Source organism: Thioclava sp. PTB-PU3-1, from assembly GCF_055666785.1.
The window spans coordinates 59,141-114,083 of record NZ_JBVNVL010000008.1 but is presented as its reverse complement, the minus strand read 5'-3'; the positions used below and the strand labels follow the sequence as shown (position 1 = coordinate 114,083).

The 54,943-nt window shown below is 64.7% G+C and carries 51 protein-coding genes, 1 tRNA gene and 1 riboswitch (2 of these 53 cut by a window edge); of the genes, 21 read left to right on the top strand and 31 right to left on the bottom strand.

Annotated elements, in window-relative coordinates; all coding sequences use genetic code 11:
* Nucleotides 1-46: the 5' portion of a Hint domain-containing protein gene (locus ACZ7GB_RS18010; RefSeq protein WP_472159825.1), read on the bottom strand. Its footprint begins 494 nt before the window's first position; only the first 46 of its 540 coding nucleotides appear in the window; it begins with the start codon at nucleotides 44-46; the stop codon falls past the left edge of the window.
* A gap of 173 nt (nucleotides 47-219) precedes the next feature.
* Here ACZ7GB_RS18010 and ACZ7GB_RS18005 point away from each other — a divergent pair.
* The 3 genes from ACZ7GB_RS18005 to tig all read left to right on the top strand — a co-directional run bounded on the left by ACZ7GB_RS18005 (nucleotide 220) and on the right by tig (nucleotide 3,184).
* A tRNA-Leu gene (locus ACZ7GB_RS18005) sits at nucleotides 220-303 on the top strand.
* 119 nt (nucleotides 304-422) lie between these two features.
* On the top strand, nucleotides 423-1,355 hold the full coding sequence (locus ACZ7GB_RS18000; RefSeq protein ID WP_472159823.1) for a hypothetical protein: 933 nt from the start codon (nucleotides 423-425) through the stop codon (nucleotides 1,353-1,355).
* A gap of 500 nt (nucleotides 1,356-1,855) precedes the next feature.
* Complete coding sequence (gene tig, locus ACZ7GB_RS17995) at nucleotides 1,856-3,184, top strand: trigger factor (RefSeq protein WP_078549997.1); 1,329 nt, start codon at nucleotides 1,856-1,858, stop codon at nucleotides 3,182-3,184.
* 109 nt (nucleotides 3,185-3,293) lie between these two features.
* Here the strand turns inward: tig and ACZ7GB_RS17990 are convergent, their stop codons facing one another.
* The 6 genes from ACZ7GB_RS17990 to ACZ7GB_RS17965 all read right to left on the bottom strand — a co-directional run bounded on the left by ACZ7GB_RS17990 (nucleotide 3,294) and on the right by ACZ7GB_RS17965 (nucleotide 7,328).
* On the bottom strand, nucleotides 3,294-3,584 hold the full coding sequence (locus ACZ7GB_RS17990) for a hypothetical protein (RefSeq protein ID WP_078601254.1): 291 nt from the start codon (nucleotides 3,582-3,584) through the stop codon (nucleotides 3,294-3,296).
* 87 nt (nucleotides 3,585-3,671) lie between these two features.
* Nucleotides 3,672-4,835 (bottom strand): YihY/virulence factor BrkB family protein, encoded by a 1,164-nt coding sequence (locus tag ACZ7GB_RS17985; protein WP_078549993.1) that lies wholly within the window; start codon nucleotides 4,833-4,835, stop codon nucleotides 3,672-3,674.
* 209 nt (nucleotides 4,836-5,044) lie between these two features.
* Nucleotides 5,045-5,668, bottom strand: coding sequence for a 50S ribosomal protein L9 (rplI, locus tag ACZ7GB_RS17980; RefSeq protein ID WP_078520923.1), 624 nt, complete (start codon nucleotides 5,666-5,668; stop codon nucleotides 5,045-5,047).
* Nucleotides 5,669-5,680: 12 nt separating this feature from the next.
* The gene (gene rpsR / locus ACZ7GB_RS17975; RefSeq protein ID WP_038073027.1) at nucleotides 5,681-5,905 is read right to left on the bottom strand and encodes a 30S ribosomal protein S18; all 225 of its coding nucleotides are present in this window, start codon (nucleotides 5,903-5,905) and stop codon (nucleotides 5,681-5,683) included.
* Nucleotides 5,906-5,927: 22 nt separating this feature from the next.
* On the bottom strand, nucleotides 5,928-6,281 hold the full coding sequence (gene rpsF / locus ACZ7GB_RS17970) for a 30S ribosomal protein S6 (RefSeq protein WP_078520924.1): 354 nt from the start codon (nucleotides 6,279-6,281) through the stop codon (nucleotides 5,928-5,930).
* A 204-nt stretch (nucleotides 6,282-6,485) separates the two neighbouring features.
* Nucleotides 6,486-7,328, bottom strand: coding sequence for a DUF1223 domain-containing protein (locus ACZ7GB_RS17965; protein ID WP_232621609.1), 843 nt, complete (start codon nucleotides 7,326-7,328; stop codon nucleotides 6,486-6,488).
* Nucleotides 7,329-7,635: 307 nt separating this feature from the next.
* Between ACZ7GB_RS17965 and acnA the strand changes: the two genes are divergently transcribed.
* From acnA to ACZ7GB_RS17950, 3 genes are all read left to right on the top strand, one after another.
* Complete coding sequence (gene acnA / locus ACZ7GB_RS17960) at nucleotides 7,636-10,386, top strand: aconitate hydratase AcnA (RefSeq protein ID WP_472159820.1); 2,751 nt, start codon at nucleotides 7,636-7,638, stop codon at nucleotides 10,384-10,386.
* 231 nt (nucleotides 10,387-10,617) lie between these two features.
* Complete coding sequence (locus tag ACZ7GB_RS17955) at nucleotides 10,618-10,953, top strand: TM2 domain-containing protein (RefSeq protein WP_078521050.1); 336 nt, start codon at nucleotides 10,618-10,620, stop codon at nucleotides 10,951-10,953.
* Between the two features lie 280 nt (nucleotides 10,954-11,233).
* A complete protein-coding gene (locus tag ACZ7GB_RS17950) occupies nucleotides 11,234-11,845 on the top strand; it encodes a thioredoxin family protein (RefSeq protein ID WP_472159818.1) in 612 nt (203 codons plus the stop codon).
* Nucleotides 11,846-11,908: 63 nt separating this feature from the next.
* Here ACZ7GB_RS17950 and ACZ7GB_RS17945 read toward each other — a convergent pair whose 3' ends face one another.
* Nucleotides 11,909-12,115 carry a cold-shock protein gene (locus ACZ7GB_RS17945; RefSeq protein WP_078520927.1) on the bottom strand — a complete coding sequence of 69 codons (207 nt, stop codon included), beginning with the start codon at nucleotides 12,113-12,115 and terminating at the stop codon, nucleotides 11,909-11,911.
* A gap of 327 nt (nucleotides 12,116-12,442) precedes the next feature.
* Between ACZ7GB_RS17945 and ACZ7GB_RS17940 the strand changes: the two genes are divergently transcribed.
* Both ACZ7GB_RS17940 and ACZ7GB_RS17935 read left to right on the top strand, forming a co-directional pair.
* On the top strand, nucleotides 12,443-13,261 hold the full coding sequence (locus ACZ7GB_RS17940; protein ID WP_472159816.1) for an alpha/beta fold hydrolase: 819 nt from the start codon (nucleotides 12,443-12,445) through the stop codon (nucleotides 13,259-13,261).
* A gap of 110 nt (nucleotides 13,262-13,371) precedes the next feature.
* Nucleotides 13,372-13,956, top strand: coding sequence for an ImuA family protein (locus tag ACZ7GB_RS17935; RefSeq protein WP_078549985.1), 585 nt, complete (start codon nucleotides 13,372-13,374; stop codon nucleotides 13,954-13,956).
* Nucleotides 13,957-13,965: 9 nt separating this feature from the next.
* On the opposite strand, the gene ACZ7GB_RS17930 is transcribed toward ACZ7GB_RS17935, so the two are convergent.
* The 4 genes from ACZ7GB_RS17930 to ACZ7GB_RS17915 form a co-directional block, all read right to left on the bottom strand.
* Entirely contained in the window at nucleotides 13,966-14,757 is a 792-nt protein-coding gene (locus ACZ7GB_RS17930; RefSeq protein WP_472159814.1) for a DUF6969 family protein, read from the bottom strand.
* Between the two features lie 69 nt (nucleotides 14,758-14,826).
* Nucleotides 14,827-15,579 (bottom strand): protein tyrosine phosphatase family protein, encoded by a 753-nt coding sequence (locus ACZ7GB_RS17925; RefSeq protein ID WP_472159813.1) that lies wholly within the window; start codon nucleotides 15,577-15,579, stop codon nucleotides 14,827-14,829.
* Between the two features lie 41 nt (nucleotides 15,580-15,620).
* Nucleotides 15,621-16,271 carry a DUF6691 family protein gene (locus tag ACZ7GB_RS17920; RefSeq protein ID WP_078540567.1) on the bottom strand — a complete coding sequence of 217 codons (651 nt, stop codon included), beginning with the start codon at nucleotides 16,269-16,271 and terminating at the stop codon, nucleotides 15,621-15,623.
* The gene (locus ACZ7GB_RS17915) at nucleotides 16,268-16,783 is read right to left on the bottom strand and encodes a YeeE/YedE thiosulfate transporter family protein (protein ID WP_078540566.1); all 516 of its coding nucleotides are present in this window, start codon (nucleotides 16,781-16,783) and stop codon (nucleotides 16,268-16,270) included. Before ACZ7GB_RS17915 ends, ACZ7GB_RS17920 begins: the two co-directional genes overlap by 4 nt.
* A 154-nt stretch (nucleotides 16,784-16,937) precedes the next feature.
* Between ACZ7GB_RS17915 and ACZ7GB_RS17910 the strand changes: the two genes are divergently transcribed.
* Nucleotides 16,938-17,828, top strand: a complete 891-nt coding sequence (locus ACZ7GB_RS17910; protein ID WP_472159811.1) for a serine hydrolase domain-containing protein — start codon at nucleotides 16,938-16,940, stop codon at nucleotides 17,826-17,828.
* A 278-nt stretch (nucleotides 17,829-18,106) separates the two neighbouring features.
* Here ACZ7GB_RS17910 and ACZ7GB_RS17905 read toward each other — a convergent pair whose 3' ends face one another.
* From ACZ7GB_RS17905 to ACZ7GB_RS17860, 10 genes are all read right to left on the bottom strand, one after another.
* Complete coding sequence (locus ACZ7GB_RS17905) at nucleotides 18,107-19,717, bottom strand: FMN-binding glutamate synthase family protein (protein ID WP_472159809.1); 1,611 nt, start codon at nucleotides 19,715-19,717, stop codon at nucleotides 18,107-18,109.
* Nucleotides 19,718-19,784: 67 nt separating this feature from the next.
* Nucleotides 19,785-20,597, bottom strand: coding sequence for a cobalamin-binding protein (locus ACZ7GB_RS17900; RefSeq protein ID WP_472159807.1), 813 nt, complete (start codon nucleotides 20,595-20,597; stop codon nucleotides 19,785-19,787).
* Complete coding sequence (locus ACZ7GB_RS17895; protein WP_472159806.1) at nucleotides 20,597-21,343, bottom strand: ABC transporter ATP-binding protein; 747 nt, start codon at nucleotides 21,341-21,343, stop codon at nucleotides 20,597-20,599. The genes ACZ7GB_RS17900 and ACZ7GB_RS17895 overlap by 1 nt, the downstream gene beginning before the upstream one ends.
* Nucleotides 21,343-22,326, bottom strand: a complete 984-nt coding sequence (locus ACZ7GB_RS17890) for a FecCD family ABC transporter permease (RefSeq protein ID WP_078605678.1) — start codon at nucleotides 22,324-22,326, stop codon at nucleotides 21,343-21,345. The genes ACZ7GB_RS17895 and ACZ7GB_RS17890 overlap by 1 nt, the downstream gene beginning before the upstream one ends.
* Nucleotides 22,323-23,072, bottom strand: coding sequence for an ABC transporter substrate-binding protein (locus ACZ7GB_RS17885; RefSeq protein WP_472159804.1), 750 nt, complete (start codon nucleotides 23,070-23,072; stop codon nucleotides 22,323-22,325). Before ACZ7GB_RS17885 ends, ACZ7GB_RS17890 begins: the two co-directional genes overlap by 4 nt.
* 103 nt (nucleotides 23,073-23,175) lie before the next feature.
* Nucleotides 23,176-24,999, bottom strand: coding sequence for a TonB-dependent receptor plug domain-containing protein (locus tag ACZ7GB_RS17880; RefSeq protein ID WP_472159803.1), 1,824 nt, complete (start codon nucleotides 24,997-24,999; stop codon nucleotides 23,176-23,178).
* 137 nt (nucleotides 25,000-25,136) lie between these two features.
* A riboswitch (cobalamin riboswitch) is annotated at nucleotides 25,137-25,330 on the bottom strand.
* Between the two features lie 29 nt (nucleotides 25,331-25,359).
* Nucleotides 25,360-26,406 (bottom strand): DUF475 domain-containing protein, encoded by a 1,047-nt coding sequence (locus tag ACZ7GB_RS17875; RefSeq protein ID WP_472159801.1) that lies wholly within the window; start codon nucleotides 26,404-26,406, stop codon nucleotides 25,360-25,362.
* Nucleotides 26,407-26,519: 113 nt separating this feature from the next.
* Nucleotides 26,520-26,945: a DUF1499 domain-containing protein gene (locus ACZ7GB_RS17870; protein WP_078540557.1), complete on the bottom strand. Its 426-nt coding sequence runs from the start codon at nucleotides 26,943-26,945 to the stop codon at nucleotides 26,520-26,522.
* Nucleotides 26,942-27,913, bottom strand: a complete 972-nt coding sequence (gene speB / locus ACZ7GB_RS17865) for an agmatinase (RefSeq protein ID WP_472159800.1) — start codon at nucleotides 27,911-27,913, stop codon at nucleotides 26,942-26,944. The genes ACZ7GB_RS17870 and speB overlap by 4 nt, the downstream gene beginning before the upstream one ends.
* A gap of 197 nt (nucleotides 27,914-28,110) precedes the next feature.
* Nucleotides 28,111-29,121 (bottom strand): SLAC1 anion channel family protein, encoded by a 1,011-nt coding sequence (locus ACZ7GB_RS17860; protein WP_472159799.1) that lies wholly within the window; start codon nucleotides 29,119-29,121, stop codon nucleotides 28,111-28,113.
* A gap of 324 nt (nucleotides 29,122-29,445) precedes the next feature.
* Here ACZ7GB_RS17860 and ACZ7GB_RS17855 point away from each other — a divergent pair, with 324 nt between their 5' ends.
* Together ACZ7GB_RS17855 and ACZ7GB_RS17850 are read left to right on the top strand one after the other, a co-directional pair.
* Nucleotides 29,446-29,925: an RrF2 family transcriptional regulator gene (locus ACZ7GB_RS17855; RefSeq protein WP_078520944.1), complete on the top strand. Its 480-nt coding sequence runs from the start codon at nucleotides 29,446-29,448 to the stop codon at nucleotides 29,923-29,925.
* A gap of 557 nt (nucleotides 29,926-30,482) precedes the next feature.
* On the top strand, nucleotides 30,483-30,842 hold the full coding sequence (locus ACZ7GB_RS17850; protein ID WP_472159797.1) for a TfoX/Sxy family DNA transformation protein: 360 nt from the start codon (nucleotides 30,483-30,485) through the stop codon (nucleotides 30,840-30,842).
* 1 nt (nucleotide 30,843) lies between these two features.
* On the opposite strand, the gene ndk is transcribed toward ACZ7GB_RS17850, so the two are convergent.
* The gene (gene ndk / locus ACZ7GB_RS17845) at nucleotides 30,844-31,266 is read right to left on the bottom strand and encodes a nucleoside-diphosphate kinase (RefSeq protein ID WP_078520946.1); all 423 of its coding nucleotides are present in this window, start codon (nucleotides 31,264-31,266) and stop codon (nucleotides 30,844-30,846) included.
* 274 nt (nucleotides 31,267-31,540) lie between these two features.
* Here ndk and ACZ7GB_RS17840 point away from each other — a divergent pair, with 274 nt between their 5' ends.
* Nucleotides 31,541-33,394, top strand: coding sequence for an ABC-F family ATP-binding cassette domain-containing protein (locus tag ACZ7GB_RS17840; protein WP_472159795.1), 1,854 nt, complete (start codon nucleotides 31,541-31,543; stop codon nucleotides 33,392-33,394).
* Between the two features lie 85 nt (nucleotides 33,395-33,479).
* On the opposite strand, the gene ACZ7GB_RS17835 is transcribed toward ACZ7GB_RS17840, so the two are convergent.
* The 4 genes from ACZ7GB_RS17835 to ACZ7GB_RS17820 form a co-directional block, all read right to left on the bottom strand.
* Complete coding sequence (locus ACZ7GB_RS17835) at nucleotides 33,480-34,946, bottom strand: carboxypeptidase M32 (RefSeq protein ID WP_472159794.1); 1,467 nt, start codon at nucleotides 34,944-34,946, stop codon at nucleotides 33,480-33,482.
* Nucleotides 34,943-36,097 (bottom strand): heme A synthase, encoded by a 1,155-nt coding sequence (gene ctaA / locus ACZ7GB_RS17830; RefSeq protein WP_472159793.1) that lies wholly within the window; start codon nucleotides 36,095-36,097, stop codon nucleotides 34,943-34,945. The genes ACZ7GB_RS17835 and ctaA overlap by 4 nt, the downstream gene beginning before the upstream one ends.
* A gap of 144 nt (nucleotides 36,098-36,241) precedes the next feature.
* Entirely contained in the window at nucleotides 36,242-36,922 is a 681-nt protein-coding gene (locus ACZ7GB_RS17825; protein ID WP_472159791.1) for an FAD-binding oxidoreductase, read from the bottom strand.
* 137 nt (nucleotides 36,923-37,059) lie between these two features.
* A complete protein-coding gene (locus ACZ7GB_RS17820) occupies nucleotides 37,060-38,043 on the bottom strand; it encodes a hypothetical protein (RefSeq protein WP_472159790.1) in 984 nt (327 codons plus the stop codon).
* 283 nt (nucleotides 38,044-38,326) lie between these two features.
* Between ACZ7GB_RS17820 and infC the strand changes: the two genes are divergently transcribed.
* The 5 genes from infC (at nucleotide 38,327) to ACZ7GB_RS17795 (ending at nucleotide 44,729) form a co-directional block, all read left to right on the top strand.
* A complete protein-coding gene (gene infC / locus ACZ7GB_RS17815) occupies nucleotides 38,327-38,818 on the top strand; it encodes a translation initiation factor IF-3 (protein WP_232621611.1) in 492 nt (163 codons plus the stop codon).
* 661 nt (nucleotides 38,819-39,479) lie between these two features.
* A complete protein-coding gene (locus ACZ7GB_RS17810) occupies nucleotides 39,480-41,795 on the top strand; it encodes a glycosyltransferase family 2 protein (protein WP_472159788.1) in 2,316 nt (771 codons plus the stop codon).
* A gap of 65 nt (nucleotides 41,796-41,860) precedes the next feature.
* On the top strand, nucleotides 41,861-42,526 hold the full coding sequence (locus ACZ7GB_RS17805; protein WP_078570888.1) for an SDR family oxidoreductase: 666 nt from the start codon (nucleotides 41,861-41,863) through the stop codon (nucleotides 42,524-42,526).
* A 44-nt stretch (nucleotides 42,527-42,570) separates the two neighbouring features.
* A complete protein-coding gene (locus ACZ7GB_RS17800) occupies nucleotides 42,571-43,614 on the top strand; it encodes a glycosyltransferase family 2 protein (RefSeq protein ID WP_472159787.1) in 1,044 nt (347 codons plus the stop codon).
* Nucleotides 43,615-43,790: 176 nt separating this feature from the next.
* Entirely contained in the window at nucleotides 43,791-44,729 is a 939-nt protein-coding gene (locus ACZ7GB_RS17795) for a phosphoadenosine phosphosulfate reductase (RefSeq protein ID WP_472159785.1), read from the top strand.
* 93 nt (nucleotides 44,730-44,822) lie between these two features.
* On the opposite strand, the gene ACZ7GB_RS17790 is transcribed toward ACZ7GB_RS17795, so the two are convergent.
* Complete coding sequence (locus ACZ7GB_RS17790; protein ID WP_078601229.1) at nucleotides 44,823-45,035, bottom strand: DUF1127 domain-containing protein; 213 nt, start codon at nucleotides 45,033-45,035, stop codon at nucleotides 44,823-44,825.
* A gap of 172 nt (nucleotides 45,036-45,207) precedes the next feature.
* Between ACZ7GB_RS17790 and pyrC the strand changes: the two genes are divergently transcribed.
* The 3 genes from pyrC (at nucleotide 45,208) to ACZ7GB_RS17775 (ending at nucleotide 48,770) form a co-directional block, all read left to right on the top strand.
* Nucleotides 45,208-46,248 carry a dihydroorotase gene (pyrC, locus tag ACZ7GB_RS17785; RefSeq protein ID WP_472159783.1) on the top strand — a complete coding sequence of 347 codons (1,041 nt, stop codon included), beginning with the start codon at nucleotides 45,208-45,210 and terminating at the stop codon, nucleotides 46,246-46,248.
* 109 nt (nucleotides 46,249-46,357) lie between these two features.
* Nucleotides 46,358-47,035 carry an orotate phosphoribosyltransferase gene (locus ACZ7GB_RS17780; RefSeq protein WP_078550681.1) on the top strand — a complete coding sequence of 226 codons (678 nt, stop codon included), beginning with the start codon at nucleotides 46,358-46,360 and terminating at the stop codon, nucleotides 47,033-47,035.
* 235 nt (nucleotides 47,036-47,270) lie between these two features.
* The gene (locus ACZ7GB_RS17775; RefSeq protein WP_078540536.1) at nucleotides 47,271-48,770 is read left to right on the top strand and encodes a replicative DNA helicase; all 1,500 of its coding nucleotides are present in this window, start codon (nucleotides 47,271-47,273) and stop codon (nucleotides 48,768-48,770) included.
* 150 nt (nucleotides 48,771-48,920) lie between these two features.
* Here ACZ7GB_RS17775 and ACZ7GB_RS17770 read toward each other — a convergent pair whose 3' ends face one another.
* From ACZ7GB_RS17770 to ACZ7GB_RS17760, 3 genes are all read right to left on the bottom strand, one after another.
* Complete coding sequence (locus ACZ7GB_RS17770; protein ID WP_078605720.1) at nucleotides 48,921-51,488, bottom strand: penicillin-binding protein 1A; 2,568 nt, start codon at nucleotides 51,486-51,488, stop codon at nucleotides 48,921-48,923.
* Between the two features lie 167 nt (nucleotides 51,489-51,655).
* The gene (locus ACZ7GB_RS17765) at nucleotides 51,656-52,870 is read right to left on the bottom strand and encodes an N-acetylmuramoyl-L-alanine amidase (RefSeq protein WP_246832538.1); all 1,215 of its coding nucleotides are present in this window, start codon (nucleotides 52,868-52,870) and stop codon (nucleotides 51,656-51,658) included.
* Between the two features lie 202 nt (nucleotides 52,871-53,072).
* Entirely contained in the window at nucleotides 53,073-54,212 is a 1,140-nt protein-coding gene (locus ACZ7GB_RS17760; protein WP_472159781.1) for a pyridoxal phosphate-dependent aminotransferase, read from the bottom strand.
* A gap of 203 nt (nucleotides 54,213-54,415) precedes the next feature.
* Here ACZ7GB_RS17760 and ACZ7GB_RS17755 point away from each other — a divergent pair, with 203 nt between their 5' ends.
* Nucleotides 54,416-54,943 carry the 5' portion of a DsbA family protein gene (locus ACZ7GB_RS17755; protein ID WP_472159779.1) on the top strand. It continues 243 nt past the right edge of the window, so 528 of the gene's 771 nt are visible here — the first part of the coding sequence; its start codon is at nucleotides 54,416-54,418; the stop codon falls past the right edge of the window.

Genomic DNA, 54,943 nt, shown 5'->3' with positions numbered 1-54,943 from the left:
GACTGTGGCGTGGATTGGATTCGATGATCTGGCGGAGCATGGCCATGCCATCCCTCCGCCCGGGTGCCTGTCCCATGGCGATACCTGCTCTTGCCTACTCGTAACTTCGGCGTCTGACGCGCCTTTGGTTACAGGCTAACCCTCACCATCGCGTTAAGACGAGCAAAATCGCATCTTCCTCTTTCCGAGCCCGCAGGCTGTTGCTATTACGCCCCTGATGCGGGTGTGGCGGAATTGGTAGACGCACTTGGTTTAGGTCCAAGCGCCTTTGGCGTGGGGGTTCGAGTCCCTTCACCCGCACCACTCCCCACTTGCGGAATATCACAAGATACCCTCGCCTTATCACGCGAGCGTGCTAATTTCGGATGGCTGCGCGGGCCTGCTACGCCCCCGCTTTGGTGACCGAAAGCGTGGGAGGCGTGATGGTCGAAGGCCCGCAAATGCCGCCCCGGCGGCCTGTCGAAGACGCGCCGGAGTCCGGCTCGCGTTCCCCCAATTCCAGCTACGCGCTCAGCCGCGACGCGATTGCGGCCAATCCGAATTTCTTCGCCACACAGAAGGCGGTGGCGACGATGCTGCTCGATGTGCAGGCGCAGACACCGCGGATCGCGCGGCATATGGCCTCGCATCGGCGCTGGCTCGTGAGCCAGACCAGCTTCGCGCTGGCGATGCGGGCGAAGACGGGGTCGGACGCTCCGGAGCTGACGCCGGGCCGGCTTCTCGCGGCGCTGACGCCCCATGTCGAGATCAACCGCAAGACTTTGAGCCAGTATCTGGGCGAGATGGAGGTGCATGGCCTGCTCGCCCCGCCCTCCGAGCCCAAGGGCGACCGGCGCTTGCGGCCCGTCACCACCACGCTCATGGCCGAACAGGGGATGCGGCGCTGGTGCGAGGGGCATCTGCATTGCCTCGATATGCTCGACGGCGGCGCTCGGCTGGCAGCGGCGCGCAACGATCCCGATCTTCCCTTCGCGATGCAGCGGCACATGGTCGAGATCATCCGCGCCGATCCCGAATGGTGCGCGCCGCCGCCCTCGATGGCGCATTTCCTCGGCTCCGACACTGGCGGCATCCTGCTCCATGCGCTGATCCGCATGCTCACCGACCTGCGCGAGACCGACGGGCACATCTATCTCGAACCGGTCAGCATCGCCGCTCTGGCGGAACAATTCCTGATCTCGGTCTCGAAGATCAAGCGGATGGTCCAGAAGGCCGAAGAGGCGGGCCACCTTGGATGGGAACTGCCGCGCAGGCGGGGCCGGCTCTGGCTCTCGCCCGGGTTCGTGCGTGACCACTTCCGCAGGCAGGCGGTGAAGTTCGAATGCGTCGAGCGCGGCTGGCGCGCCGTCGCGTGAGGACGAGAGAGCGGTTTTCCGGGCGCAACACGGGCCGCAAAGACGCGATCTGTCCGAAAATGACCGATCAGTTTCAAACACTTCTGACCTAGGATGACGGTAAGGGAGATCGTGACGTCTTCGCTTGGGCTCCGCAAACAAGGGGGCGGATCCGCCGAAGCGGAGAGAGATCACGACAACGCGCCCGTTGGGCGCAATCCCGGATTCGCGGCCGGGGCGACCATTGTGGGGTGGTGCGTCCCGGCTGCAACTTTCCTCCCGATCCGCCGCAGCCGCGCCCTGCACTTACCGCCGCCGCGTAAGTGCCCGCCCTGCCCGCTCCCGATCCTGTGTTCCCGGCATCTCCTCGCACGCGCCCGCCCGCGCGCGTATTTCACCGCCCGGAGGCCGCCCCGCAGCCCCTTTTCGCCTTGCCACCATGGCTGAGGCTCAATAGAAGGACGCCTGAAATTCGAGAACCGGCCGCGATCCGCGCGGCGCCCAGAGACAAAGGACAAACCATGCAGGTCACCGAGACCCAGAACGACGGCCTCAAGCGCGGCTACGAGATCACCATCACCGCCAAGGAACTCGACGAGAAGGTCACCGCGAAGCTTTCCGAAGCGCAGCCCGAGATCGAGATGAAGGGCTTCCGCAAGGGTAAGGTTCCGATGGCGATGCTGCGCAAGCAATTCGGCCCGCGCATCCTCGGCGAAGCGATGCAGGAATCGGTCGACGGCGCGATGAGCGAGCATTTCGAGAAGACCGGCGACCGCCCCGCGATGCAGCCGAAGATCGAGATGAAGGACGGCGAGAACTGGAAAGAGGGTGACGACGTGATCGTGACCGTCGAGTACGAAGCGCTGCCGGAGATCCCGGAAGTCGATCTGTCGGGCGTCAAGCTCGAGCGTCTGGTCGTGAAGGCCAATGAGGGCGAAGTGAACGAAGCGCTGGAAAGCCTCGCCGCGACCGCCAAGAACTTCGAGACCAAAGAAGGCAAGGCCGAGAACGGCGATCAGGTCGTGATCGATTTCGAAGGCTTCGTCGACGGTGAAGCGTTCGAAGGCGGCAAGGGCGAAGGCTACCCGCTGGAAGTCGGTTCGGGCTCGTTCATCCCGGGCTTCGAAGAGCAACTCGTCGGCGCGAAAGCCGGTGACGACGTCGAAGTGACCGTGACCTTCCCGACCGAATACGGTGCGGAGCATCTTGCGGGCAAGGAAGCGCTGTTCAAGTGCAAGGTCCACGAAGTGAAGGCGCCGAAGGCTGCCGAGATCGACGACGAGATGGCCAAGCAGTTCGGCGCCGAAGACCTCGCCGCGCTGAAAGCGCAGGTCGCAGAGCGTCTGGAAGCCGAGTATCAGGGCGCTGCACGTCAGGTGATGAAGCGTGGCCTGCTCGACCAGCTCGACGATCAGGTGAAGTTCGACCTGCCCCCCTCGCTCGTGGAAGCCGAGGCCAAGCAGATCGCGCACCAGCTCTATCACGAAGAGAACCCGGACGATCACGGCCATGACCACGGCGAGATCGAAACCACCGACGAGCACAACACCCTCGCCGAGCGCCGCGTGCGTCTTGGCCTGCTGCTCGCCGAAATCGGCCGCAAGCAGGAGATCGAGGTTTCCGACGCCGAGATGACCCAGGCGATCATGAACCAGGCACGTCAGTACCCGGGTCAGGAGCGCGCCTTCTTCGAATTCGTGCAGCAGAACCCGCAGATGCAGCAGCAGCTGCGCGCGCCGCTCTTCGAAGACAAGGTCGTCGATTACATCGCTGGCGAAGCCAAGGTGGACGACAAGGAAGTCACCAAGGAAGAGCTGCAGAAAGAGATCGAGAAGCTCGACGAGCTGTGATCTTCGGGCGCTCAGCCCAGTAATTGCGAAGGCCGCCTCTCGGGGCGGCCTTTTGCGTTCGCGGAGGCGAGGTGGCGCGGGGCGCGCCCGCCGCCATTCTCTTCCCGGCTCACTCCGCGGACGGTACTTTCAGGAATTTCGCATTCGGGATCAGCGAGGGCAGATCGGTCGCGGTCGCCACCTCGCGCAGCTTCTGGGCTGCACGATCCACCTGCAGGGACGCCGTGCGATCCGCCGCCGGATTGGCCGGTGCGACCCGGTCGTAGATCGCCGTGCGCAGCACCTCGCCCGCCGATGCGAGCCGGTCGCGCGCGCCTTCGGGATCGTGCAGGTACAAAAGTCCGCCCGTCACGAGGATCGTGTGGGTCAGCGCGAAGTGCAGGATCGAAAACAGCCGCATGGCAGGGCCTCGTCAGGGTTGCTTGCCCGAACAGGATTCCTTGTAAAAACGGCGATTTTGAGGCTCGTTTCGCGCGCCCCGCCCCGCTCAGCGCTTGCGCGAGGGCGCAGGCGCGACCGCATCGGCCACCACGGCGTTGCGCGCGCCCAAGGGACGCGGGTCTCCGATGGTGCTGTCCTGCGCAGTCTGATGCTCGGCCTCGGAATTGATCTCGGCGCCGAGAAGCACCGCCGTCGTCGAGAGCCAGATCCACATCATCAGCACCACCACCGCGCCGATCGAGCCATAGGTGCTCGAGTAATTCGCGAAGTTCGAGGTGTAGAAGGAGAAGCCCGCCGAGACGATCAGCAGCAGGATCGACGCCGCGATCGCCCCCGGCACGACCCAGATCCAGCGCGGCGCGTTGCGTGCGGGCGCGTAGCGATAGAGCAGCATCAGCATCCCCACCAGCACCAGTGCCATCACGGGCCAGCGTCCCCAGCGCAGCACCGCATCCAGCGCCCCGCCCATCGGGATGTAGTCGAGCATCACGGGCAGCACGGCCGCCACGAGGATCAGCGCGCAGACCATGACAATCCCGGTGATCGTCATGCCCAGCCCGAAGGCGTTGAGCTGCACGAAGCTGCGCCGCTCCTTTTCGCCATAGGCCACGTTGAGCGCGCCGATCATCGCCTTCGCGCCGCCATTGGCCGACCATAGCGCCAGAAGGACACCGAAGATCGAGGCCAACCCGAGCGCGTTGGAACTGGACCCGATCAGCTGTTCCAACTGGTTGCGGATCAACGTCAGCGCCTCAGGCGGGATGACGTTCTTGAGCGCATCGAGATCCTGCAACATGGTCTGGCGGTCCGCAAAGATGCCGTAGATCGAGACGGTGGCGGTCAGGGCCGGGAACAGGGCGAGCAGCGCGTAGAAAGTCACGCCCGCGGCGACGGCCAGCACGCGGTCCTCGTCGATCTGACCGTAAGCGCGCTTGGCGATGGCCTTCCAGCCTGCGCGGGGGATATCGAACGGGCTTTCCGCCTGACGTCCCAGCGCGCGGTCGGCGGGCCGGTCATAGCGGTCGGTGCGGGTCGCGGGGACATGACGGGCGCTGCGGCCTTCCGTGGGCCCGTGGATCGCGGCCTGCCGATCGTCCTGATAGCGCCGCCACATGAGATAGGCGCCGAAGCCCAGAAGCCCCGCCTGCACGAGCCGGTCGCGTCGGCTCGATGCGTCATCGCGTGGGCCCTGCCCCGATCGTTTCGTCATGCATGTCCCCTGTTTTCAAAGCCCTGAGGGCCATTTAGGGGCCAACGCCGGATTGCGGCACGCGGTTCCGGGGTCTGCGCCGCACGTCGCGGCCCGACTATGTCATTAGACATATTTCAGCAGAACTACCCTGACAGGCAAGCATGAAAAAACCGCGCCCCGGAAGGCGCGGTTCTCTGTCTTTCGGACTGAAAGGTCGAAGCGACCGATCAGGCGTTGTTTTCGTCTTCGGCCGACTCGGGGGTGGCAACGGGGCCGCCCTCGTCGTCGTCGGAGGTCGCGCCGCCGATATCGTCGAACAGTTCGGCGATCTCGAATTCGGCTGCAGCCTCTTCCTCGGCCGCCACGTCCTGGATCGACTTGCCCGACGCTTGCAGTTCGGCCTCTTCGGGCGAACGTGCGACGTTGAGCTGGATCTCGGCGACGACTTCGGGGTGCAGGTGCACTTCGACGTCATGCAGGCCGAGAACCTTGATCGGCTGGCGGATGATGACCTGCTTGCGGTCCACCGAGAAACCCTGCTCGGAGGCGATGTTCGCCGCGTCGCGGGTGGTGACCGAACCGTAGAGGTTGCCGCCGTCCGAAGCCGAACGGATCACGACGAAGGTCTCGCCGTCGATCTTCGACGCCAGAGCTTCGGCTTCTTTCTTGGTTTCGAGGTTGCGGGCCTCGAGCTGCGCTTTGCGCTCTTCGAAGCTCTTGATGTTGGATTCGTTGGCGCGCAGTGCCTTGCCTTGCGGCAGCAGGTAGTTACGGCCGAAGCCGTCCTTGACGGTGACGACGTCACCCATCTGGCCGAGCTTGGCCACGCGTTCGAGAAGGATCACTTCCATCGGTCGGTCTCCTTATTTCACGGCGTAGGGGAGCAGGGCGAGGAAACGGGCGCGCTTGATCGCGCGGGCCAGTTCACGCTGCTTCTTCGCCGAAACGGCGGTGATGCGGGCGGGGACGATCTTGCCGCGCTCAGAGATGTAGCGCTGCAGAAGACGGGTGTCCTTGTAGTCGATCTTCGGCGCGTTCTCACCCGAGAACGGGCAGACCTTACGACGGCGGAAAAACGGTTTTGCCATGGTGTCTACTCCTGTCTACCGATCAACGGCGCTCGCGACGGTTGTCGCGTTCGTCACGTTTCTGCATCTGGACCGAGGGGCCCTCTTCGTGCTCGTCGACCTTGATGGTCAGGACGCGCATCACGTCGTCATGCAGACGGGCCAGACGCTCCATTTCCTGCACGGCTGCCGACGGGGCGTCGGTGCGCAGGTAGGCGTAGTGGCCCTTGCGGTTCTTGTTGATCTTGTAGGCCATGGTCTTCACGCCCCAGTATTCGGAATCGACGACTTTGCCGCCGTTGTCCGACAGGACCGTGGAGAAATGTTCGACAAGGCCTTCGGCCTGCGCGTTGGACAGATCCTGACGCGCGATGAGGACATGCTCGTAAAGCGGCATGCGAACTCCTGTATTTCGAGGCGGCTTCAAAGTTGGGCGTCTGACACTTCCGCAACCCAACACGAGAGGCTCCGCCGGTTCATAGCAAACGCGGAAGATGCGGCCTTATACGGGATGCGCGTCTGGATGCAAGGAAAAATCAGGGTACCGAAGGGACGGTTGCGCCCTGCCCTGACGGGCTCGGCGCAGTTCGATCCGCCCCGGTCAGTCCAGCTGACCCGCGGCGAGGATCGGCCCAGGCAGCGGGCCGTTCTTGCTCGGACGGGATTCCTGAACGATCACCACGGCGGGCGCATCCCCGTCGAGATCGACCGAGAGCGTCACCGGCGCGCGCCCGTCCCATTCGGCGATGCCGGTCAGGCTGGTGACGATGTTCTTGTAGGTCACCGTGCGCCCGGCATTCTCGCCGCGCAGGATGTCGACCGTGGCGGAGGGCTTGTAGCGCACGAGCTGCACCATCGCGGGCGTCTCCAGCTTATCGACCGGGCTCAGCGCGATCTCGTAATGATCGCCCTTCCCCGTGATCTTCAGATCGACCTCGGGATGGGCGTCGCTCTCGCGTGCGATGGCGGTATCGAGCGCCGCTTCCTGCGGCCCGATCAGGGCCTCGCGGCCGGCGATGATCATCTGCGGTGTGTAGACCGTGCGCTCGCCCGCGGCGATCGCATAGGATTTCTGCCGGGCGGAAAACTCAGGCTTTCCAAAGGGATCCTTCCAGCCGAGATAATCCCAATAATCGACATGCAGCGCCAGCGCGATCACATCGTCCCGATCCGTGAGCTCCTTCAAGAGCGCATCCGCCGGCGGGCAGGACGAGCAGCCCTGCGAGGTATAAAGCTCGACCACGACCGGGTCGTGCTCGCCTTCGGTGTCGGGATCGGGCGCCACGGGGTTCGGCTTCGCGGGGGTGTCGGACTTCTCGGAGGCCATCTGGTCGAGAAGCGCCTCGGAGGCGTTGAGACGCATCCCGGGCGGCGCGTCGGCTGCCCCTTGGGCAGACGCAAATTCCGCAAAGCTTACCAGCCCTGCGGCGAAAGCAGCTCCCATCGCGGTCAAACGTCCTGCGCGCACTCGAAAAACACTCCTCACTTCGCCGTCTTTATACCTAGCGTTTCTGCTCAGACCATGCCTAATCAATGTTTTGAGAGATTTCTTTCTGTCCGGGCGCGCGAAACGATATATGTCCAACGTATACGGCCCAAGCGCGGTTCAAGATGACGCTGGGTCGCTCCAGTCGCGTGTTTTTGTGTGCAATGGTATACTAAAAATGCCCCGACCCTCTTGAACGGATCGCGCGCTTGGGGCAAACACACGCCAGCGACACCCTTAGGACCCTTGAAGGGAGGCCATTCTCATGCCCATCGTTACCGGTAAGGATACCGCAAAGACCCGCCGCGAACTCAGCGTCGGTTCGAAAACCTATGCTTATTACTCGATCCCCGCCGCCACCGAGGCTGGCCTGGGTGATTTCTCGAAGCTGCCCGCTTCGCTGAAGGTGGTTCTGGAGAACCTCCTGCGGTTCGAGGATAACGGCTTCACGATCTCGACCGACGACATCAAAGCCTTCGGCGAATGGGCCGAGCAAGGCGGCAAGAACCCGCGCGAGATCGCTTACCGCCCCGCCCGCGTGCTGATGCAGGACTTCACCGGCGTTCCGGCCGTGGTCGACCTCGCCGCGATGCGTGACGGCATCAAGGGTCTTGGCGGCGACGCACAGAAGATCAACCCGCTCGTGCCCGTCGACCTCGTGATCGACCACTCGGTGATGATCGACGAATTCGGCAACCCGCGCGCATTCCAGATGAACGTCGACCGCGAATACGAGCGCAACATCGAGCGCTACAAGTTCCTCAAGTGGGGCCAGACCGCGTTCGAGAACTTCCGCGTGGTTCCGCCGGGCACCGGCATCTGCCACCAGGTGAACCTCGAATATCTCGCCCAGACCGTCTGGACCGACAAGGATCAGGACGGCACCGAAGTCGCCTACCCCGACACGCTCGTGGGCACCGACAGCCACACCACCATGGTCAACGGCGCCGCCGTTCTCGGCTGGGGCGTGGGCGGTATCGAGGCTGAAGCCGGCATGCTCGGCCAGCCGATCTCGATGCTGATCCCGGAAGTCGTGGGCTTCAAGCTGACCGGCGCCATGGTCGAAGGCACCACCGGCACCGACCTCGTGCTGAAAGTCGTCGAAATGCTCCGCGCCCATGGCGTGGTCGGCAAGTTCGTCGAATTCTACGGCGATGGCCTCGACAACCTGCCGCTGGCTCAGCGCGCGACCATCGCCAACATGGCGCCCGAATACGGCGCGACCTGTGGCTTCTTCCCGGTCGATGACGAAACCCTGCGCTATCTCGAGCAGACGGGCCGCGAGAAGGACCGCATCGCGCTGGTCGAAGCCTATGCCAAGGAAAACGGCATGTGGCGCGACGCGGATTATGCGCCGGTCTACTCCTCGACGCTCGAGCTGGACATGAACACGATCGTTCCGGCGATCTCGGGTCCGAAGCGTCCGCAGGACTACGTTGCGCTGACCAACGCCGCCGACGCGTTCGAGGGTGTGGTTGCCGATTACCGCGGCATCGACATCTCGTCGGAAGCCAAGAATATGGCCGCCGAAGGCCCGATCGCGACCAAATCGGTCACCATCGGCAAGACCGCCAAGGTCGAAGGTGAAGATTACGAACTGCATGACGGTTCGGTGGTGATCGCCTCGATCACGTCCTGCACCAACACCTCGAACCCCTATGTGCTGATCGGCGCGGGTCTCGTGGCGCGCAAAGCGCGTGAACTGGGCCTCAACCGCAAGCCCTGGGTGAAGACGTCGCTGGCGCCTGGCTCGCAGGTCGTGTCGGAATATCTGGAAGCCGCCGGCCTCCAGGAAGATCTCGACGCGGTGGGCTTCAACCTCGTGGGTTACGGCTGCACCACCTGTATCGGTAACTCGGGTCCGCTCCAGCCGGAAATCTCGAAGGCGATCAACGACAACGACCTGATCGCGACCTCGGTGCTCTCGGGCAACCGGAACTTCGAAGGCCGGATCTCGCCCGACGTGCGCGCCAACTACCTCGCGTCCCCGCCCCTCGTGGTGGCCTACGCGCTGGCCGGCGACATGAACATCGACCTGTCGAGCGACCCGATCGCGCAGACGCCGGACGGCAAGGACGTCTACCTGAAAGACATCTGGCCCTCGGACAAAGAGATCGCCGATCTCGTCGAGAAGGTCGTCACCCGCGAGAAGTTCATCGAGAAATACGCCGATGTCTTCAAAGGCGACGAGAAGTGGCAAGGCGTGGAAGTCGAAGGCGGCGAAACCTATGACTGGCCGCCGCAGTCGACCTACATCCAGAACCCGCCCTACTTCAAAGGCATGTCGCCGGAAGCCGGCACGATCTCGAACATCAAGGACGCGGGCATCCTCGCCGTGCTGGGCGATTTCGTGACCACCGACCACATCTCGCCGGCGGGTTCGTTCAAGCCCGACACCCCGGCCGGGAAATACCTGGTCGAGCGTCAGGTCGCACCGAAGGACTTCAACAGCTACGGCTCGCGCCGTGGTAACCACGAAGTCATGATGCGCGGCACCTTCGCCAACATCCGCATCAAGAACGAGATGCTGAACGGCGTCGAGGGCGGCTACACCAAGGGCCCCGATGGCGAGCAGACCTCGATCTTCGACGCGGCGATGGCCTATGAGAAAGCCGGCAAGCCGCTGGTGATCTTCGGTGGCGAGCAATACGGCGCAGGCTCCTCGCGCGACTGGGCGGCGAAGGGCACCAACCTGCTCGGCGTCAAGGCCGTGATCGCGGAGAGCTTCGAGCGTATCCACCGCTCCAACCTCGTCGGCTTCGGCGTGATCCCCTTCGAGTTCACCGACGGCCAGACCCGCAAGGATCTGAACCTGACCGGTGAGGAAGAGGTCTCGATCGAAGGTCTGGAAGGCGAAATCAAGCCGCAGTCGATCGTGCCCTGCACCATCACCTACAAGGACGGCACCACCAAGGAGATCAAGCTCAAGAGCCGGATCGATACCGCGGTGGAAATCGAATACCTCAAGAACGGCGGCGTGCTGCACTACGTGCTGCGCAACCTCGCCAAAGCCTGAGGCTGACGGTCACGAGATTGGAGAAGGCCCCGCGAGCGCGGGGCCTTTTTCGTTTGGTGAACAAGTTTTGGCGAACCGTCCGTTCGGCAAGCATTGCAAGGCGCAATGAACCCGCGCGACTACTTTTCCCAGACCAAAATATACTTAAGATCTTTTTCTCGCCTTGCTTTCACCCTGAAGTCTTCACGAAACCTTGAGATTCAACCTCTAGAGGCAATTTTTGAGGACATCATGGCTCTGACAACTGAACAACAAATTCTTATTGAACAACGCATTGCGAATGACGCGAAATCCCCCGTCGTCGCGTATCTTCTCTGGTTTTTCCTAGGAATGCTCGGCGCGCATCGTTTCTACCTTGGCAAGACCGGAACTGGGGTCGCTCAGCTTATTCTGTGCATTCTCGGCTGGCTAACGCTCGTCGTCTATGTCGGCATATTTCTCCTGCTCGCGCTAGGCGTGTGGGTTCTTGTCGATGCGTTCCTAATCCCCTCGATCATCACGCAGTCGCGCGAAAAGATGCGCATGCAGCTCGGCGGCACGATGGCTCCGGCCATTCCGACTGTCTGAACGCATTCGAAGAAATCCAAGGCCCCGCCGAGTGCGGGGTCTTTTTTTGCGGGTCAGGCGATTGCGAGCCGCCCGGGCGGCCAGCCCGGGCCGCGCCCCGGGAGGGCGCATTGGCGACGTCATCGCGGGCACAACCTACATTCGGGCATGCGAGATAAAGGGCCCGGTCACATGCGGAGCGAAGCGCCCACCCGAGGCCGGGCGCGGCCCTCAGCGCGCGATTCCCGCCAATTCTTCCGGTCTGTGCTATACTCGACCTCTCACAAGGGAGGACGACGCGATGAACAGACGCGAGATGTTGACCCTGACAGTCGGGGCGATGACAGTGGGAGGCGCGTTGGGAGGCGCCCGGCCCGTGCAGGCCGAGGCGGTGATGGGCGATGGCGGGCTCTATCAGCAGCCCTTCTTCCACGAGGGTTTTCTCGATCTGGGAGAGGACCTTCAGGAAGCTGCCGATCAGGGCAAGGGGCTTCTGGTGCTCTTCGAGCAGCGCGGCTGCCCCTATTGCCGCGAGATGCATCTGGTGAATTTCGAGCGGCCCGAGATCACCGGGCTGATCGAGAAGAGCTACATGGTCGTGCAGCTCGATCTCTGGGGCGCGCGCGAAGTCACCGATTTCGACGGCGAGGCGCTGGAGGAACGCGCGCTGGCGCAGAAATGGGCGGTGAATTTCACGCCGACACAGGTGCTGATCCCGGCCGCGAATGCAGGGGCACAATCCGTGCGCGAGGCGGAAGCCTTCAGAATGCCGGGCTATTTCAAACCCTTCCACCATCTGTCGGGACTCGAATACGTGGCGAGCGGCGCTTACGCCGATCAGCCGTTCCAGCGTTTCTTGCAGGACAAGTTCTCGGAACTCAGCGCGAAGGGCATCGACCCGGACGTCTGGTAAGGCCCAAATGAAAACGGCCCGCGCGATTGCGCGGGCCGTCTCAAACCGTCACACGGGCTCAGCTTACGCGAGCGCGATGTTACCTGCCGACTGGCGGCCGTCACGGCCGGTTTCCAGATCGTAGGTCACTTTCTGACCGTCATCGAGACGCTGGATGCCAGCGCGCTCAACGGCGGAGATGTGAAGGAAGATGTCTTTGCCGCCATCGTTCGGTGCGATGAAACCATAACCCTTGGTGCTATTGAACCATTTCACGGTGCCTTCGGCCATCGTGAGTCTCCTATTAAATTATGCTGCCTGCGAAATGCGTCAGCTCGGCGTAGTCAGTTCTTGAAAGCAAACTGAAGCCGTAAGGAGACAGTGCATCTGGGAATCAAACGTAGCGAGAGAATACATAAGGCGAACGGGCGCTAATTGCAATGATCAAAGCATCTGAGGGGGTTGCACGGCACCACGATCGACGGAATTCGGCGCCCTCCCGCCGAGGCGTGAAAACATGCAAAAAATATATGAGATTTCGGACCTTTGCCCGTGCCGCCCGCGTTACTTCAGTGAACAGGTGAGATCTTCAAACGCTGAAGACGCAGGAGGACCCCCATGACAGCAGCCCCGCTCGGCCCCGGCCAACTCAACGCAATCGACCATGGCGGCTCGGGTCGGCCCGTGGTCCTGATCCACGGCTGGCCGCTCTCGGGCAAGGCGTGGGAAAAACAAGTCCCGGCGCTGATCGGTGCCGGTCACCGCGTCATCACCTATGACCGTCGCGGCTTCGGTCTCGCGGAAAAACCCACCGAAGGCTTCGATTACGACACGCTTGCCGCCGATCTCGATGCGATCCTTACCGCGATGGATTTGCGCGACGTGACGCTGGTGGGCTTCTCGATGGGTGGCGGCGAGGTCGCGCGCTACATCCGCAACCACGGCGAGGACCGGCTGCGCGCCGCCGTCTTCGCCTCCGCCGTGACGCCCTGCCTGATGCAGAGCGAGAACAATCCCGACGGCCCGCTGACCAAGGAGGCCGCAGGCGAGATGGAACAGGGCCTGCGCGACGGGCGCGAGGCGTTCTTCCCGCAATTCGTCGAGAATTTCTACAGCGTCGACGGAAATCTCAAAGCCTCTGCCGAGGAATGCGAACAGGCGGTGACGCTGTGCAACCAGTCCGACCAGAGCGCAGCACTTGGCTGCATGGAGGCATTCGGCACCACCGATTTCCGCGAGGATCTGAAAGCGGTGCGCGTGCCCGTTCTGGTGATCCACGGCGACAGCGACGCGATCGTGCCGCTCGAAGGCTCCGGTGCGCGAACCTACCACGCGATCCCCGACAGCCAGTTCTTCACGATCAAGGGCGCGCCGCATGGCTGCAACGTGACCCATTCGGAAGAGTTCAACATCGCGCTGCTGGAGTTCCTGCGGTAACGCCGCGCCGTTTTGGCATCCTGTTTGCCCGGCCTGCGATCCCTTGCAGGCCGGGTTTCTCTTGCCTACAATGTTCATGTTTTGTTTCATCCTGACCCGCTACCGCTCTGATGACCACGCCCCACCCGTTCCCCCTGCGCGAAGGCCGCACCCACGAGGTTTGCGGCATCGGCACCACGAGCTTCGCCTGCGCGGTCTGCGCCAGCACCACGGGGCCGATCCTCTGGGTGAACGAACGCCATCGCCGCGAGGGGCTCAACCCGCGCGGGCTGGTGAGCTTCTTCGACCCGGCGCGGCTTCTGCTGGCGCGCGGCAAGGACCAGACCGACACGCTCGCCGTGATGGAAGAGGCGTTGCGCGACGGCTCGGTGCCACTGGTGATCGGGGAGTTGCCGCGCGAGATCGGGCTGACGGCCGGGCGGCGGCTGCAACTGGCCGCCAAGGAGGGCCGCGCCACGGGGCTGTGCTTGATCCTGCCCGATGGCGGCTCGAACGCGGCGGAGACGCGCTGGCACGCGATGCCCGTCTACGACAAGCTGCTGCGCGAGGGGGTGGACTCGCCCCGGCTGCGCTGGCGACAGCTAAAGAACAAATCCGGCCCCTGCCGCGCCTGGGAGGTGGAGTGGAACGCGAAGACCCGCGCGCCCGAGATCCTCTCGGTCAATGACTGCGCACCCTCGAGCGTGCCGGTGTAGCCCCGCGCCTCAGAGGTCGAGCTTGTCCTCGATCGCGCCGATCTGGGCGACCGGATCGACGGGCCACTGGCTGATATTCTGCAAGCCGCGATCTTCCAGCACCTCGCTGTCCGGATGATCCGCCAGCCATGCCTCGATCTGCGCGTCGCGGGCCCGCAGCAGGGCCGCGAATTGCGGACGGTAGAGCGTGACCATTCCACTCAGCCACAGGTTCACCGCCCAGTTCGGATGCGCCAGCTCGATCGCGAAATGATCGAGCAGCCGGATCATGTCCTCGGCGCGGTAGAGGCACTCATCCGTCACCCAGCGATTGGTGGTGAAAATGCGGATCGCCCGGCCCTTCGCATCCACGCTGATCGCGCCGATATGGACGAAGCGCGCAGCCGCATCCTCGGGGATCTTCGCACCGGGCAGGTCCCACGGCTCCAGCCCCGGAATGATCCCTTCGGGGCGCATGAACAGGTGGAAATGCCCATTCTCGCCCTCAGCCATCTCGCGCGCGTCATGGGCGTGGTAGAAATAGTGGCAATGCGTCTCGGTATCGAAGACATCGCCCTGCGGGTAGCGCGACCAGACGAGGAAATCCCCCTGCCCGCGCAGCACTTCCGACACCACGCTCATCCCCGACTTCGCCAGCACCGTCTCGCATTCGAGCACGGTCTCGGCCGCGTCGTGCATCTCTTCCAGGCGCGCGCGGGGCAGCCCCTCTATCCCGGGATTGGCGATGCGCAGCGTGGGCGCGGGCGTCGCCGGGTTGGCGCTATCGGGTGACATCTCGGAGGGCGTTTCGGGTCGGGTCATCGGTCTCTCCTCATGCGAACGGGGCCAGCCTAGGCGCTGACCCCGTCCTTGTCATCGCGACATCTGCGCTCAGAGCGGCTCCATGCCGAGCATTTCACGCACAGCCGGTTCGCGCGAGGTCTTCAGACCGACCTGACGGCCTTCCTCGATGGCGATCTCGTTCGGCACGCCCTTCGACGCGCGATAGAGCGCCCACATCGCGCCCACCCGGTTCGAGCTCTCGCAATGCAGCAGGATCGGGTAGTTCGCCGGGTCTTCGACGATCTTCGCGAATTCGGCGACCTGTTCCTCGGTCGGCGCCTTGGTCGGCACGGAGATCTGGATGTAGTTCATCCCGGCCTTCTGCACGAGATCGCCCTCGTTCGGCGCGCCTTCGTCGGGCTTGAGCAGGCTCACGACGGTCTTGAAGCCGAGCATCTTGAGCATCGGAATGCCCGTCGGGTCGATGAAGCCACCGGTGCCGACATAGGGCGTCGCGCGCAGGTAGTTGTCGACGATCGGGGGCATCTTGTCGCCATAGGGCGCCTGGGTTGCCTTGACGGTGGTGTCATAGGGCCCGCTGGCCATCGGTGCCGCGTCGCTGCCCGCATCCGCGGCGTTGGCCGCCGAGGGCGCACAGGGGTTTGCCGCTGCCGGTGCGCAAGGGTTGGCGGCCGCCGGTGCGCAGGGGTTGGCCGGCGCACAGGGGTTCGTCACAGCCGGAGCGCAGGGGTTGGTCGCCTGCGCGCTGGAGGTGGCGGGAACGGCGGCGCTCATCGCGACCGCAGTCACCGGCACCATCGCGGCGCGCAGCAGGCTCTTGCGTTTCTTATGCAGTTTCATGGACTTTTTCCTCCCTAGAATTTCGTCCGTATTACAAACCGTTACCCGCGCGCATCTGCCGATGCGGACGTGAGGGCGAACTCGTCGGCCTCGTCATCCGGGGCGCAGACTTCTTCGGCGGTGAACGGACCGCCGCGCGACCGCTCGAGGATCGTGCCGAGGCGGAAGCCCACGGCGGCGATGATGATCAGCGCCAGCAGGATCACCCATTCCGGCAGCCCGAAGAGCTGCGGCAGGGTCTGTGCCGTCGGCCCCTGACCCGCGAGGTAGAAATCCTTGATCGGGTCGAAGACCCAGGCGAAGACCGAGGTGCCGAGCACCATGCCGATCGCGAAGACCACCGCGTCGATCCGGCCCGAGGCCACGCCGACCACCGACGTGCCCGGGCAATAGCCGCCCACAGCAAAGCCCGCGCCGATGAAGACGCCGCCCAGCAGGATCGCCCAGAAGAAGAGCGTCGGGATGAAGACCGCAGCGGGGCCCATCCAGCCCATCGTCCGCAGCACGTAAAGGCCCACAGCGCAGACGATCACGGCGGTGAACATCACCTTGAAGACCGAAAAGTCGCGCAGGGTGAACTGCCCCGTCAGCTTGCGCGGAGAGCCGAAGCCCGCCGCCTCCAGCGCGTAGCCGAACAGAATGCCCGACAGGAGGCCCGAGGCTATGCCGCTATCGTAAAGAGGGATGCTCATTGCCAGATCCTCCGCATCATCATCGAGACGGCGAAGCCCGCCGCGAAGAAGCCGATCAGGAAGACGAAGCCCGCCACGGCGAGCGTCGCGCTGCCCGACAGGCCCAGACCCGAGGTGCAGCCGCGCGCCAGACGCGCGCCGAAGCCGACGAGCGCGCCGCCCAGCAGCGCGTAGACGAGGCGATTGCCGCTCGTGGTGCGCGGGCCGCGCTCGACCTTGACCGAAATCCGGCCCGCGCCTTTCGCGCCGAGCCACGCGCCGATCAGGACGCCGACCACTTCCCAGGTGATCCAGCTCAGCAGCGGGCTACCTGCCGCCATGAAGGGGCCGAAATAGGAATTGTCGGCGGTCGCCTGCGGGGCGACCCAGTCATTGGCCTGTGCCGCGAAGCGGGTCACGAAGCCGGATGCGCCGAGCCCATGCCCGGTCACGACGAAGGTCAACAGCAACGCCAAGCCGAGCGCGGTGCCGGCGGCGAGCGGTGACCAAAATGCTTTGGGTGCGTCTCTCATGAAAGCCTCCCTTCCTCCCATGATCATATTCATAAGTGATGATACAAAACGCCAAAGCCGTTTCAACTTTTTTCAGCGCCGCGATGCGGCAAATGACATATCATTGGGAAACGCCCTGCCCGATCCATCTGAAAAATCATATAAAGACAAAGCTTTGACCCAATCCCCCGCCGCCTTCACCGCGACGATTGACCGCGACGAACGCTGCCAAGCGGCCCAGTCAGGGGCGCGGCTCTTTCCCTATTGGAGCTTCACCAAGCCCGTGATCGCGGCGCTGGCGCTGATGCTCGAGTCTGAGAAGCGGCTCGATCTGGACGCGCCGCTCGATCTGCCAGAGCTGCCCGAAGGCTGCACGCTCGCCCATCTGCTCGATCACAGCGCGGGTCTGCCCGATTACGGCACCCTGCCCGCCTATCACGCGGATGTCGCAGCGGGGCGCACGCCGTGGCCACGCGATCTGCTCGTGGCCCGGACGCTCGCGCAGCCCGCGCAATTTCCGCCCGGCGAAGGGTGGCGCTATTCCAACCTCGGCTACATGCTCGCCCGCGAGGTGATCGAAGGCGCGGCGGCGATGGGCCTCGCGGAACTGGTGCAGGAGCGGATCACAGAGCCGCTGGGGCTGGAGAGTGTCCGGCTCGCCCAAACGCCCGCCGATTTCACCCGGCTTCACTGGCCCGAGGCGCGCGACTACCACCCCGGCTGGGTCTATCACCGCACGCTGATCGGCACGGCGGGCGATGCCGCGCGGCTATTGCACGGGCTGGGCGGGCTGCTGCCCAAAGCCGCATTCGCCCGCATGACCGCCTGCCGCGAATTGGGAGGCGCGCTGCCCGACCGCCCCTGGACGCGGCATGGGTACGGGCTGGGGCTGATGTGCGGCGACTGGGAGGGTACCCGCGTCTTCGGCCATTCCGGCGCGGGGCCGTTCAGCTCCAACGCCATATATCACTGCCCCGAGACTGGCCGCACCGCCGCCGCCTTCACGCATGGTCCCTTCGAGGGACCGGCGGAACAGACCGTCTCCAAGCTCGTAGCGGGGCGGTGAGGGCTGCGCCCGACCCTGGGTGGGCGCATGCGCTCCTTGGGCGGATTTCCGTTTATCAATCCACCTCTCCCGAACCTGCGTTCGCGCGGCGCCGGTGCAGATGCGCCCTCCCGGGGGGAGGGTCGGGCGCGGCCCGGGCTGGCCGCCCGGGCGAAGGCACGGTTTCAGACGCGTTCCGAAACGTCGGGCGCTCCCCTCACCGCAAGCAAGAGACGCCGCCAAAAAGAAAGGCGGCAACCACCGTCGCCGCCTCTCCCAAGATACCGTGAATTCCGATCTCACACGCCGCTGTCGAAGGGCTCAAACGCCTCGGCGCGGGCGCGCTTCCAGCGCTTGAGATAGCCGAAGCGGTCGTCATCCTCACGCAGGAGGAACCCTTCGGGCATGTAGTGATAGATCTCGTCGCCCACTTTGAAATCGCGCTCGCGGTCGCGCACCAGCAGGTGATGCGGCAGGAACTGCCCCGGATGAGTGAGGCCCGCAGCCCCCGTCATCTCGGCCAGCGCCTTCATCGTGTTGCGGTGGAAATTGGCCACGCGGGTCGACTTTTCGGGCACCACCAGCGCGCGCTGACGGATCGGGTCCTGCGTGGTCACACCGGTCGGGCATTTGTTCGTGTGGCACGACTGTGCCTGAATGCAGCCGATCGAGAACATGAAGCCGCGCGCCGAGTTCGCCCAATCCGCCCCGATCGCCAGAACCTTGGCGATATGGAAGGCGGTGACGACCTTGCCCGAGGCCCCGATCTTCACTTGATCGCGCAGCCCCGCCCCGCGCAGCGTGTTGTGCACGAAGCTCAAGCCTTCCACGAGCGGGAAGCCCATGTGATTGGCGAATTCCAGAGGTGCGGCCCCGGTGCCGCCTTCCTTGCCATCGACCACGATGAAATCGGGGGTGATGCCGGTTTCCAGCATCGCCTTGACGATGCACATGAATTCGCGGCGGTGACCGACGCAGAGCTTGAAGCCCACCGGCTTGCCGCCCGACAACTCGCGCAGCTGGCCGATGAATTCCATCATCTCCAGCGGGGTCGAGAAGGCCGAGTGCGAGGCGGGCGAGATGCAGTCGCGATCCATCGGGATGTCGCGCGCCTCGGCGATCTCGGGGGTGATCTTGGCCGCAGGCAGCATGCCGCCATGGCCCGGCTTCGCGCCCTGGCTCAGCTTCAGCTCGATCATCTTGACCTGAGGGTCCTGCGCGCGCTTGGCGAATTTCTCGGGGTTGAAGCTGCCATCGTGATTGCGGCAGCCGAAATAGCCCGAGCCGACCTCGTAGATCAGATCGCCGCCCTCACGGTGATAGCGCGAGATCCCGCCCTCGCCCGTGTCATGCGCGAACCCGCCCATCTTCGCGCCCTTGTTGAGCGCCATGATCGCATTGGCCGACAGCGCCCCGAAGGACATGGCCGAGATATTGTAGATCGACGCCTTGTAGGGCTGCTTGCACGCCTCCCCGCCGATCTCGACGCGGAAATCGCTATCCTCGATATGGCGCGGCTTCACCGAATGGGTGATCCACTGATAGCCGGATTCCGAGACGCGGATACGGGTGCCGAAGGGTTTGGCATCCTCGATATCCTTGGCGCGCTGATAGACGATCGTGCGGGTCGCGCGGGAGAACGGAATGTCTTCGTCGTCCCCCTCGATCAGGTATTGGCGGATCTCGGGGCGGATTTCCTCGAAGAAGAACCGCAGATGGCCGAGGATCGGATAGTTTCGGGTGATCGCATGCTTGGTCTGGATCAGATCGTGGATCCCGACCAGTGTCAGGAAACCGAAAAGGATCGCGACGACCAGAAACCAATCGGTAAGGATCAAACCGGAAACTGCGGCGAGCGTCAGCAGAGCTGACAAGACGAGTGGTGAAAACCGTACAAAACGCGTGAACATGCCCCCTCCCGCGGGGTAAGTAGCCTCTGTTCCTGCGCGGACACTCTAGCGCGCGAGGGCTCTATGTCTAAGAACAATTACGCCCGCAACCCCGGATCGGGCCCGGATCGGACCAGATCGCGGCCTCCAGCGCGTCGAGCCCGTCCGTTAGCGCTGCAGGCCCGGGCTGCAGGATCAGGGTGGATTTGACCTCGTGCAGCCGGTTTCGCGCAACAGCCGGAACGTCCTCCCAGCCTGGCCTTGCGGAAACTTTCTCGGGCCGGAACTTCTTGCCGCACCACGACCCCACGATGACCTCGGGCGCGGCGTTGATCACTTGTTCGGGAGTGACGATGCGATGCTTGGCTTTGCCCTCTTTCGCCAGATCGGCAAAGATATCGCGCCCCCCTGCGATCTCGATCAGCTCCGACACCCAGCCCACCGCCGAGATCAGCGGTTCGTCCCATTCCTCAAACCAGACGCGCGGACGGTTGGGGCGCGGCTTGGCGGCGATTTCCGCCAGACGCGCCTCGTAGCCCGCAGCCAGCAGTTCCGCCCGCTCGGTGCAGCCCACCAGCGCGCCCACCGTGCAGATCATGTCGAGGATGCCCGTGACCGAGCGCTGGTTGAACGCGTGCACGGCGACGCCCTCGCGCACCAGCCCCGCGACGATATCGGCCTGAAGGTCGGAGAAGGTCAGAACGAGGTCCGGCTTCAGCGCGAGGATCTTCGGCAGATCTGCGGAGATGAAGGCCGAGACGCGCGGCTTTTCCTGACGCACCTGCTTGGGCCGCACCGCGTAGCCAGAGACGCCGACGATGCGCGCGTCCTCACCCAGAAGGTAAAGCGTCTCGACCGTCTCCTCGGTCAGGCAGACGATGCGCTCGGGTGGAAATGCCATCAGACCCCCAAGGTGAAAAGCGGTTGAAAAACGGGGCCTTCCGGCGTGATCTTGAAGTGCGCGCGGATGTGGAAGACCTCGGCCAGAAGCGTCTCGGTCAGAACCTCTCCGGGTGCACCGTCCGCGACCAGCCGCCCGCGATCCATCACCCAGAGCCGGGTGCAATGGCGCGCCGCCAGCCCAAGATCATGCAGCGAAGTGACCACCGCCCCGCCCGCCTGCGCATGGGCGGTGAAGACCTGCATCGTCGCAATCTGCGCCGCCGGATCGAGGCCTGCGATCGGCTCGTCTGCGAGGATCAGCGGGCTTTCCTGCGCGAGCGCCCGCGCGATCAGCACCCGCGCCTGCTCGCCGCCCGAGAGCTGCGTGGCGGCACGGTCTCGGTAACTGTCGAGCCCCATCCGGCGCAGCGCCTCCTCCACCGCAGCCGCTCCGCGCGTCGCCTGATCGCGGCCATGCGGCAGCCGCCCCAGCGCCACCAGATCGGCGACCGACAGCCCCCAGGCGATCTCGCGCGCCTGCGGCAGCCACGCCGCCGCCCGCGCCCGCGCCATCGGGTCGAGCGCCGAAAGTGAGCTGTCCCCGCGATGCACCAAGAGCCCTATCGCCCCGCGCAGCAGCGAGGTCTTGCCCGCGCCATTGGGCCCGATCAGACCGATCACCTCGCCCGGCCCGACCTGCGCCGAGACGCGATCGACCACCGGACATTCGCCACGCAGAACGGTAAGGTTTTCCAGCTCCAGCATCAGCCCTCGCGCCCCATTTTTCGGATCATCGACAGGAAGAACGGCGCGCCGACCAGCGCGGTCAGCACGCCCAACTTCAGGTCACGCTCGGGCGCGATCACCCGCGTCGCAATATCGGCCAGCGTCAGCATCGCCGCCCCGCCAAGCGCCGAAGCCGGAAGCAGCCGCGAGGGCCGCGCGCCCACGGATTTGCGCAACAGATGCGGCACGACGAGGCCGACGAAGCCAATCGCGCCCGCGACAGCCGTGGCCGCACCGACCATCAGCGCCGTACCGAAGACGATCTGAAGTCGTAGCCTTTTCAAGGAGATACCCATCGAAGCTGCAGCATCTTCCCCAAGGCTCAGCGCATCGAGCCCCGCGCCCGCGCGCAGCAGGATCAGCGCGCCGACGATCAGGAACGGCAGCGCCAGCGCGACATGGGTCATCGAACGATCGGCAAGCGAGCCCATCATCCAGAACACGATCTCGGCCGCGGCATAGGGCGACGGCGCAAGGTTCAGCACCAGCGCGGTCGCCGCCGCCGCCAGCGCCGAGACGGCGATGCCTGCAAGGATCAGCACCAGCGCGCGGCCCTCACGCCCCGCAAGGATCAGGATCAGTGCGACGGCCACACCCGCGCCCGCCAGCGCCGCCAGCGGCAAGGCGAGCGCGAAGAGCGCGTAGAGCCCGGTCTGGATCGCGATCACCGCGCCAAGCGCCGCCCCCGCAGAGGTGCCGATCAACCCCGGCTCGGCCAGCGGGTTACGCAGGAAGCCTTGCATCGCCGCGCCCGACAGCCCCAGTGCGGCGCCGACGCCGATCCCGAGGATCGCGCGCGGCAGGCGCAACTCGCGCATCACAAGGCCCGCCGCGCCATCGCCCGAGATCAGCGCAGAGAGGCCGTGAAGCGGAGAAATCCCCGACGGCCCGATCAACAGCGAGGCTGCGAACAGCACCGCACAGAGGACGGAGAGAAGGATGAGGATCGTGCGATAACTCATTGCGTCAACTTCTCTTTCTCGATTTCACGCCCGAGCTTTGCCAGCGTCTCCACCGCATTCAGCATCGCGGGCGCGCCACAGGTCCAGCTTGCATCGCGCAGGCCCCGCACGACCGGCAGATCGCGCAGCACCGGGTGCGCCAGCACCTCCTGCGCGCGGCTCGTGCCGGTGCCGCCTTGCGAGCCGCCGACGACGACCAGATCGGGGTGATCCATCACCAGATCTTCCAGCGGCAACCGGCCGCCCCAGTCCAGCCCCGGCCCGCTGACGACATTCTGAAACCCTGCCATTTCAAGAATTTGCCCTTCAAGGGTCCGCGGCCCGTAGCCATAGCCCGAGGGCCCGATGATCGCAGCTTTCAGGTCCGGCGCGGGCGTCTTGATCGCCGCCAGCCGCGCATCGAAATCCGCGAGCATCTTCGCCGCGCGGTCAGGATGGCCAAGCAGCTTGCCCATCGTCTCGATCCGGCCTCGGATCTCGGGCAGCGAGGTGCCGGGCGGCAGTTGCTCGACCCGGATCCCGAGCGTGCGCAACATGCGGATCGTATCCGGGTTCGACCACGTATCGGCCAGAACGAGATCGGGGTGCAGAAACGAGATTTCCTCGGCACGTCCGTAGTTTACGGGCAGTTCTTCAGCCTGTTTCCAATGCACAGACATCGACGGATCGGTCGCGAAATGGCTGACCGAGACGATCTGCGACGGATCGGCCAGCGACAGCGCCAACTGATCCGTGCAGAGGTTCATGGACACGACCCGTGCAGGCAAATCGCGCGCAGGTTCCTCCGCCCATGCGGAGGAGGTCGCCGCCAAGGCGGCGAAAAGGGCGGCGCAAACCGCCCCTTTCAGATCAGAACCGCGCACGCAGCCCCACATAGGCGGCGCGACCCGAGGTGCCGTAGCCCGGCCAGAGCTGGTAATCGGTGTCGGTCAGGTTCTCGATGCGCAGATAGGCCTCTTTGTCATTGCCCAGATCGTAGGTCATCTGCGCGTTCAGCAGGCCGTAATCGGGCTGGCTCTGACGATCGGTGACCACGCGCATATCGGCGGCGAGCGTCAGCTTGTCGGTCACCTGCGCGTCGATCCCGGCGGTCAGCGTATGGCGCCCGAAGGCCGAATTCCACGTCGAGCCTGCGGACAGCCCATCCGGGTTCTTCGAGTCCAGATAGGTATAGCCGAGGCTGTAGTTGACGTTGTTGGAGATCGGCCCCTTCAGACCCAGCTCCAGACCCTGCCGCTTGGCGGTGCCCGAGGTCTGGTAGTAGCTGTAGGTCGTGTTGCTGTAGTCGATCAGGTCGTCCACCTCGATATGGAACAGCGTCGCGGTCAGCTTATGCGCACTGAAATCACGCTCGACGCCCAGATCGTAGCTCAGCGATTTCTCCGGCTTGAGATCGGGATTGCCCGCATAGCCGTCATAGAGCTCGTAGCCCGACGGCGCGCGGAACCCGTTGCCCACCGAGGCACGCAAGAGGGTCGCGGCATCGGCCTGCCAGGTAACGCCGAGACGGCCCGTGGTGTTGCCGCCGAAATCCGAGTGATCGTCATGGCGCGCCGAGGCGGTCACGTTCACCCCGTCCATCGGCGAGAAGGCATATTCGCCGAAGACGCCCGTATCCGCGGTCAGGACATCGCCCGTGACATAGGTGCCGGTATAGGTTTCCAGCGTGCGATCCGCGCCGAAGGTCACGCGGCCCGGCCCGAGATCGGTCGAAGCTTTCCAGTCGAGTTTGCGGCGTTTGCCCTCGTAGCCATAGTCATAGACCGGATACCAGCGCGAGGTCGTGTAATAGGTCAGACCGAGCTCGTGATCGAGCGGACCTGTCGTGAATTTCGCGAAGAGACGCCCGCCCCGCTCCTTGTGGACGGTGTATTCGTTGCTGTCCGTGGGCGGCGAGCTGAAGCCGTTGTCGAACTCGCCCCGGTCGTTCTGCGCGAAGCCGTTGAAGCCGATCAGCAGATTGTCGGAGATGCGCTTCTGCGCGCGCAGGCTCACGCGATCGGCGCGGTAGCCGTCTTTCTCGGTATTGCCGTTCTTCTTGTCGGCCGCCGAGAAACCAGCGGTGTAGACTTTCGACAGCTGGATCGCGAGCTCGTCGTCACCCTTCTTCCAACCGAAGTTATAGGCCGCATTCGCGGTGTGGTAGGAGCCGAGCTCGAGCTTTACGCTCTGGGTCACGCCATCCTCGGTCGGGCGCGGCGTGTCGAGGTTGATGACACCGGCGACCGCCTGCCCGCCATAGACCGCCGATTGCGAGCCGCGCATGATCTCGACCCGGTCGTAGTTGAACGTGTTGAACCGGCCCAGATCGGGCAGCACCTGCGGCGCGGACGGATCGGAGACGTCGATCCCGTCCACCATAACCTTCACGTAGTTCTGCGACACGCCGCGGATGGTGAAGCCGGTCTGCGCGCCCATCGGCCCGCGCGACAGGATGCCGACGCCCGGCGATTGCGCGATCAGATTGGCAAGGCGGGTCTGGCCCGAACGCTCCAACTCGTTGCGCGACAGCACGGTGACCGCCTGCGCGGTCTTGTCCGACGATTGCGGCTCGAGCGCACCGTGGTAGATCACGATCTCATCGAGTTGGTAAGGTTGGCTGTCTTGCGCAAGCGCAGGGGCTGCCAGCGCGGTGGTGAGCATCAGGCCCATGGTCAAACGGGTGCGGATCATATCCAATTCCCTCGTATCGCGACTCTGCGGTCGCGTGAACTTCGTATCGTAAGTCTTTGGAAATTTGGAATTTCCGCCGACGGTGAGAATGTCACCACTGACGGAAGACCGCCTCCGCTGCGCGCCCCGCACAGGCAGAAAGGATGAGCGCCTCGGCAGGTCTCCTGGCTCGCGGGTCTTGGTTTCGGCTGGCCTTCCCGGGTCTCCCCAGTGGCTCAGTCAGCCGTCACTCGCCGCTCACAGTTGCGGGGGCAGCCCCGGAATGAATGCACGCATCGCACCGGGTTCCCTTTTCATCCGCCAAGGCGGAACCGAAGTGCCCCTGCTGTGCCGCGCGCGCCGCAGTCTGTCAAGAAAATTTCAACTCTCGACGGCGGCTCTGCTGCGCCTGTTGAAGCGGATCGAGGACAGGAGCGCCAGCCCGATCAGCCCCGCCCCGATCAGCCCGGTAATCACCTCGGGCACTTCCACCAGCGTCTGCGCGAACATGACGACGGAAAGGATCAGGATCGACCAGAAGGCGCCGTTCTCGAGATAGCGGAATTCGCTCAGCGTGTTGCGCTCCACCAGCATCAGGGTCATCGAGCGCACATACATCGCGCCGATCCCCAGACCGATCGCGATCAGGAACAGGTTCTGGGTCAGCGCGAAGGCCCCGATCACCCCGTCGAAGCTGAAGGACGCGTCGAGCACTTCGAGATAGAGGAACGCGCCGAGGCCCGCCTTGGCCGTCTCGGCGGCGATATTCGTCCGGTCGAGCACGTGGCTCAGCACTTCGACCCCGAGGAAGGTCGCAAGCCCACAGATGGAGGCGAACATGAACTCGTCCTCACGCCCTTCGGGCAGGATCCAGGTAAAGGCCAGAATGACGAGCAGCACGAGCCCGATCTCGAGGCCGCGGATCGAGGCGAGCGCGCGCAGACGGCGCTCCAACGCTCGGATCCAGTCAACCTCTTTGCCCTCGTCGATGAAATAGGTGAGCGCGACCATCATCAGGAAAGCGCCGCCGAAGCCCGCGATCGACAGATGCGCGTCCTCGATGATCTCGGCATATTCCGCCGGATGTTTCGCGGCCAGTTGCACCGCTTCCCACGGTCCGATCCCGGCGGCGATCACGACGATCAGCAGCGGGAACAGGATACGCATCCCGAAGACCGCGATCAGAATACCCCAGGTCAGGAAGCGACGCTGCCATTTCGGCGTCATCTGGTGCAGCTTGTTGGCGTTGACGATGGCGTTGTCGAAGCTCAGCGAGATTTCCAGCACGGCGAGCACCGCCGTTATCATCAGGAAAGAGACCGCGCCGCCAAGCCCGCCGGTCTGGGCAAATCCCAGCGCGAACGACCCGACCAGCCCCGCGATAGTGACGGCGATGGCCCAGGAGAAATAACGGTACATGGTGGTCATGCTGGCTCCGGCTGCATGGAGCCTCACTTAGGCTCCGCCCCCTCTCTTCGCAAGGGAGCGCGCCGTCAGAGTTGATCGCTGTGACCCGGTGGGCGCGCCTCGGATCAGACCCGCTACAGCCCCGCCTCGTCGAGCCAGCCCATGATCCGGGCCTTGTTCACGCCGAGGTCGGATCTGCCGTAGACGAGATGGCCGCGGATTTGCAGCGTGTTGCCCTCGACCCAAAGCGTGGTGACGTCGGGAAAGCCGAAGAAGGCGGAGCGGGTGACATAGGCCACATGCCCCTCATCGACGCTGCCGGCCACCTGCTTCGTGCGCGCGGTGGCGCGGATGATCTTGTCGAGCGCGGCCATCTGCACCAGCGGATCGGAGACCTCGCGGGCCGCCTGAAACCCGCCTGTCTCGGGGTGATCGCCGGGCGCTTTCGCCAGCCCCTCGACCTTGTAGCGCGCAGGGTCAATCGGGGCGAAGCGCACCCACCCGTCGGCCACGGCAACCGCAGCCAGTCCAAGCGCGAGGATCGTCACGGCCCGGTTCATGCCGCGCCCTCCCGCAGCCCCCAACCGGCCAGCGCGATCAGCTCGGTCGCGACATGGGCGCCCGCGATGGCCGTCACGCCGGTCGGATCGTAGGGAGGAGAGACCTCGACCACATCGCCACCGATCAGGTTGATGCCCTTGAGCCCGCGCAACAGCTCTGCCGCCTGCCAGCTGGCCAGACCACCCCAGACCGGCGTGCCGGTGCCCGGCGCAAAGGCCGGGTCCAGCCCGTCGATGTCGAAGGTGATATAGCAGGGCTTGTCGCCAACGACCGCGCGGATGCGTTCCAGAGTGGCCTCGACGCCCTCGCGATGCACCGAAGGCGCGTCCACGATCGTCACGCCCAGCGTATCGGGATTGTCGGTGCGGATACCGACCGAGACGGTATTCTCGGCTCTCACGACGCCCGACTTGATCGCCTTGTAGAGGAACGTGCCGTGGTCGATCCGGTCCATATCGTCATCGGCCCAGGTGTCGGAATGGGCGTCGAACTGAACGAGCGCGATCTCCCCATGTTTGGCAGCCGCTGCGCGCAGGATCGGCAGGGTGATGAAATGATCGCCGCCCAGCGTGATCGGCACGACACCCGCCCCGAAAATCGCGCTCAGATGCGCCTCGATCCGGCCCGGCACTTCCGGCACATTGGCATAGTCGAAGGGCATGTCGCCGTAATCGACGATGGCGAGTTCAGAGAACGGGTCATAGCCCCAGCCATAGGGCGCGTCGAACGCCTGCAGCGTCGAGGCTTCGCGGATCGCGCGCGGCCCGAAGCGCGTGCCGGGGCGGTTCGTCACCGCCTGATCGAAAGGGATGCCGGTCACGGCGATCTGCGCGCCCGCGAGGTCCTTCGTATAGCGCCGCCGCAGAAAGCTGGTGGCCCCGCCGAAGGTGTTCTCGAAGCTCAGGCCACGTGCCTCTGCCCGCGTAAAAGCCTGATCCACTTGCGTTTTCGCATCTTCCAGAGCCATGATCGCCCCTCCTTTTCGCCCGCGAAATCTGCGCCAGCCCTCGCGGGAGGTCAAGCTGCCGCGCGAGGGGATGAGGGGCGCGTCCGACTTCCAGCGCTTGGGCATAGATCCGCCCGGGGCGACGAGCCCCGGCAGCGCCCGACCTCATGCAAAGACAAACGATCATCCCCTCGGGGGGGGGGGGGGGGGGCGTCCCCTCACTCCGGCTGACAAATCTCGCCGCGCAGGATCGCAAGCCCCGTGCGCCAGACGAGCCCTACGATCACCACGGCAAGGATCGCGAGGAAGGCCACCGCCATGCGCAGATGCGGCTCGGAATGGGCGTATTCGGCATGCAGGAAGGTCGCGATGGTCAGCGCCGCGATGGGGAAGCTCAGCGCCCAGAAGCTCATCGCGAAGGGCAGCCGCAGGATGCGCGGCAGCTGCACCGCGACGAGCGCGGCAAAGACATAGGCCAGCGACAGAAGGATATGCGCGAAGGGATCGACGCCGTGTCCGATCTCGGCCCCGGGCACGATCTGCTCGCCAGTCAGGCGCAGCCACGCGATGAAGGCCACAGCCGGCGGCGCGATCAGGATCACGAGCGTCGGCTGCAGCTTGCTCGGCAAGGGATCGTGAAAGATCAAACGGTTGAACACCAGCGTCAGCAGCACGAGCCAGAAGAGCATCCCGGCCGAGAAGAACAGCCAGCTGATCTCGATAAAACCGAGCTGCGCGCCCGCCACCGGCACGATCACATTGCCCACCGCCGGGATGAACCATGCCGGGTTCAACTGCCCGTGTTTGAAACTGCGCGTCCCGATCCAGTTGGTCACGACCGCGAGCGTCATGATCCCCTGCAGCGTCGTGCCTGCAAGCCACAGCAGAAGTGCAAGCGGGGTCGAGACCGTCAGCGCCCCGGTCGCCAGCAGCAACAGCGAGATCGCGACGGTCGGGAAGAAGGCCAGCCGGATCGGGTGATGCCATTCCGCGCTCACGCCCTGCGGATGCTTCAGCGCCTTGGCGAGATAGAAGACCGAGATCAGCATGAAAACGGTCGCCGTCACCGCGAACATCACCTGATAGGGCAACGGTCCCAACCCGAGCGGCTTGGCCGCCGCGCGCAGCGCCAGCGTGAAGCCCCCGAGCCCCATCGTCGTCGCATAGAAGGTGATCGGAAAATGTTCGAGCCGACTATGCGCGGCGGGTGCCTCAGCTTGAATGCTCATCTTGCCCTCCCGGTGGCCATCGCCGCGCAGAGCCGAACGGCCCACAACGCGACGGATCAGATCACCCGCGCCGCGCCGGACCAACCCACGCGGCGGGATCACACCTCTCATTTACTCACGCATCCGTGTGTGAGGAGTCTGACAAATGGACGCATTCGCCGCGCCGGGTGCCGCGCGCGTCTAAGTCCCGCGCATATTGCCTCCGGCGGATCCCCGCTTGCGCCAGACCCGCTCTGTGACGAAAATTTTCAAGGAACGTGACATAGGTCAAACCTGCGAGGTAAACTTACCTATATCACCGCTTCGTGAGCTGGAGGAGTTGCGATGCGTCTGACCACACGAACCAATCTCGCGATGCGCGTGCTGATGTTCTGCGCGGTCAATCCGCATCGCACCGTGCGCAAACACGAGATCGCGGAGGCCTGTAACGCGTCCGAGAACCATCTCGCGCAGGTCATCAACACGCTCGCACGCGAGAATTTCATCACCACCCTGCGCGGTCGCGCTGGTGGGATGCAGCTTGCCCGCCCGCCCGAAGAGATCGGCGTGGGCAAAGTGCTGCGCGCCTTCGAGGCCGCCCTGCCCTTCGCCGAATGTTTCGACACCGAGACCAACACCTGCCCGCTGCGCGACGCCTGTCTGTTCCGCGATGCGCTGACCGATGCGCTAGAGGCCTTCTACGGGACGCTGGACCGCAAGACGCTCGCCGATCTGGTCGACAACAACACCGCGCTGGAGGCGATGCTCAGCCTGCCCGGCCTGCAGCCGCTGTCGATCTGCGCAACCGCACGCGCAGCGGAATAACCGCCGCGACATGACGCTCCGGTAGGTCCATATTTCTGACGCATTGCCGTGCGCAGCAGCGTTTTCGTGGCGGCAACGTCACAGTTTCATGACACCCGCTCACGGCAAAGAGATCAAAATTCAGTTTCGCTTGACCACCCCTTTTCCCGGCGAGAGCCTGTGTCTACTTGTCGCACCAACGGGAAGACCCCGCCAAACGCGACTCATCACAAGGCTTAGGTCATGCAACAGCAATCGGGCACTCAATCAGGCCAGCAACAGCAAGGCGGCACGAACCGTCCTGGCCAGCAACAAGGCCAAACGGGCAATACGACCCAACAGAACGGCACCGTATTCGACGACTGGGCGTCCATCTGACGCCCTTTCTCGCGTCGCTATGATAGCGGCGCAGGCAGGCCCCGCAACCGGCATCTTCATTCACTGCCGGTTTTCGCGCCGCCCGCCATTCGACCTCTCCTTCGCGCTGCTCTTGCGTGGCGCGAAGTCCGCTCTCAAACTGTCCCGACGCCAGCCCGCGCGATACTGATACAGCGCGCCCCGAAGGACCGTCCGGCACGATGAGCACCTCTCTCACATCGATCAAGGGGATCGGCCCCGCCACGGCCGAGGGCTTTACCCGCGCCGGGATCACCTCGGCCGAGGAACTGCGCGAGATCGGCGCGGACGCCGCCTATGCCGCCTGGATCGAAGTCGGGAACCCCGCCCATTTCATCGGCTATTACGCGCTGCACATGGCGCTGCAGGGGCGTCCGTGGAACGATTGCCGCGGCGCCGAGAAGGCCGAATTCCGCAAGAAATTCGATGCACTTAAGGCGCGGATCGCGGCGAGCGACAGCACCACCCAATCCGCAAAAGAGAAGGGCCGCGCCCGGCTGGACGCGGCCCTCTCGGAAATTGGTCTGATCGCGAAACGCTAGATCAGCCGACGATCTCGAGACCCGAGAAGAAGAACGAGATTTCTTCCGCTGCGGTTTCCGGAGCGTCGGAGCCGTGCACCGAGTTCTCACCCACGGAGAGCGCGTATTCCTTGCGGATGGTGCCCTCGTCGGCTTCCGCCGGGTTGGTCGCGCCCATCACTTCACGGTTCTTGGCAATCGCGCCTTCACCTTCGAGCACCTGAACGACGACCGGCTCGGATGCCATGAACTCGCACAGTTCGCCGTAGAAGGGGCGCTCTTTGTGGACTTCGTAGAACTTGCCGGCCTGATCCATGGTCAGCTGGATGCGCTTCTGCGCGACGATGCGCAGACCTGCTTCCTCGAACTTGGCGTTGATCTTGCCGGTGAGGTTGCGCTTGGTCGCGTCGGGTTTGATGATGCTCAGCGTGCGTTCGATGGCCATGTGTGACCCTTTCCTTGTGGTTCGTGGCCGGTATCCGGTCCGAAATATCTGCCGCGCCTGCTACCATGCAGGGGAAGCCTTGAAAAGCCCTCATGGGCGGGGCTGCGGCGACTCTAGATTGGGTTTGTGACCGTTTGGTCAAGGCCGATCGGCAGGTCGTTGCGCGGGTTTGCGCCCGCAGATGCCTCCGGCGGGGATATTTTTGCCAAGCCGAAGGGGCAGCGGCGCGCAGCAGCGATTGACTGTTGCCCGCCCCTGCGCCAAGTCAGGCCCCATGTTGCGCATCTCCGATATCTCCTTTTCGATCGACGGCCGTCCGCTCTTTGCGAACGCCTCCGCCACCATTCCCGAAGGCCACAAAGTCGGCCTCGTCGGCCCCAACGGCGCGGGCAAGACGACACTGTTCCGGCTGATCCGGGGCGAGCTGACGCTGGATGGCGGCGAGATCGGCCTGCCCTCGCGGGCCCGGGTCGGCGGCGTGGCGCAGGAAGTACCATCTTCTTCGACCTCGCTGCTCGACACGGTGCTGGCCGCCGATGAGGAGCGCGCGAGCCTTCTGGCCGAAGCCGAGACGGCGACCGACGCGCATCGCATCGCCGAGGTGCAGACGCGGCTGGTCGATATCGACGCGTGGTCGGGCGAGGCGCGGGCGAGCGCGATCCTGAAGGGCCTCGGCTTCGACATGGAGGCGCAGAAGCGCCCCTGCTCGGATTTCTCCGGCGGCTGGCGGATGCGCGTGGCGCTCGCGGGCGTGCTGTTCGCGCAGCCCGATCTGCTGCTCCTGGACGAACCGACGAACTATCTCGATCTCGAAGGCGCGCTCTGGCTGGAAAGCTATCTGATGCGCTACCCGCATACGGTGATCGTGATCTCCCACGACCGCGATCTTCTGAACCGCGCGGTGGGCTCGATCCTGCATCTCGAGGATCGGCAACTCACGCTTTATCAAGGCGGCTACGACACGTTTGCGCGCACCCGCCGGCTGCGGCGCGAGGCGCAGGCCGCGCAGGCCAAGAAGCAGGAGGCCCGCCGCGCCCATCTGCAAGGCTTCGTGGATCGCTTCCGCGCGCAGGCCACCAAGGCCAAGCAGGCGCAGGCGCGCGTCAAGATGCTCGAGAAGATGGAGCCGATCACCGCCCCGGAAGAAGCGGCGAAACAGGTCTTCACCTTCCCCGCGCCGGAACAGCTCTCGCCGCCGATCATCGCGATGGAAGGTGCCGCCGTGGGCTATGGCGGCCCCGCGATCCTCAAGCAGCTCAACCTGCGTATCGATCAGGACGACCGGATCGCGCTTCTGGGTCGGAACGGTGAGGGGAAATCCACCCTTTCCAAGCTCTTGGCGGACAAACTTCAGGTGATGGACGGCAAGATCACGCGCTCGTCCAAGCTGCGGATCGGCTATTTCGCGCAGCATCAGGTCGACGAGCTGGACCTGAAAGAGACGCCGCTGACCCATCTCAAGCGCGAGCGCCCCGACGAGCATCCCGCCAAGCTGCGCGCGCGGCTTGCGGGTTTCGGCCTCGGTGCGGATCAGGCGGAGACGGCGGTGGGCAAGCTCTCGGGCGGGCAGAAGGCGCGGCTGTCGCTGTTGCTGGCGACGCTCGACGCGCCGCATCTCTTGATCCTCGACGAGCCGACCAACCACCTCGACATCGAGAGCCGCGAAGCGCTGGTGACCGCGCTCACCGAATATTCCGGCGCAGTGATCCTTGTGAGCCACGACATGCACCTGCTGGGTCTGGTCGCGGACCGGCTCTGGCTGGTGAAAGGCGGCGCAGTCGCGCCCTATCAGGGCGATCTGGAAAGCTACCGCGCGGAGTTGCTGGCGCCGCCGCCCGAAGACAAGCCCGCGAAATCGGCCGCATCGAAAGCCGCTAAGCCGTCGCGCTGTGCGATGACCACCATGAAGCGCGAGGTGCGCGACTGCGAGGCCCGGGTCGAGAAACTGAGCGACATGCTCGAGAAGCTCGACGCGAAACTCGCCGATCCCACGCTTTACGAGCCTGACAAAGCCCGAGATCTCGCGATCTGGCAGGCCAAGCATACCGAGGCGACCAAGGCGATGGAGAAAGCCGAGGCGCTCTGGCTGGCGGCGCTCGAGAAACTCGAGACCGCCGAGCAGGACTGAGATCGATGAAGGGGCTGCGCGCCCCCTTCCTCTTGGCAAAAATATCCCCGCCGGAGGCGCCTGCCCCCTCAAGCAGCGCTGCGGCTCACAGCTTGTAGATGCCCTCGAATTTCCGCGTCAGATAAGCCAGTAGCGGCGTCTCGGTCGGCTCGAAGCCGCAGGCATGCTGGATGGTCTCGCGCGGTGTGCGCAACCCGCCGTGGACGCGCAGGTTCTCATCGAGCCATTGCTTGGCCGGGCTCGCATCGCCCTCGGCCAATGCCGCGTCGATGCCGGGCGTGACCGCGCGCATTGCCTCGTCCAGACAGCCCGCATAGACATTGCCCAGCGCATAGGTCGGGAAATAGCCGAACAGCCCCACCGACCAATGCACATCCTGCAGGAAGCCCTGGCTGGGCTTAGTGACCTTCACGCCGAAATCCTGCTCGAAACGGGCATTCCACGCCTCTTCGAGATCCGCGACTTCCAGCTTGCCCGAGATCAGATCGCGCTCCAGATCGAAGCGCAGCATGATGTGGAGATTGTAATTCAGCTCGTCCGATTCCGTGCGGATGAAGCCCATATCGACGCGGTTGACCAGCGCGTGGAAGGCCTCCGTATCCATGCCGAGATCGCCGAACGCATCGGTCATGCGCTGATGCAGCCATCCGGTGAACGGGGCCGAGCGGCCGAGCTGGTTCTCGTAGATCCGGCTCTGGCTCTCATGCACGCCCATCGAGACGCCATGGCCCAGCGGCGTGAAGCGATAGGCCGGGTTGATCGCCTGCTCGTAGGTGGCGTGACCGACCTCATGGATCGTCGAGTAGATATTGCCGAACGGGTCGCTCTCGGAGATGCGCGTCGTGATGCGCGCATCGTCGCCGCCGCCAGAGGAGAACGGGTGTACCGACATATCCAGCCGCCCCCGCGTCCAGTCATAGCCGAAGGCGGAGGCGCATTTGCGCGCCAGCCGCAGCTGGGCGTTCTCGGGGAAGACCTTGTCGAAGGGCTGCGGCGAGACCTCCGAGCCCAGCACACGGTCGCGCAGTTCCACCAGCGGGCCGCGCATCCGGTCGAAGACCGTGGCGATTTCCTTCGACGTCGCGCCCGGCTCATAGTCGTCGAGCAGCGCATCGTAGAGATTGCCCTCGGACAGGCATTCGGCCTCTTCGCGCTTCAGACGCACGACTTCTTCCAGCGTCGGCAGGAAGGCGGAAGCATCCTCATTGGCGCGGGCCTCGGCCCAGATGCCTTGGGACAGCGAGGTCAGCCGCGCCATCTCGGTTGCAAGGCGTGCCGGGATGCGGGTCGCGCGGTTGTAGCTGCGCCCCACCAGATCGAGGACGCGCGCGCTGACCGCGTCATCGGCCTCGGCGCGGGCCAGCCAGTCCTCGATGCGCGGATCGGTGCGGCGCGCATGCAGCACCGATTCCAGCGCGGCGGATTCTTCGGCGCGCTGATCGGCGGCGCCGCGCGGCATCATCACCTCTTGGTCCCAGCTCAGCAGCCCGGCGATATTGCCCAGCGCTTCGGTTTCGCGCTGATGCGCGAGCAGGTCCTGATAGGCGCTCATACGCGGCCCTCCCGGATGGAACGAACAAGGGGGAAGCGCGCCATGTGACGCGCACGGATCACGAGGACCCAGGTGATGATAGCACCGAATTGGTGGATGAGCCCCAGCCACCAGTAATTCACCAGCTCAAGCGCGGTGGTGATGCCCAGCACCATCTGGAAGAAGATCATCGCCGCCATCAGCGCGAAGGCTTCCTTGGTGCGCGGATGGGCCGAGCTGCGCGCGCGCCATGCGGCGTAAAGGCCGGAGGCGAAGACGAGATAGCCGACCATGCGGTGCAGGAACTGCACGAGCGCCGGGTTCTCGAAGAAGTTGCGCCAGATCGGCGTGTAGTCGAAGCTCTCCGACGGCAGGAACTGCCCGTTCATCGAGGGCCATGTCGGGAAGGCGAGGCCTGCGTCGATCCCCGCGGTCAGCGCGCCGAGGATGATCTGCACGAACACGAGCCCGATCAGCACAGAGCCGATCCGGGTCAGGCGCGGCTCCGCCAGACGGCGGGCCTGCAGCAGCGCCGATTCCGGGCGCGAGAGCTGCAGCGCGAACCAGGAGATCAGGCCGAGGATGATGAAGGCGAGGCCGAGGTGCGTGGCCAGCCGGTAGGACGCGACCGAGGTCATCCGCCCCACGAGGCCCGAAGAGACCATCCACCAGCCGATCGCGCCTTGCAGACCGCCCAATATCCCGAGGCTGAACAGTCGCCCGGTCCAGCCGGTCGGGATTTTCTTGGTCAGCCAGAAACCGACGAAGCCGATGAACCAGACCATGCCGATCAGGCGGCCCAGCTGCCGGTGGCCCCATTCCCACCAGAAGATGCCCTTGAACTCGGACACGGTCATGTTGGGGTTCATGTATTTGAACTGCGGGCTCTCTTTGTAATGGGTGAATTCCGCCTGCCAGTCCGCATCGCTCATCGGCGGGATCGCCCCCGAGATCGGGTCCCAACGCGTGATCGACAGCCCGCTATCGGTGAGGCGCGTGGCCCCGCCCACGGCGATCATCGCCACGACCAGCGTGAACAGCACGAACAGCCACATCCGGATCGCCCGGCGTGCACCGCGGGGCTTTGCGTCGATCATGCCGCCCTTGGGCTCGGCCCGCGTGGTGGTGCCCTCCGATCCAACTTCCTCGAAGATGCTGCGTTTCTCGCTCATGCGTGCGGACCCCCGGCTTGTCTGTCGCCTGTTCTCGGCAAAAATTTGCGCGAGGGCAAACTAGGCCGCCCCCTCACCGGGGGCAAGGGGGCGGGAAGGCGCAGGGCGCGCGGTCTCGGGGCACTTAGACGTGATCGGACAACGTCAGTCGAAATCCTCGCGGATGATGCGGTCTTCCTCGACGCCAAGCTCCTTCAACGTGGCCTCGATCTCATCGACCATCTTGTCGGGACCGCAGATGTAGAACTTGCCGCTCTCCTTCTCGACGAAGGGCGCGAGGAAGCCGCGATCGACATGCATCGAAACGACGCCCTTGCCGGGATCGCTCTGACCGGTGACGGTCCAGACGGTCTCCAGCCCCTTCATCGCCTCGAACTCGTCGCGCAGGATGATGTCGGCTTCCGTCTTGTTCGAGAAGATCAGGCGGCAGCCCTCCAGCGTGCCCTCGCGGGCCAGACGCGCGCGCAGGATCGAGATAAAGGGCGTCACCCCTGCCCCGCCTGCGATGAAGGTGCCGGGGCCTTCGTCCTTGATCGCGCCCCAGGGATCGGAGACTTCCACCGCCTCGCCGGGCGTGAGCGTCGCGATCTGCTCGGTCACGCCATCATGGTCGGGATAGCTCTTGATGACGAATTCCAGCGTGTCGCCATCTACCGGGTTGGTGAAGGTGAAGGGGCGCTGCTCGTCGGTCCAGCCTTCGCGGGTCAGGTTCAGATCGACCGCCTGACCGGGCGCGAAGTCGAAGCCTTCGGGGCGCGGGAAGACGAGGTGATGCGTGTCATGGGTGACGGGGGAAACGCTTTGCAATTCGAGACGGGTGCTCATGGCGGGCTCCTTTCGTTGAAGAGCGAACGCGAGGCTTTGCGTAGACGTTCCCACCCGACTGGGCGGATCGCAAAGAAAAGGGCCGCGCGAGGGAATGTCGCGCGGCCCTTGGCGTTTCCACGGATGGAGCGGCGGGCTCAGAAGCCCAGCGCCGCACGGATCTGATCGACCACACCTTCGACCAGTTGCGGATTGTCACGCGCGCTCTGCACCGCCGTGCGCAATTGCGCCTTCGTGGCCTCGGGCAGCTCGGACGTGTCGACGATATCCATCACCCTGTCCGCGTCGAACCCTTCCACGGTCAGCGCCTTCGCCGCAGCCATCACGCCCTGCGCCGGCACCGGCTTTTGCGTGTCGCCACCGCTCGCGGTACCTGCGGGGGCCGCCGACTGTGCGGCATTGGTCGCGGCGGCTGCGGCGTCGGCTGCGGCATTGGCGGCTTGGCTGGCGGCATCGGCTGCCGCTTTTGCCGCCGTGCTCGCGCCTTCGACCGCGCTATCGGTCGCCTCCTCTTGCGCGCCGCTGGCCGCCGAGGCAGCCGCATTCGCAGCTTTCGCGGCCGCTTCCGCCGCCGTCGTTGCAGCCTTCGCGGCATCGGTGGCCGCCGCGCTGGCCGTATCGCTTGAGGAATCCATCGTGGCTGTCGCGGCCTTGCTTGCAGCGGAGGCGGCATCCTTGGCCGCGTCACTCGCGTCGCTCGCCGCCTGCTGCGCGGTCTCGGTCGCTTTCGAGACGGTGTCGGCAGCGCTTTGGGCGGCGTCGGTGGCGGCGCTTTGCGCCTGATCGGCTCCGCTCTGCGCAGCCTCTTTCGCGGCATCCGCGGCATCCGCCGCCGCGTTCGAGCCCGTATCCATCGCGCCCGAGGCCTTTTCCTTCACGCTATCGGCCGCGTCGGACGCCGCTTGGCTCGCCTTGTCAGCGGCAGCCTTCACCGACTCGCCCGCAGACTTCACCGCATCGCTGGCCTTGTCCGCCATGCTCTTGTCGCCAGACTCAGTGCCAGCCGCTGCGTTTGTCGTCGTATCGGTCGCGTCGGGCGAGTCCGTGATATCGGTATTGAGGATGATCAGTCCGGCGGCCACCGCCAACACCACGATCGCCGCTGCCACAATCTTGTTCATCACGCTTTTTCCCTTGATTGTCTCTCTGCGGGCGCTATTCACCCCGCCTTGACCACTGGGCGCAGCCACGCACACGGACCGCTAACGCGCCGCAAACGCCTTTGCCCTGCCCGGCAGGACACAACGCGTTTCCTCCCTGCCCGGTTCCCGTGCCTTTGCGGTTGAATACGGCGGCACTCGGGACTATCTTTTCCGCCCGAAATTACTCAATGGCTACAGAAGGATTCCCACCATAGCCCGCAGACCCCATAACGCCCCGCCGACTCGTGACACCGGCCCCCGAGTGAACGGCCGCATTCGTGCGACCGAGATCCGCCTGATCGGTGCCGAGGGTGAGAATGTCGGCGTGGTTACCCCGCGCGAAGCGATGACCATGGCCGAAGAGGCCGGGCTCGATCTCGTCGAGATCTCGCCCAACGCCAATCCGCCCGTCTGCAAGATCATGGATTTCGGCAAGTTCAAATACGAACAGCAAAAGCGCGAAGCCGAAGCCCGCAAGAAGCAGAAGACGATCGAAATCAAGGAAGTCAAATTCCGCCCGGGCACCGATGTGCACGACTATGACGTCAAGATGCGCAACGTGGTGAAGTTCCTCGAGAACGGCGACAAGGTGAAGGTCACCCTGCGCTTCCGTGGTCGCGAAATGGCGCACCAGGATCTGGGTCTCGAATTGCTCAACCGCGTCCGCACCGATGTGGGCGAGCTTGGCAAGGTCGAGAACATGCCCAAGCTCGAAGGCCGCCAGATGGTGATGATGATCGCGCCGGCGAAATAACCGCCCGAGCAGATCAGAAACTGTTTGAACCCTCCCCTCACCGGGAGGGTTTTTTTCATGGGCCGTCGCGGGTGGCTCGTACATTTCGAGGGGAGGAAAAATTAAAGCGCCGCGGGAGGGAGACCCGCGGCGCATTTTGGGGAAGAGACGAGGGAGAACGTCTGTTCCTCTGGTCGGGTTCTGTGCGGTTTGGGCCGCGTCAGGGAGATCAAGAACCCGATGCACTTGTGATATGGGAGTATCCGTGTGCTGAACTTGACTTAGGTCAAAATTCATCCGGTTTGAACTGCGACAAACTGTTCCAATGGTCACGTTTCTGGCAGGGTCGGTGAGCCGCGTGTGAGGAAAACCTTACCAGACGCCTGACGCCCCGCCTTCTGACCTGTCTTTTCGGGCTCTCAAAGCACACGGCGCGATCACGCGAGCGAGTCGCCCCGACCGAACCTTCAGTGCCTTTTTCTTTCCGTCCCATCCGGTCTTGCGCGCGCGCCTCCGCAATTGCCCCGGTTTCGCCATTCCCACCGCGCGAAATCGCCCCGTTCGGAGGCGAAATCGTGACCCGGACAGGTGCGGCCCGGAATCGGGTCGGCGGCGATTGCGCGCTCTTTATCGCGTCACCCCCTGCGTGCTAGTTGGAACGAGAGGCAGTTTCGAGATCGACATGAGCAAGCAACGAGTGATCCGGCGCATCATGCAGGCGCAGACGGGCAAGCCCGCGCTGCTCGACGCGGTGGGCTGGACCGAGGAGACCGATCTCGGGCCCCGCCATCACCTGCGCGCCTTCTTCGCGGCCCCCGCGCAAGCCGAGGATCTCAGCTTCGACGCCGTACCCGGGGCCGCGCATCTGGCCGAGGGGCGCAATGTCGCGGGCGCGGTGATGGCGATCTACGAGCCGACCGCGCCGGGCCCGATTCAGGCCGCGATGACTGGGCCGGACGGCCCTACCCTGCGCGAGATCACCCCCGCCGCCCCCGATTGGGAGATGTTCGAAGGCCGCAACTGCCTGTTCGGGCTGCGGCTGGAGGAAAGCGTCGAGACCGTGCTCGATTGGCTGAGCTGGCATCACGACCACCACGGCGCGACGGGCGCGGTGATCGTGAACCGCGCGCCCGAGGACAGCCCCGCAGGCACTGGCGAGACTTTCGCCGATGCGCTGGAAGCGGGCATGGTCCTGCGCGAGCTGGACCTGCCGGTGGCGATCCTTGAAAGCCCGCTGCCGCTCGGCAAGCCCGATCAGGGCCCCGAGAACCACGTCTTCCTCGCCCCCGACGCGCCCGGCAAGGACCGGATGGAGCCGCCTGCCCCCGATCCGCAGCTTAGCCCGCTGGGTCAGGCGCTGATCTTCGAGATCGCGAAATGGCGCTTCTTTGCGAAGGCGGCCTCGGTGCTGGTGCTCGACGTGACCGATCTGCTGGCCGCGCGCGAGCCGGGCCAGCCGTCGGCTTTCGAGGCCACGCAGGCTGCCGAGAACGGCGTGATCCTTCTGGTGGGCCGCCGCATCTACCCTTGGCGCGTGCGCAACGATCAGCCCGCGCGCTTCCCCGACCATATCTGTCGCCAGTTCGACGCCCGGCGCGGTATCGCGCGCTGGGGCTGCGCGCCGCAAAAGGCCGGGCTGGAGAATACATGGCGCCTCTTGCGCGTCAGCTATTGCCGACCCGATCCGGGGCTGACCTACGGTTTCTGGCGCGCGATGGCGCTGCGGGTGCCGGGAACCTCGCCTGCAGAACTCGCCCCCAAGACCTCGCTGGTCGAGGACGAACGCCTGTTGCACCTGTCGCGCGACATCTGGGGGTTCAAGCCGGTGCGCCCGCCGGTCTCGAAGGTGAAGGACGCGCCCGCGCAAGCCGTCGAGGCAGGCCGCACCGCCATCGTCACCACGATGAAGAACGAAGGCCCCTTCATCCTCGAATGGATCGCCTATCACCGCGCGATCGGGGTGGACGATTTCCTCGTCTACACCAACGACTGCACCGACGGCACCGATACGATGCTCGATCTGCTGCAGGCCAAGGGCTACGTCCAGCACCGCGAGAACCCGTTCCGCACGATGGTCGACATGAAGCCGCAGCACGCGGCGCTGGCGGCGGCGGAGAATGAGCCGGCAATCACCAAGGCGGGCTGGTCGATCTGCATGGATGTGGACGAGTTCATCAATGTGAAGATCGGCGACGGCACGCTGAAATCGCTGTATCAGGCGATGGGCGAGGCGAACATGATCGCGCTCACCTGGCGGCTCTTCGGCAATGCGGATGTCCATGCATACGAGGACAGCTTCATCACCGGGCAATTCACCCGCTGCGCCCCCGAGATCGTACGCAAACCGCATCAGGCCTGGGGCTTCAAGACGCTGTTTCGCAATATCGCGCTCTACAAGAAGCTGGGCGTGCATCGTCCCAAGGGGCTGAACCCGGACCTCTGGGATCAGGTGAACTGGCTCAACGGCTCGGGCCAGCCGATGCCGCGCGAGATGTTCCGCAACGGCTGGCGCTCGACGCTCGACACCTATGGCTATGACTGGGTGCAGCTGAACCATTACGCGGTGCGCTCGGCCGAGAGCTTCCTCGTGAAGCGCGACCGGGGCCGGGTGAACCATGTCGATCGCGATCAGGGACTGAACTACTGGTTCCGGATGAATCATAACGCGGTCGAGGATCGCTCGATCCAGCGGATGCTGCCCGCCGCCCGCGCCGAGTTCGACCGCATGATGGCCGATCCCGAGATCGCCGCCGCGCACAATCACGCTGTCGCCTGCCACCGCGCGAAGATCGAAGAGCTGATGGCGCGCCCTGATCAGCGCGAGTTCTACGAGACCCTGACGTCCGCGCGCTTCGAGGCGCTCTCGCGGATGCTGCATGTCTTCGGCTCGGCCGTATTCAACACCGGCCCGCATGTGATCCCCGACGACCTGCACGCCCGCGATCTGCCCCACGATTTCTTCTTCACCGTCGACGCCCCCGACGAGGCCACGCACTAAGCGCGGCGCCTTTACCCCTGCGCGTCCTGACCTAGCTCTCCGAGCAAAGGAAAGGATACGAAAACATGGCACGCATTTTCATCATCGGCGCGACAGGCGGCGTCGGGCATCGGCTGGTCCCGCTTCTGATTGAGGCAGGACACGAGGTCACGGCGCTGCATCGCAAACCCGAGCAGGCCGACAGTCTCCGCGCGATGGGCGCGACGCCCGTGCAAGGCGACCTGATGGAGCTGACCGCAGGCGATTTCGAACCGATGTTCGAGGGCCATGACGCGGTTGTCTTCTCGGCAGGGGCTGCGGGCTCCGGGCTGGAACGCACCACCCGGATCGACGGCGAGGCACCGCTCGACGTGATCGCCGCGATGAACCGGATGAGCGTGCCGCGGCTCTACCTCGTCTCCGCCTTCCCCGATGCCGGGCGCGGCAAGGAGATCAAGCCGGGCTTCGAGCATTACATGCTGGCGAAGAAAACCGCGGATGCCGCCGTGGTGGCGAGCGGGCTCGACTATGTCATCCTGCGCCCCGGCACCTTGATGGACGAGGACGGCGACGGTCGCGTCGCGCTGGCCCATGCGCTCGATTACGGCTCGGTCGCCCGCGGCCATGTCGCGGCTGTGCTGGCGGCGCTGATCGACACGCCCGAGATCAGCCACGAAATCCTCGAGCTGACCGACGGCACCGAGGAGATCGCGGCAAGCGTGGCCGCCCTGCCGCGCCACGTCGCCGTGTGATCCCAGACACTTGCGGGCGCGCGCGGCCTCACTACAGTGGCGAAATGCGTGCGCTCGCGATCACATCCGTAAAGAATGAAGGCCCGTTTCTGCTGGAATGGCTGGCCCATCACCGCGCCATCGGCTTCACGGATTTCCTTGTCTTTTCCAATGACAGCGAAGACGGCACCGATGCGATGCTGGATCGGCTACAGGAGATCGGCTGGCTGACCCATGTGCCCAATCCCGGCCCGTGGAAGGAAGGCCCGCAATGGGCCGCACTGAAACAGGCCGACGCGCATCCGCTGGTGGCTCAAGCCGACTGGATCGCGGTCATCGACGTTGACGAATTCGTCACCATAAAGACCGGCGACGGCACGCTGGACGCGCTGATCGAGGCCGTCCCGCAAGCCACCGCTTTCGCGATGACATGGCGGCTCTTCGGCAATTGCGGCGTCGTCGGCTTCGAGGATCGCCCCGTCACGCAGCAATTCCCCCGCTGCGCGCGCCCCGACATGCTCTGGCCGTGGCGCGCGTCGATGTTCAAGACGCTGTTTGCCAGTACCGGCGCCTATGCCAAGCTCGGCGTGCACCGCCCCCGCGCGCCGCAGGACGACAAGCTGGCGGGCACGCTCTGGGTCGACGGATCGGGACGCAAACTGCCGCCTCACTATCAGCGCCAGAAACTGTTCACCCCGCCCGGCAGCGCGCCTTACGATCTGGTGCAGCTCAACCATTACCCGCTTGGGTCGATGGAGGGCTACCTCGTGAAATGCGACCGCGGCCGGTCGAACCGACAGGCCGGGGCCTTCGACATGTCCTACTGGGTGGAGCGGAATTTCTCGGACGTGGAGGACGATTCGATCCGTCGCCACGATGCGGGCACGCAGGCCGCCCTTGCCGAGCTGACCGCCGATTCCGACCTGCCCGGCCTGCACAATAAGGCGGTTATGTGGCGCAAAGCGAAGGCCCGCGCGCTTCTGCGCGAGGAGCCGTATCGCGCGCTTTTTGGCAGGCTTCTCCTCTGTCCGCCGAGCCGCCCGCTCTCGCCGCAAGCCGCTAAACTCATGGTTCGCCTCGCAAAAGCGGCGATTACTGAGAGCCCGTGAACAAACGCCGCTGATTAGGCCGATTGTTGCCCATTAAGAAATGTGGCGACAGATTCCTCGCTTGGCTCCTATTTGTGCCCCTTTCTTGCGGTGATACGTTGGTTGAGCAGAACTGGCGGTGTCCCGCCCGCGCCCGCAGCAAGCGACGCGCGCACGAAAGCTGAAAAGAGGCGAAGGTGAACAAGGCAGACACGGACTGGCGTGCACGGCTGGAAAAGATCGCGGACGAGACCGGCTATTACGAGCCGCTCGGCGCCGATCATGAAGTGCTGTTCCACGACGACTCGCCCGTCTTGATCGTCAGCTTCGAGACCCGCGCACAGATCGAGGCCGATCGCGAGGAGGCCCTGCCCTTCGGCTACAAGATCGCCCGCGATGAAGGCTGGTCCGCGCTCAGCGTGATCGCTTCGGACGAGAGCTGGTTTCGCGATCCCGCCATCTATGCCTATTTCGACCGCCTCGTCGACGAAGCCTTCTTCGAAGATTTCGACCGTGTGGTGTTCTACGGCGCGGGCCCCGGCGGCTACGCGGCGGCCGCCTTCTCGGTCGCGGCGCCCGGCGCCACGGTGGTCGCGCTCGCACCGCAGGCGACGCTCGATCCGACGCTCGCGGGCTGGGATGACCGCTTCCCGCAGACTCGCCGCATGTCCTTTACCGATCGCTACGGCTTCGCGCCCGAAATGCTCGACGGCGTGGAGCGCGCCTTCGTCTTCTATGACCCGTTCGAGCGGCTCGACGCGATGCACGCGGCGCTGTTCGCGCGACCTTGCGTGTCGCTGATGCCGTGCCGACATATCGGCCCGGACCCGGCGGCGGGGCTGCTCGATATGGATATTCTCGACGAGGTTCTGATCGCTGCGGGCGCGGGCAAGCTGACCCCGTCCCTGTTCTGGACCTTCTTCCGCGCCCGGCGGCTCTCGAAACGCTACGTGATCCGTTTGGTCGACCACCTGCGCCGAGCGCGCCGCCCGGTGCTGGAGGCGATCCTGTGCCGCGCAGTCGGGACCAGCCAGAACCGTCCGAAATTCCGCGACCGCTATGAGGCGCTCGCCCAGAAGCTCGCCGAGCAGGGGGTCGAGTTGCCGGAGCCACAAGAACGGGCTGGCGCGGCCTGAGCCCCGATTGAGAGACTGAAACGTAAAAAGGGCGCGCCCCGGCTGGGGCACGCCCTTTTTCAATGCGAGACGCCCGGACGCCCCGGACAGCGATCAGATGTAGAAGCGGTCGCGGAACACGTGGCGCACGATGCCGTCACGGGTCAGACCCATCTCGGCCAGCTCGGCGTCGCTTTTCGCGTCGAGCGCGCGGATCTGCTCTTGGCGCGACTGGCGCTCCATATAGGCGACGAGGCCTTGCGTGATTGCGTGGCCCATACGGGCAAAGATCGATTGTTCGCCATGGGCGGTGGTAACGAATGCCATTGGAAACCTCCTGAGGTTCAGCGTTCAGGTCGTTTTCTCCCTTGGCACTGAATTTAGGTCAGCTTTGCTGCCAGTGGTACCGCCATCTCCGCATCCCCGCCATGCAATTGCTGCAGCGCGGCATGCGCGCTCCCTCTGGATTTGCACGAAGCCTCGGGCTAAGGACTTTTTCATGAGCACGATCACCCTGCCCCGCCCCGACGATTGGCACCTGCATCTGCGCGATGGCGCGATGCTGGAAGGTGTCGCCCCCGAAACCGCCCGTGATTTCGCCCGCGCGATCATCATGCCGAACCTCGTGCCCCCCGTGGTGCGCGGCGACGATGCCGCCGCCTATCGCGAGCGCATCCTGAAGGCACTGCCGGAAGGGAGCGATTTCGAGCCGCTGATGACGCTCTATCTCACCGAGAAGACCGATCCGCAGGATGTGGCGCAGGCTGCAGCCTCCGGTTTGATCAAGGCGGTGAAGCTCTATCCCGCGGGCGCCACGACGAACTCGGACTCGGGCGTGCGCGATTTCGACAAGGTGCGCGGCGTGCTGGAGAAGATGGCCGAAATCGGCCTGCCGCTTTGCGTGCATGGCGAGGTGACCCGCCCCGAGATCGACATCTTCGACCGCGAGGCCGTCTTCATCGAGACCGTGCTGGACCCGATCCGGCGCAAGACCCCCGGGCTGCGCGTGGTGATGGAGCATATCACCACGAAAGACGGCGTGGATTACGTGGCCGCACAGGGCGACGACATGGGCGGGACGATCACCACCCATCACCTGATCATCAACCGCAACCATATCCTCGTGGGCGGGATCAAACCGCATTACTACTGCCTGCCGGTCGCCAAGCGCGAAACGCATCGGTTGGCGCTGGTCGAGGCCGCGACCTCGGGCAACCCGCATTTCTTCCTCGGCACCGACTCTGCGCCGCATGTGGACGCCGCCAAGGAAACCGCCTGCGGCTGCGCGGGCTGTTTCACCGCGACCCATACGATGCCGCTTCTGGCACATGTATTCGAAGCCGAAGGCGCGCTCGACAAGCTCGAAGGGTTTGCCTCGCGCAACGGCCCCGCCTTCTACCGCCTGCCGGTCAACGAGGCCACGCTGACGCTCGAGAAGACCGACCAGCCCAACAGCTGGCCCGCCAAGATCGAAACCGGCGCGGGCCCTGTCACCCTCTTCGATCCGGGTTTCCCGGTCCATTGGCATGTAAAACGCTGAGTTTCGCCTTGGCGAAAATATCCCCGCCGGAGGCTCCCGGGCCAGCCGACGGACGCTCCGCGGGGGATATTTAGACCAAGCCGAAACCAGCCTTGATAAGGACGAGATGATGATCCCCAGCTCCTTCCCCAGCAAAGAAGAAATCGCCCGCCTGACCGCGCGGATGCTTCTGGAAATCGAAGCGGTGCATTTCAATGCCGACGAGCCCTTCACGCTCGCCTCCGGCCTGCCCTCGCCGACCTATATCGATTGCCGCAAGCTGATTTCCTTCCCGCGCATCCGCTCGACCCTGATGGATTTCCTCGCCGTCACCGTGATGCGCGAGGCGGGCTTCGAGGCCTTCGACAATATCGCGGGCGGCGAGACGGCGGGCATTCCCTTCGCCGCGATGGTGGCCGAGCGTCTGGCCCTGCCGATGACCTATGTGCGCAAGAAGCCCAAAGGTTACGGGCGCAACGCCCGCATCGAGGGCGCGATGACCGAAGGCCAGCGCGTGCTGCTGGTCGAGGATCTGACCACCGATGGCGGCTCGAAGCTGAGCTTCGTCGACGCGATCCGCGACACCGGCGCGAGCTGCGGCCATACAGCGGTGATCTTCTACTACGGGATCTTCCCCGAGACCGTGCCGAACCTGCGCGAGCATGGCGTCGAGCTGCATCACCTGTGCACCTGGTGGGACGTGCTGGCCGAGGCGCGCGCACAGGGCAGCTTCTCGAAGGAAACGCTCGACGAGGTCGAGGCCTTCCTGAGCGATCCGCGCCCGTGGCAGGACGCGCGCAAGGGCTGAAACAGCCCGGAGATTCCTGTGGATGATCCTGTGGATGCTCTGGGGAGCGTTTTAGCTCCGAATCTCGCGCTTCGAAAATAATCGCGAGATGTGGTAGGCTCCCTACGGGCAAACACCATAAATTCCGAAAACTCCGCTGAAACAGCGGGGTTTTCCCCAATCTTATCCAGATTCCCTTTTCCCCCGACTGCGGCTAGAAGACCGCGCAGAGGGACGGGGACACCGAGGCAGGTACATGAACGATCAGGCACAACGACCCGATGAGGGGCAGCCCGGAAATTTGCCCGCAGAGGGCACCGCACTGCCCCATAATATCGAAGCGGAACAGCAGCTTCTGGGCGCGATCCTCACGAATAACGACATCTTCGACCGGATCGCCTCCGTCATCAAACCGGAGCATTTCTACGAGCCGGTCCACCAGCGCATCTACGAGGTCGCGGCGGCGAAGATTCAGAAGAACGCGCTCGCCTCGCCGGTGACGCTGAAAGCCTATCTCGAAGACGACGCGGGCCTTCAGGAACTGGGCGGCCCGGCCTATCTGGCGCGGCTGGCGGGGGCGGCGATCTCGGCCTATGCGGCGCGCGACTATGCGCTGATGATCTACGAAATGGCGGTACGGCGCGGGTTGATCGAGCTGGGTCAGGACATCTCGTCGCGCGCGGGCAAGCCGCAGATCGACGACGACCCGAAGGAGCAGATCGCATCTGCCGAACAGCGGCTCTACACGCTCGCCGAAGAGGGTCAGGCGCAGAAGGGCTGGACCTCGTTCCTGTCGGCGGTGACCGAGGCCGTGCAATCGGCCAACGCCGCCTATCAGCGCGATGGCGGGCTTGCGGGCGTCTCGACCGGGCTTGTCGATCTCGACAAGAAGCTCGGCGGCTTCCACCCGTCGGATTTGCTGATCCTTGCAGGGCGTCCCTCGATGGGGAAAACCTCGCTTGCGACCAACATCGCCTTCAACATCGGCAAGGCCTACAAGAAGGGCATGCGTCATGACGGGGTCGAGGGCGCGATCGAAGGCGGCGTGGTCGGGTTCTTCTCGCTCGAGATGAGCGCCGAACAGCTGGCCGCGCGTATTCTCTCGGAAGCTTCGGAAGTGCCCTCGGAGCGCATCCGTCGCGGCGACATGACCGAAAGCGAATTCCGCCGCTTCGTCGAAGCCGCGAAGGCGCTGGAAAAATGCCCGCTCTATATCGACGACACGCCCGCCCTGCCGATCGGTCAGGTCGCCGCGCGGTGCCGCCGCCTGAAGCGGACGCATGGGCTCGACGTGGTGATCGTCGACTACCTGCAGCTGCTGCGCGGCTCGGGCCGGGGCGACAACCGCGTGCAGGAGATCGGCGAGATCTCGATGGGTCTGAAGGCCATCGCGAAGGAGTTGAACATCCCCGTGGTCGCGCTGTCGCAGCTTTCGCGGACGGTGGAAAGCCGCGAGGACAAGCGCCCGCAGCTCTCCGACCTTCGGGAATCGGGCTCGATCGAACAGGATGCCGACGTGGTCATGTTCGTCTATCGCGACGAATATTATCACGAGCGTCTCAAGCCACCGGAAGACGATCCGAAATTCGCCGAATGGATGCAGAAGGCCGAGCGCGTGCATGGCAAGGCCGAGGTGATCCTGGGCAAGCAGCGTCACGGGCCGATCGGCACGGTGGAATTGGCCTTCGAGAGCCAGTTCACGCGCTTCTCGGATCTGGCCAAGCCGTGGCAGGGCGACGGCAACGAAGGGTTCTGAGCGGGGCTTGGGGGCGCGGCCCGCGCCCCTTACGGGATATTTGGGCAAGCCCGAACCGCCAGAGCTCTGGCAGACATAATCGAGCAGAAACGGAAAAGGGGGGCCAGCGCCCCCCTTTTTAATGTTTGTCGGTTATGACGCGCGGCGCGCTCAGTAGAGGCCGCCTGCCGAGAGCGAGCCGAAATCGGCCTTCTTCTTCGGAATGACTTTCTGCTGGCCGGTCGAGGTGGTCACCGTGGTGGAGCCCGCATCGTCGCGTTCGCCTTGTGCAAACAGCGGCAGGTTCGAGCCCATCGCGAAGCCGCCATCGACCACGAGCGAGCCGAGGCCCGACATGTCCTGACCGGGGCGCAGATATTCGGCCTGCACGAATTCGCCGGTGGCGGAATCCGACAGACGCTCGCCGGTATAGCGGTTGAACTTCGCCCAGGTGCCGCCCGGCGGAACCTTGAATTTCGAGCCGCCAAATTCCTTGATTGCCTCGCGCATGAACTCGTTGAACACGGGCACACAGAGCGTGCCGCCATAGGCGTGACGGCCCAGCGAGCGCGGGTTGTCGTAGCCCATGTAGCACGAGGCCACGATGTTCGAGCTGAAGCCGGTGAACCACACGTCCTTCGCGTCGTTGGTGGTGCCGGTCTTGCCCGCGATCGGAACCGGCAGGTCGACGCCGTAGCCGGAGCCGCGCTTCACCACACCCTCCATCAGCGAGATCATCTGATAGGCGGTGATCGGGTCGATGATCTGGTCGCGATGGCTGACGATCTTCGGCCCCTGCCCCTCGGGCAGGTTCGGATCCTCGCAATTGGCGCAGCTGCGCTGGTCGTGGCGGTAAATCGTGCGGCCATAGCGGTCCTGCACGCGATCGACCAGCGTAGGCTCCACGCGCTCCCCGCCATTGGCGAACATCGCATAGGCCGAGATCAGGCGGAACATCGTGGTTTCCTGCGCGCCGAGCGCATTGGCGAGGAACTGGCGCATATGGTCGTATACGCCAAATTTCTCGGCATAGGCCGCGACCGTCTCCATGCCGATCTCCTGCGCGATCCGGATCGTCATCAGGTTCCGCGAATGCTCGAGCCCGGTGCGCATCGGCGTCGGGCCGTAATATTTGTTCGACGCGTTCTTCGGACGCCACATGCCTTGGGGCGTGTTGATCTCGATCGGCGCGTCGACCACGATCGTCTCGGGCGAGAAGCCGGAATCCAGCGCCGCCGCATAGACGAAGGGTTTGAAGTTCGAGCCCGGCTGGCGCATCGCCTGCGTGGCGCGGTTATAGACCGAGGACTGATACGAGAAGCCGCCCTGCATCGCCAGCACGCGGCCGGTATTCACGTCCATCGCCATGAAGGCGCCTTCGACCTTCGGCACCTGGCGCAGCGTCCAGCGGATGAAGGAGCCATCGCTATCCTTCGTCATCGCACGGACCTCGACCACGTCGCCGGTCTCCAGCAGATCCTGTGCCTGTTTCGCGCGCGGGCCGAGCTTGCCGTCATCCTTCAGCTTGCGCGCCCAGGTCACATCCTCGGGCGGGATCCAGTGGCCGTCTTTGTCTTCCTCGATGCCTTCGATGCCGATGCGGGCCGAGCCGCCTTCGAAGCCCAGCACCACAGCCGGGTGCCAGCCGTCGATGTCGCGCGGGGCTTTCGCGGTCGAGACATCGGAGAGCGCGGCGCGCCAGTCGGCCTCGTTCTTCAGCTTGTCCTCGGCGATCTTCGCCCCGGTGCCGCGCCAGACGCCCTGCTCGCGGTCGTATTTCTCCAGCGCATGTTGCAGCGCCTTCGTCGCATGGGATTGCAGATCGGGGTTCACGGTCGCGCGGATCGTCAGACCACCACCGAAGAATTCCTCTTCGCCGAAACTTTTCGAAAGCTGGCGGCGGATTTCGTCGGTGAAATAGTCGCGCGGCGGAAGCTGCGCGCGGAACGGGGCGTAATCGCCGTTCTGCACCGATTTCAGCGGCTTGTTCTGCTCCGCCTCCATCGTCGCCTTGTCGATCCGGCCGTCCTCGTACATCCGGCGGAGCACGTAGTTGCGGCGCTCCACCGCGGTCTTGTAGTCGCGCACGGGATGCAGATCGGCAGGCTTCTTCGGCAGTGCCGCGAGATAAGCGGCCTCGCCCACCGTCAGATCGGCGAGCGGCTTGTTGAAATAAGTCTGCGCGGCAGCAGCGACCCCGTAGGAGTTCTGGCCGAGATAGATCTCGTTGAGGTAGAGCTCGAGAATACGATCCTTGCTCAGCACATGCTCGATGCGCGAGGACAGGATCAGTTCCTTGATCTTGCGCTCCACCGAGCGGTCCGCAGACAGAAGCAGGTTCTTCGTCACCTGCTGGGTGATCGTCGAGGCCCCGCGCACGTCGCGCCCGCCCGACTTCACGGCGGTGAACATCGCCGCTGCGATCCCGCGCGGGTCGAAACCGGGGTGGATGTAGAAGTTCTTGTCTTCGGCCGAGACGAAGGCGCCCTTCACCCGGTCGGGAATGTCGCGGATCGGCACGAAGAGGCGGCGCTGCTCGGCGAATTCGTCGATCAGGCGACCGTCGCCGTTATAGATGCGCGAGATGGTCTTGGGGCGGTATTGCGCAAGCTGGTCATAGCTCGGCAGATCGCGCGAATAGATCCAGAAGATCGCCCCGATGGTGAGCGCGGCAAAGAACAGCCCGGTCACAACCCAGGAAAACACGCCGCCGATCGAGCCGAGAATGAAACGGATCACAGATACACCCCTTGCCTCGGGGCAGATCACCCCATCGCGCCAGCCTATACATCGCGCCTTCGTGACGGTCAAAGTAATGTGCGCTCACGCTTCCGAGAAGACTCCGCGTGGTCACAATCCCGCTCAATGGGCGGATGACCGCGCGTCAGACCGGGAACAACCCGCGATTACTGGCGCAAAAGCTTCGCTTCCGCCGCATCGCCCTGCGCCCATGTCTCGACACCTTTCGTGATCGCCTCAGCCATCCGCGCGCGCCAGTCGGGGTCCTTGAGCCGCGCGCGATCGGCAGGCGAGGACAGAAAGCCCAACTCCACGAGAACCGACGGGATATCGGGCGATTTCAGCACCGAGAAATTCGCACCCTGCACCGGGCGTTTGTGCATATGCAGACCCGCCCCCTTGATCGCGCCCGCCAGCACCTGCGACAGCCGGACCGAGCGCGGCTGCGTGTCGCGCCGCGCCAGATCGACGAGGATATGGGTGATCGCATCGCCCTGCCCGTTCAGATCGACGCCCGCGAGGATATCGTCGCGGTCGTGGCGCTGCACGAGCTTGCGGGTCGCCTCGGTTTCGGCGTGATCCGCGAGCCGATAGATGGTGGAGCCGGTCGCCTTCCCCTCAGCGATGGAATCGGCATGGAGCGAGATGAAGAGATCCGCGCCCGACGCCCGCGCCACCGTCACGCGGGTTTCGAGCGGCACGAACACGTCCTGATCTCGGGTCATCACCACCTGCATCCCTGCCCGGCGCATCGCGTCACGCAGTTGGCGGGCGAAGCCCAGCACGATATCGGCCTCATGCGCGCCGCCATCCTCCGCCCCCGGATCGATGCCCCCATGGCCGGGATCGAGCACCACTTTCAGCGGTCGCGTCCCGTCCTGACGGCGATGCGGCGCGACGGTCGGCGCGGGTTGCGGCAGATCCCACAGGGCGGAATCGGCGGCCCCCTTGCGCGGGGTGAACTTCGCCGCGGGCACCTGCGCCAGCGTCAGCGCGATCTCGGGGTCGCCCTTGGTGCGTTCCTCCGAGGTGACGAGGCGCATCGGATGGGCAAGCTCGGCCACCATCCGCGACCAACCGGGCCGGAACTTGCCCCAGCGCAGCCCTTTGATCGCATCGCTGCCCTTGAGCAGGCTTTCTGGCGGGTTGGCGCCGAAATTCACCTCGCGGAAGTCGATGACGAGCCGGTAGGGATCGGCCAGCAGAAAGGCGCGATACGGCACGGGCTGACTGATCCCGAGCGTGATCGCGACCTTATCGCCGCTTTGCGCGATCTGGCTGCGCTCGGGCGCGTATTGCGCCAAGGCCGACAGGTCCTGCGCCCGCGCAGGCAGAGCCAGCGCGAGAGACATCGCGAGAAGAAGAATGAACCGCCCGATCATACGCGCCCCGTTTTTATGCGCTTTCGTTTTGCGGGCACTATAGCGGCCGGGTTCGCGCGGAGCAAAGGGCGAATGGGCACGTTGGCGCGGGGCGCCCAGCTCGGGCCGCGCCTGCCCGGCCCTCCGCTTACGCTACAGGCGTTCGCCGGACGTCCTTCCACTGGAAGGACGCTTGATCCGGCTCACCCCTCATCGCAAGGCGTCAGCGGTTTTCCATGAAGCTCCGCAGCCGCTTGATCCCCTCGGCGACCCGCTCGGGGCTTTGCGCATAGGAAAACCGGATGGTCTGCGCGCCGCGATGGGGGTCGAAATCCATCCCCGGCGTGACCGCCACCCCGACGCTCTCGAGGATTTCCGCGGCGAAAGCGGCGCTATCCTCAGTCAGCTCCGACACGTCGGCATAGAGGTAGAACGCCCCATCGGGCGGCGCGATCCGGGTGAAGCCCATCTTCGGCAGCTCTTCGAGCAACATCTGCCGGCTCTGCCCGTAGCGCGCGACATTCTCGGCCATCTCTTCGAGGCTCTCCAGCGCGCCCAAGGCCGCCACCTGGCTCGCATGGGGGGCGCAGATGAACATGTGCTGCGCGAGACGCTCCACGGTGCGCAGATGGCTTTCGGGCACCACCATCCAGCCCACGCGCCAGCCCGTCATCGAGAAGAATTTCGAGAAGGAGTTGATCACGAAGACGTCGTCGCTGATCTCCAGCGCCGAGACCGCACGGCCCTCATATTGCAGCCCGTGATAGATCTCGTCCGAGATGAAGGCGATATCGCGGGCCTGACAATGCTCGATCAGCGCCTGCAGCTCCGGCTTGCCCAGCATCGTGCCCGACGGGTTGCCCGGCGAAGCCACGATCAGCCCGGCCAGATCGTCCGGGATTTCCTCGGGCGTCGGCTGGTAGCGGTTCTGCGCTTCGGTCGGAATGCCCACCGGCTCAATCGAGAGCGCCTTGAGGATCTGGCGATAGCTCGGATAGCCCGGCTCGCCCAGACCCACCTTGTCGCCCACATCGAACAGCGCCGTGAAGGCCAGCTGGAACGCCCCCGACGAGCCCGACGTGATGACCACGCGCGCGGGATCCAGATCGATGTCGTACCAGCGCTTGTAGAGCTTCGCGATCCCCTCGCGCAGATAGGGCAGCCCCAGCGCCACCGTGTAGCCCATCGGCTGGCTCTCCAGCGCTTCGGCCAGACGGCGCTTGGCGGCCTTCGGCGCGGAGGTGCCCGGCTGGCCCACTTCCATATGCACGATGTCGCGGCCCGCAGCCTCCGCCTCTGCCGCCATGCGCAGCACATCCATCGCGATGAACGGTTCCACCTGCCCGCGTTTCGACTGCCGCATCCGCCTTCTCCTTGCCGCTTGAGATTTCGCCCAAGGGGTTAGGCCGAAGCCGCCCGAGCGTCAATGCGGCGTCACTGCACGCATATGTCGTCGCGCGCCTCGCGATGAAGCCGCGCCCTGCGCGCTAACGCCCTCTTGATCCCGCGCGCCCGAGCGGTCAGGTTGCTTGCGAACCAACAGGACCCGATCCAAAGGATACGCCCATGCTCCGCACGCTTCTGGCCGCGACCGCCTTCGCCGCGCTCGCCACGGCCGCCCCGCTCACCCCGGCAGCCGCGCAGGATTTCGACTTCGCCAACATGTCCGACAGCCAGAAATCCGCCTTCGGTGACGCCGTGCGCGAGTACCTGATGGCCAATCCGCAGGTTCTGGTCGAGGCGATCAACGAGTTGGAAGCCAAGCAGCAGGCGCAGCAGGCCGATAACGACAAGCAGCTGATCAAGACCAATGCGAAGGATATCTTCGAGGACGGTTACAGCTGGGTCGGCGGCAATCCCGATGGCGACATCACCGTCGTCGAGTTCATGGATTACAAATGCACCTACTGCAAAAAAGCCTATGACGAAGTCTCGGACCTGATCTCGAAAGACGGCAATATCCGCTTCATCGTGAAGGAATTCCCGATCCTCGGGCAGCAGTCGGAACTGGCGGCGCGCTTCGCGGTCGCGACGAAGCAGATCGACGGCGACGACGCCTATGCGAAGATGCACGACACCCTGATGAAGGCGCGC

What these genes read in the sequence shown, in the direction of transcription:
- ACZ7GB_RS18000 (WP_472159823.1), top strand. Translation starts at nt 423, where the DNA reads ATGGTCGAAGGCCCGCAAATGCCGCCCCGGCGGCCTGTCGAAGACGCG.
- ACZ7GB_RS17850 (WP_472159797.1), top strand. Translation starts at nt 30,483, where the DNA reads ATGAGCACCTCTCTCACATCGATCAAGGGGATCGGCCCCGCCACGGCC.
- ACZ7GB_RS17935 (WP_078549985.1), top strand. Translation starts at nt 13,372, where the DNA reads ATGACCACGCCCCACCCGTTCCCCCTGCGCGAAGGCCGCACCCACGAG.
- ndk (WP_078520946.1), bottom strand. Translation starts at nt 31,266, where the DNA reads ATGGCCATCGAACGCACGCTGAGCATCATCAAACCCGACGCGACCAAG.
- ACZ7GB_RS17820 (WP_472159790.1), bottom strand. Translation starts at nt 38,043, where the DNA reads ATGAACAAGATTGTGGCAGCGGCGATCGTGGTGTTGGCGGTGGCCGCC.
- ACZ7GB_RS17840 (WP_472159795.1), top strand. Translation starts at nt 31,541, where the DNA reads ATGTTGCGCATCTCCGATATCTCCTTTTCGATCGACGGCCGTCCGCTC.
- ACZ7GB_RS17895 (WP_472159806.1), bottom strand. Translation starts at nt 21,343, where the DNA reads ATGCTGGAGCTGGAAAACCTTACCGTTCTGCGTGGCGAATGTCCGGTG.
- tig (WP_078549997.1), top strand. Translation starts at nt 1,856, where the DNA reads ATGCAGGTCACCGAGACCCAGAACGACGGCCTCAAGCGCGGCTACGAG.
- ACZ7GB_RS17920 (WP_078540567.1), bottom strand. Translation starts at nt 16,271, where the DNA reads ATGAGCATCCCTCTTTACGATAGCGGCATAGCCTCGGGCCTCCTGTCG.
- ACZ7GB_RS17835 (WP_472159794.1), bottom strand. Translation starts at nt 34,946, where the DNA reads ATGAGCGCCTATCAGGACCTGCTCGCGCATCAGCGCGAAACCGAAGCG.
- ACZ7GB_RS17810 (WP_472159788.1), top strand. Translation starts at nt 39,480, where the DNA reads ATGAGCAAGCAACGAGTGATCCGGCGCATCATGCAGGCGCAGACGGGC.
- ACZ7GB_RS17800 (WP_472159787.1), top strand. Translation starts at nt 42,571, where the DNA reads ATGCGTGCGCTCGCGATCACATCCGTAAAGAATGAAGGCCCGTTTCTG.
- ACZ7GB_RS17870 (WP_078540557.1), bottom strand. Translation starts at nt 26,945, where the DNA reads ATGAACCGGGCCGTGACGATCCTCGCGCTTGGACTGGCTGCGGTTGCC.
- acnA (WP_472159820.1), top strand. Translation starts at nt 7,636, where the DNA reads ATGCCCATCGTTACCGGTAAGGATACCGCAAAGACCCGCCGCGAACTC.
- ctaA (WP_472159793.1), bottom strand. Translation starts at nt 36,097, where the DNA reads ATGAGCGAGAAACGCAGCATCTTCGAGGAAGTTGGATCGGAGGGCACC.
- ACZ7GB_RS17945 (WP_078520927.1), bottom strand. Translation starts at nt 12,115, where the DNA reads ATGGCCGAAGGCACCGTGAAATGGTTCAATAGCACCAAGGGTTATGGT.
- ACZ7GB_RS17765 (WP_246832538.1), bottom strand. Translation starts at nt 52,870, where the DNA reads ATGATCGGGCGGTTCATTCTTCTTCTCGCGATGTCTCTCGCGCTGGCT.
- ACZ7GB_RS17950 (WP_472159818.1), top strand. Translation starts at nt 11,234, where the DNA reads ATGAACAGACGCGAGATGTTGACCCTGACAGTCGGGGCGATGACAGTG.
- ACZ7GB_RS17805 (WP_078570888.1), top strand. Translation starts at nt 41,861, where the DNA reads ATGGCACGCATTTTCATCATCGGCGCGACAGGCGGCGTCGGGCATCGG.
- ACZ7GB_RS17940 (WP_472159816.1), top strand. Translation starts at nt 12,443, where the DNA reads ATGACAGCAGCCCCGCTCGGCCCCGGCCAACTCAACGCAATCGACCAT.
- rpsF (WP_078520924.1), bottom strand. Translation starts at nt 6,281, where the DNA reads ATGCCGCTTTACGAGCATGTCCTCATCGCGCGTCAGGATCTGTCCAAC.
- ACZ7GB_RS17900 (WP_472159807.1), bottom strand. Translation starts at nt 20,597, where the DNA reads ATGGCATTTCCACCCGAGCGCATCGTCTGCCTGACCGAGGAGACGGTC.
- ACZ7GB_RS17855 (WP_078520944.1), top strand. Translation starts at nt 29,446, where the DNA reads ATGCGTCTGACCACACGAACCAATCTCGCGATGCGCGTGCTGATGTTC.
- rplI (WP_078520923.1), bottom strand. Translation starts at nt 5,668, where the DNA reads ATGGAAGTGATCCTTCTCGAACGCGTGGCCAAGCTCGGCCAGATGGGT.
- ACZ7GB_RS17905 (WP_472159809.1), bottom strand. Translation starts at nt 19,717, where the DNA reads ATGTTCACGCGTTTTGTACGGTTTTCACCACTCGTCTTGTCAGCTCTG.
- ACZ7GB_RS17990 (WP_078601254.1), bottom strand. Translation starts at nt 3,584, where the DNA reads ATGCGGCTGTTTTCGATCCTGCACTTCGCGCTGACCCACACGATCCTC.
- ACZ7GB_RS17925 (WP_472159813.1), bottom strand. Translation starts at nt 15,579, where the DNA reads ATGAAACTGCATAAGAAACGCAAGAGCCTGCTGCGCGCCGCGATGGTG.
- ACZ7GB_RS17930 (WP_472159814.1), bottom strand. Translation starts at nt 14,757, where the DNA reads ATGACCCGACCCGAAACGCCCTCCGAGATGTCACCCGATAGCGCCAAC.
- ACZ7GB_RS17965 (WP_232621609.1), bottom strand. Translation starts at nt 7,328, where the DNA reads ATGGGAGCTGCTTTCGCCGCAGGGCTGGTAAGCTTTGCGGAATTTGCG.
- pyrC (WP_472159783.1), top strand. Translation starts at nt 45,208, where the DNA reads ATGAGCACGATCACCCTGCCCCGCCCCGACGATTGGCACCTGCATCTG.
- speB (WP_472159800.1), bottom strand. Translation starts at nt 27,913, where the DNA reads ATGGCTCTGGAAGATGCGAAAACGCAAGTGGATCAGGCTTTTACGCGG.
- ACZ7GB_RS17760 (WP_472159781.1), bottom strand. Translation starts at nt 54,212, where the DNA reads ATGCGGCAGTCGAAACGCGGGCAGGTGGAACCGTTCATCGCGATGGAT.
- ACZ7GB_RS17955 (WP_078521050.1), top strand. Translation starts at nt 10,618, where the DNA reads ATGGCTCTGACAACTGAACAACAAATTCTTATTGAACAACGCATTGCG.
- ACZ7GB_RS17875 (WP_472159801.1), bottom strand. Translation starts at nt 26,406, where the DNA reads ATGACCACCATGTACCGTTATTTCTCCTGGGCCATCGCCGTCACTATC.
- ACZ7GB_RS17790 (WP_078601229.1), bottom strand. Translation starts at nt 45,035, where the DNA reads ATGGCATTCGTTACCACCGCCCATGGCGAACAATCGATCTTTGCCCGT.
- ACZ7GB_RS17880 (WP_472159803.1), bottom strand. Translation starts at nt 24,999, where the DNA reads ATGATCCGCACCCGTTTGACCATGGGCCTGATGCTCACCACCGCGCTG.
- ACZ7GB_RS17890 (WP_078605678.1), bottom strand. Translation starts at nt 22,326, where the DNA reads ATGAGTTATCGCACGATCCTCATCCTTCTCTCCGTCCTCTGTGCGGTG.
- ACZ7GB_RS17885 (WP_472159804.1), bottom strand. Translation starts at nt 23,072, where the DNA reads ATGAACCTCTGCACGGATCAGTTGGCGCTGTCGCTGGCCGATCCGTCG.
- ACZ7GB_RS17985 (WP_078549993.1), bottom strand. Translation starts at nt 4,835, where the DNA reads ATGACGAAACGATCGGGGCAGGGCCCACGCGATGACGCATCGAGCCGA.
- ACZ7GB_RS17780 (WP_078550681.1), top strand. Translation starts at nt 46,358, where the DNA reads ATGATCCCCAGCTCCTTCCCCAGCAAAGAAGAAATCGCCCGCCTGACC.
- ACZ7GB_RS17860 (WP_472159799.1), bottom strand. Translation starts at nt 29,121, where the DNA reads ATGAGCATTCAAGCTGAGGCACCCGCCGCGCATAGTCGGCTCGAACAT.
- ACZ7GB_RS17825 (WP_472159791.1), bottom strand. Translation starts at nt 36,922, where the DNA reads ATGAGCACCCGTCTCGAATTGCAAAGCGTTTCCCCCGTCACCCATGAC.
- rpsR (WP_038073027.1), bottom strand. Translation starts at nt 5,905, where the DNA reads ATGGCAAAACCGTTTTTCCGCCGTCGTAAGGTCTGCCCGTTCTCGGGT.
- ACZ7GB_RS17775 (WP_078540536.1), top strand. Translation starts at nt 47,271, where the DNA reads ATGAACGATCAGGCACAACGACCCGATGAGGGGCAGCCCGGAAATTTG.
- ACZ7GB_RS17915 (WP_078540566.1), bottom strand. Translation starts at nt 16,783, where the DNA reads ATGAGAGACGCACCCAAAGCATTTTGGTCACCGCTCGCCGCCGGCACC.